Source organism: Flavobacterium sp. AC274 (assembly GCF_979258275.1).
The window spans coordinates 115344-173014 of the sequence record NZ_OZ409852.1 but is presented as its reverse complement, the minus strand read 5'-3'; the positions used below and the strand labels follow the sequence as shown (position 1 = coordinate 173014).

Sequence of the window (57671 nt, the reverse complement as noted above, 5' to 3'; positions counted from 1 at the left end):
AAAGACCGAAAATGATATCGAGCTTGAAGTGGTGGCAAATTATCTGGCGATTTATAAAATGATGGAACTTCAGAAAATTTTTGAAGAAAACATTAAAGAAGAAAAAAGCCGATTAAAAGAAGTGCAGTCACTGCAAAAACATGGAACGATAACCAAAAATGAAGTTATTAGAGCCGAATTACAACTTTCGGACCGTGAATTGAATTCGCTTACAAACTCCAAAAACATAAAAATCGCGCTTCACGATTTAAAAACGTTGATCCAGCTTCCGGAAACAGAAGAAATTACCATCGATACAACAGCGAATATGGATGAATTGAATGGCTTAGATCCGTATGATTTTTATTTGGAAAAAGCTTTTCAGAATGAAGAGATGCGAATAGCAAGCCAGGAATTAAACATCAAAAAAACAGAACTAAAGCTGGTTAAAGGAAACTATCTGCCTACGGTAAACTTCTTTGGGAATTATGGTTTTTATTATCCCAACTACAAATTCTTCCCGCCAAACCCGTATTTGTACACTTTAGGGCAAATTGGTATCGAAGCGCATTTTGACATTTCGGCTTTGTATAAAAACAAAACCAAAGTACAACAAGCCAGTACAGAAATCGAATGGCAGAAAATGCAGTCTGAAATTATAAAAGATGAAATTCAGGATAAGCTGTTTAAGGAACATACACAATATCAGGAAATCCTTGAAAAATTTGTGGTTGTGGATAAAGCTTTGGATTTGGCGAATGAAAATTACCGAATCGTAAAACTGAAATACCTAAACCAATTGGTTTTAATAACTGAAATGGTTGATGCCGATAATGCGTTGCTTCAGGCGAAATACAATAAAATTTCTACACGACTTGATGCGATTCTCAAACATTACGAATTGCTTCACACGGCTGGGATTATGCCTCAGAGTTATGAGTTTTGAGAAGAAAGAAGTTAGAAGAAAGAGGCAAGAGAATAGAATATAGAGAATAGAAAATAGACAACAAAAGATATAGAGTTTATGGTTAAGATAAAGAATGAAACTAGAAGAAACAGAACGTTTCATATCATAATAACAATTATTGCGTGTACGCTTATAATAAGTGGTGTTATTTTAGGAATTTGGTTTTATGTATTCAATAGCAATCACGAGGAAACTAATGATGCACAGATCGAGCAATATGTGACGCCAATTATGTCGCGAATTACAGGTTATGTTCAGGAAGTTCGTTTTGAGGAAAATCAGTTTGTGCATAAAGGTGATACTTTGGTTGTGATTGATAATCGAGAATACAAATCAAAACTGAATGTGGCTCTTGCCGATGTTCAAAGTGCTAAACAAAGCAGTGTTGTGGCTCAAAAAAATGTAGCGACTACGGCAATTTCAACGGTTATTGGTGAATCACAATTGGCTGGAGCCAAAACCAATCTTTGGAAAACAAAATTAGAATACGAACGTTATCAGGCTTTGGTAAAAGAAGAAGCGGCAACGTCTCAACAATTAGAGAAAGTTAAAGCAGATTACGAATCGGCGCAAGCGCATTATAAAGAAATGCAGGACCGAATTCAGTCTTCTAATTTAAGTACTTCGCAGGCGCAGGCCAATGTTCCTACGGCGCAAACGATTATCGAATCGAAACAAGCTGTGGCAGATAATGCGGCGTTGTTTCTTTCGTACACCATAATTACCGCACCTTACGACGGCTGGGTTGGGAAAAGAATCTTGCAGCCGGGACAAATGGTAAAAGAAGGGCAATCGCTGCTTTCTATAGTAAGTAAAGAAAAATGGATTACGGCCAATTTTAAAGAAACACAATTGCAGTATTTAACCGTTGGTCAGGAAGTAAAAATTCAGGCCGATGCTGTAAATGATAAAGAATTTACGGGAGTTATTAAATCATTGTCTCCGGCAAGTGGCGCGAGATTTTCGTTATTGCCTCCGGATAATGCAACAGGAAACTTCGTAAAAATCGAACAAAGAATTCCGGTTCGAATTCAGTTGAAAGAAACCGATAAACAAGCCGATTTTTTAAGAGCCGGAATGAACATCACGGTTATCGCAGAACACCAATAAAATGGAAGATAAAAGTATTTTTAAATCCTGGGTTCCAAAATGGGCAATCATTATTATTTTGTTTGTCTGTTTGCTGCATTCCATGATTTTATTGGGAGTTTACACTTCAAACGTAACGTACGCAGCTAGTTTTCTGGATATTGAGCCCGAAGATTTGCAGTTTGCTATGTGCGTAACGTACGGAACTTTGCTCGCTACGATTTTAATAGAAAGCCGATTTTCGAGTTTTTTCCCCGCAAAAAATTACCTGATGGCAGTGTATTCCTTAATCGGAATCACGATTGTTTCGTCGGCGTATATTACCAATTTTTATGTGTTTTTATTACTGCGCGTTCTCGAGGGGATTTTAATGGCGCTTCCGGTAATTACGATCAGACAATTATTGATAGAGCAGTTTCATTCTAAAAACGCCATAATAATTGGTTTTTCCTTTTATTACGGTTCGTTATTATTGTCAACGCCGTTTATTATGAATATTGCCGTTTGGTTTCTGGATCATTACGATTGGAAATACATGCTTTATGTTTCGGGCGGACTTCAGGTTTTGAATGTTTTTTTGATTCTGGTTACTTTCCGCGGACACAGAATTACAAAAAAATTCCGCTGTATCAAATCGACTGGATGAGTTATATTTTGGTTCTAACGGCGATTCTCTGTGGTGCTTACTTTTTTGTTTATGCCGAAAAAAATATTGGTTCGAGTCTTCTCAAATGGTTTTAATGCTCATGATTGCCTTGATTACGGGAGGATTATTCATCTTTAAAGAACTTTTGGTGAAAAGACCAACCTTTAATTTCGAAGTTTTTAAATACGCCAATCTGCGTATCGGGTTTTTATTGTTCTTCCTTTTTTACATCAGCAGAGCAACATTAAGTCTTTGTCATTCTGCGATGTTTTCGATCTGGAATTGGGATCCGTCGCGCGTTGCAGGCGTACAATACATTAACGGATTAGGAAACGTAATTGGCCTGATTCTCGCCGCTTATTTTCTGATGAAATCGGTTTCGACTAAAATTATTTTTATCATCGGTTTTTCACTGATTGCGTTGTTTCACTTTTGGTTTACGTTTCTTTTTGTGCCAGATGTAGCTTTATCAGACATTATAATTCCGTATGTTTTGCAAGGCATCGGTGTTGGGTTTTTATTCGTTCCGTTAATCTTGTTTACCACATCGTCGGTTCCGGCAAAAATGGCGGTTTCTTCAGGAATTGTTGGTGTTTCAGGACGTTTTTGGGGAAGCACAATTGGTTTTTGTGTCATGCAGAATGCAATGGCATTTTTAAACAAAAAACACTTTTTAAAATTAAGTCAGTTTGTGACCGGCGAAAATCCCGAAGCGCACGAAACGATTACCAAAACCGCCCAAAGTTTTATGGCAAAAGGATATTCACCTGATGACTCTAATACATTGGCGTTAAAAAAACTTTTTAGCACCGTTGCCAAACAATCGACTTTATTGGCTGATATGGAAATTTATACCATTGTAGGTTATGGTTTAGTGGTTTTGATTATTTTGATTGCCTGTAATCAGCATTTAAGACAAACGATGACTTTGGTTAAGAGCAAGATTTGGATTGGGTAAGTTTTGTTTGTTTCAAGTTTCAGGTTTCAGGTTTTTCCTCACGTTATGTTATTTCGACGGAGGAGAAATCACACTCGTGAATCTACAATGATAATCGTCAATCTTTGCTGATTATAATTAAAAATTTTTTCATGCAGATTTTCCAGATTTAAGCAGATTTATTTTTAATTATAATATTATCTGCGAATATCTGCTTAAATCTTTTTAAAATCTGCGTGAAACAAAAAAACTTTGCGCCTTTGCGCCTTTGCGAGATTAAAAAAACCTCCGCGCAACTCTGGGGAAATTAAGTATCTTGCGAACCGTTAAAAACAAAATATATAATGAAACAGCAATGTGTTATTTTTGATATGGATGGCGTTATTTGTCACACCAATCCGCATCATGTAAAGGCTTTCGAGGCATTTTTTAATAAATATGAAATTCCGTATACAAATGAAGAGTTTGAAGAGCATATGTATGGAAAACATAACGGTTATATTATGACGCATTTCTTCAAACGTTCTATTGCCGGAGAGGAACTTACCTTATTGGAAGACGAAAAAGAAGCCATGTTTCGTGAAGTTTATAAAGACAAAGTCGAAACGATTCCGCATTATTTGGAGTTTTTAAGCGAATTAAAATCTCGTGGTTTTAAAACAGCTGTTGCAACTTCGGCGCCGCGAGCGAATCTGGATTTGATTATAAATGCATTAAAAATTGGCAATAAAATGGATTCTATGATGTCTAGCGAAGACGTGAAAGCTCATAAACCAAATCCCGAAGTTTATCTGGAATCTGCCAAACGTGTTGGCGTTTCACCATCTGATTGTATTGTTTTCGAAGACTCTTTTTCGGGCGTTACAGCGGGCTTAAATGCAGGAATGAAAGTGGTTGGCGTGTTGAGTACGCATACAAAAGAACAACTTCCGCCATGTAGTTTTTATATTAATGATTATAGTGAAATTAATGTTGATAAAGTTTTAGAATTATTGAATAGCTAAAATTTTAAACCATATAAGAGATATAAGTTCATTTAAAATATGAGAAACCTTTGTCAAAGTTTCAAACTTTGACAAAGGTTTTTTTGCGCTAAGTGAATTGCCTCCTGCTTTAGCTGGAGGTTTTTTTATGTTTTGAGAGAAAAAAGGCTTTAGCCGAAATTTGATTCTGTATAAGAAAAATTAAAATAAAATTGAACTCATATATGGGTTCAATTGAAAAGTAAATCTCATGATTTTTGTAATATAAAAATTGAAATTATGGGTGAAAACAGCTTTTCAAAAGAAACCGAAACCAGATTAATAGATTTTTTCAGAAAGACAATTGATTCTGAAGATATGGCAAAGACAATTCGACAAGTAAATTATGTTCTTTCTTTATGCGCCATGAGAGGCTGCGAAACTGTAGAAACTGAATTCAACAATCTCGAAGATAATTTTTATTGGTTGAATAAATTAGCTGAGGTTTTGGATCCTTATTTGGATGTGGAGTGAGACATAAAAAGTAACCTCAAAATATATCATTTTGACCAGAGGAAAAATCTTCGTGATAAACTCTATAATAAGTGCATGCTCATTTTTTTTAATAAGCTGAAAATTCCTATTTTTAAATAATGTTATTTAAATGAATAAAAGATGAAAAAGGAAATTATGGAACAGATTAAAAAATTAGGCGGAAATATAGTCAACGTAAAAGGTCATTCGCTTCAGGAAGATTTGCAATCCATAACTTTTGATACCGTTTTGTATCAACGGCCAACAGATACACCTTGGGCAACCGCCGAAGAAGAAGAACCGATTTACGGAATTGGAGATTTTATTAATCAAAACGAAGCACTTTTTAAAGAAGATAAAGTAGCTTTTTACAATAAAGTTATTGAAAAATATTTCAGATTAACCACCGAAGGCTTCGGACAGGTTTTTTGGGAAGCTTCTCCTTTTACACCCTTTAAAGAAGGAACACCAGATTACGCCGAATGGAACGGTGATTTCACAGATGATGAAACAAATTTGACTGAAATCATAAAAGTAACAAATGATCCTTCGCCAGATTTTATACTGCTTTTTACCAGTTATGGTTTTCCTGATAGTTACTACATTGCCTTAACTGACCCAAATCCCGGAAATCCAACTTTATTTGGCACAGATCACGAAGTCTTTTTCAGAGAAGTTACTAATGAAGGAAACTTGGAGAATTTTTTGAACACCTTTATGACGAAAGAGGAATTGTTGGAAATTGTGAAGAGAAGAATTGAAAAGTAAAAATATAGAAATGAAAATATTGGGGTTACGTTGCGTTTCAAGGGATTGAAATCCCTGGCTACAAAATAAATCATTCCTCCGGAATTTTATAAAGAGTTCCGGAGGAACGGATCATATTGTAGGGATGGATTTTAATCCATCATTTGCGGTTAAATTCGGCAATATTCCTAAAAACAAAAAAGCTTCTGATTTCTCAGAAGCTTTTTTTCAGTGCGGATAATAGGACTCGAACCTACACGCCTTGCGGCACCAGATCCTAAGTCTGGCATGTCTACCAATTTCACCATATCCGCTCAATTGTGGGTGCAAAGATAATCATAACTTCTAAATTTCAAAGCATTTTTTGAAAAAAAATATTAATTCTCTTTTTTGTATTTTTGAATTTCTATAAAAATAATTTAAATGGAAAATATTAAGTCGTACGTTCAACAACATAAAGATCGGTTTATCAACGAATTGATCGAATTATTAAAAATTCCGTCGGTAAGTGCCGACACTGCATATTCACAAGATGTTATCGATACTGCCGAGGCTGTAAAAGAAAGTTTATCAAAAGCAGGCTGCGATTTAGTCGAAATTTGCGATACTCCGGGCTATCCAATTATTTATGGAGAGAAAATAATTGACCCAAATTTACCTACAGTTCTTGTTTACGGTCATTATGATGTTCAACCGCCAGATCCAATGGAATTATGGACATCGCCACCTTTTGAGCCGGTTATTAAAAAAACAGAAATTCATCCTGAAGGCGCAATCTTCGCCCGTGGAGCCTGTGACGACAAAGGACAAATGTACATGCACGTAAAAGCCTTAGAATATATGGTGCAAAGCAATACGTTGCCTTGTAACGTAAAATTCATGATCGAAGGTGAAGAAGAAGTAGGTTCTGCAAGTTTGGCCTGGTTTGTAGAACGCAATCAGGAAAAACTGAAAAACGACGTTATTTTAATTTCAGATACCGGAATGATTTCTAACCAACAACCGTCAATCACGACAGGTTTACGCGGTTTGAGTTATGTTGAGGTCGAAGTTACAGGTCCAAATCGTGATTTACATTCAGGTTTATACGGTGGAGCAGTGGCAAACCCAATTAATGTTTTGGCCAAAATGATTGCTTCACTTCACGACGAAGACAATCATATTACAATTCCGGGATTCTACGACAAAGTTCAGGAATTATCAACAGAAGAAAGAGCCGAAATGGCAAAAGCGCCTTTTAGTTTAGAAAAATATAAAAATGCCTTAAATCTAAACGATGTTTACGGCGAAAAAGGATATGTAACCAACGAACGCAACTCGATTCGTCCAACATTAGACGTAAACGGAATCTGGGGCGGATATCAGGGCGAAGGAGCAAAAACGGTTATTGCGAGCAAAGCTTTTGCTAAAATCTCAATGCGTTTGGTTCCAAATCAGGATTGGCATGAAATCACAGATCTTTTCACGAAACATTTCACAAGCATTGCACCTGCCGGAGTTACCGTAAAAGTAACGCCGCATCACGGAGGCCAGGGTTATGTAACGCCAATTGACAGTATTGGGTATCAGGCGGCAAACAAAGCATATACAGAAACGTTTGGAGTTCCCGCAATTCCGGTTCGTTCAGGCGGAAGTATTCCGATTGTGGCTTTGTTCGAAAAAGAACTAAAAAGCAAAACCATTCTAATGGGCTTTGGTTTAGATTCAGATGCGATTCACTCGCCAAACGAACATTTCGGAATCTTTAATTACTTAAAGGGAATTGAGACTATTCCGTTGTTTTACAAGTATTTTGTGGAATTGAGTAAATAAAGTTTTGCCACGAAGGCGCTAAGACGTAAAGTTTTTTTAAGTTTCGAATCTTTGTCAAAGTTTTAAACTTTGACAAAGATTTTCCAATATTAAATCCGTTCAGAAATGAGCGGATTTTTTTGTTTCCACAACTTTGGAATTTGGAATTTTTAGAATTGGAATTTCTTTTTTTGGCGTTCCCTTCGGTCGGGCTTTCGGCTATATCTTTTATTCCGTTCTACTTCATAAAAGGATACCGCCTCAATCCCTAACGCGCACTCAGGTAGCTTGAAGTTTTTGAGTTCTAAGCTAAAAAGCCTCAGAGCCTTAGCGACTTAGTACCTTAGTACCTTTTCTCAAAAAAAAACTTGCACATTAAAAATTAATCTCTACATTTGTAGAACAACAACTATAACTGTAGAGTTAAATATTCAAATGAAACAATTTCTAATCGTACTGTTTTTTGGAATGATGCTTTCAAATTGCAAAAGCAAACCAATTAATCAAAAGATTGACAAGAAAAAAGAAGGTGTTTGGATTGATGATTATACACAAGACAGTATTCAATACAAATCATTCGAATATTACAAACACGATCAACCCGTAAAAAAATGGAAATCGTACATCAACGGAAAAATATACAAAACAGAAAAATACAAAAACGGAATCTGCACGGTTAAATATTATTATGAAAACGGAAAAGTACAATCAAAAGGAAAAACAAAATTAGAATCTAATTCTGTAGAAATGCATTGGTTTTATTTTGGAGACTGGAAATTCTATTCAGATAAAGGAAAACTAACCGAAATTAAAAAATACAATAACGGTGAATTAATCTCGGAACAAAAAATGAAATAACCACTAATCGATTTAAACCTATGAAAAAATTAATTGCTTTCTTTTTTATTACTGTGAATATTGGATTGATGCAGTCTCAAACCTATAAAGAATTTGTTGCAAAAGGGGATGATTGTTATAAAGCGAAAGATTATAAAGGATCTGTTGTTTATTATGAAAAGGCATTTAAAATCGAACACAAATCATCTTCAGATTTATATAATGGTGCGTGCGCTGCAGCTTTAAACAATGATGATGATAAAGCTTTTAAGTGGCTGGATTTAGCAATTGATAATGGTTATGAAAACATTGCCCACATAAAAATAGATAATGATTTAAAAGCTTTGCATAATAAAAAAGAGTGGAAAGTGACAATTGATAAACTTCAGAAGAGAATGGATATTCTGAGTGCTAATTACGATAAACCGCTGCAAAAAGAACTTTTGGATATTTATACAGAGGATCAGGGTATTCGTGGAGATTTTATGAAAATTTATAAAGACCCTAATTCGGATAAAAAGAAAATCGACAGCATTGGCAAATTAATGAGAAAAAAGACAGTATTAATCTCACTAAGGTCATAAAGATTTTAGAAGAAAAGGGCTGGGTTGGAAAAGATGTTGTTGGAGCACAGGCCAATCAAACCTTGTTTTTGGTTATACAACATTCTGATTTAAAATATCAGCAAAAATATTTGCCAATGATGCGAGAGGCTGTTAAGAAAGGTAATGCAAATCCAGGAAATCTGGCATACCTGGAAGATAGAGTAGCCTTAAGAGAAGGAAGACAACAAATTTATGGAAGCCAGTCTTCGAAAAATAAAACGACTAATAAATTATACATATCACCGATGATAGATCCGGATAATGTAGATAAGAGACGTGCTGAAGTTGGGCTTGGTACTATGGCTGAATATGCGGCAAAAATGAATATTGAATGGAATTTAGAAGCTTATAAAAAGGAATTGCCTGAAACTGAAAAACTTGAAAACATTAAATAATGACACAATTATCAAACTCAGAAGAACAATTAATGGAGCATCTTTGGAAGCTTGAAAAAGCTTTTATGAAAGATTTACTCGAAGCGTATCCGGAACCAAAACCGGCAACAACAACCGTTGCAACGCTTTTAAAACGAATGATAGACAAGAAATTCGTAGCGTATAATGAATTCGGGAATTCTCGAGAATATTATCCGCTTGTCAAAAAAACAGCTTATTTCTCCAAACATGTAAACGGTTTAATTAGCAATTTCTTTAATAATTCGGCATCGCAATTTGCTTCATTTTTTACTACAGAAACCAATTTGTCTACTTCAGAATTAGAAGAACTCAAAAAAATAATCGATTCGCAAATTCAAAAAAAGAAAAAATGATAAACTATCTTTTAAAATCAGGAATGCTGCTTTTGATTTTTTATGCAGTGTATAAATTATGGCTTGAAAACGAAAAAATGTTTCGTTTTAATCGTGCTTATTTGTTGTTGAGTTTGGTTTTTAGTTTTGTAATTCCGTTGCAATTAATTTCGGTTAGACCTTTGTTGGGGAATACATTATCTGTAATTCAACTTGATGGAGTTGTCATTAGAACCAGCAACGTAGTCTTAAATAATGATAATTCAGAACAGCTTATGATTTCTGTTTTAAGTATAATTTATCTCATTGTCGTATTGTTATTTACGGTTCAGTTTTTTGTGAATTTGTATTCGTTTTATAATAAAACTAAAAGGAATAACAAGCAATTATTGAATGACGTAGAAGTAGTTTTAATAGAAGAACCTACATTGCCACATTCATTTTGGAACTCAGTTTTTATCAATAAAGAAGAATTTGAAACAGGTAAAATTCCATTAGAATTAATAGCGCACGAAAAAGCACATTTAAAACAAAAACATACTTTGGATATTCTTTTTATAGAAGTTTTACAAATTGTTTTTTGGTTTAACCCGCTTATAATTTTATTCAAAAAAGCAATAAAACTGAACCATGAATTTTTAGCTGATGAAGAGGTTAATACTCAATTTGAGTCGGTTACAAGGTATCAAAAGCTGCTATTGAATTTTGCTTCCAATAAAAATACGATAGCATTAGCCAGTAATCTTAATTATTTAATAACCAAAAAACGCCTTATTATGATGACTAAAAAAGAATCCCGATTTAAAATGACGTTTAAAGTATTGATTGTAAGTATTGTTTGTGTATTATCATTGTTTGTTTTCAGTTCAGAAACTATTGCCCAGAAGGTGAAAGACAAATCAGATTATGATAAAATGATAGTGAAAGACAGCAACGATTGTATGGATAAACAACCTGAATATCCAGGAGGAATTGAAGAATTTTATAAACTTGTAGGTATGAATTTTAAAATACCTGCAGCAGTTTCAAAGCAGAAATTAGAAGGTAAAGCCATAATTGAATTTATGGTAGAAAGAGATGGAAGTTTATCTGAATTTAAAATCGTAAAAGATTTGGGTTATGGTATAGGAAATGAAGCAATTCGTGCCATAAAACTTTCTCCGAAATGGATTCCGGGAACTAAAGATGGAAAGCCGGCGCGTGTTTTGTACACTATGCCAATAACAGTGCAGACAGAGAAATAGTTTTTTTGGAAGGTTCAAAGGTTCAAAGGTGCAGAGCGACAAAGTTTTTAGCTATTTCATGAAAACTTTGAACCTTTGAACCTTTGCGCCTTTAACAAAAAAATCCGCTTTCTTAAAAAGGAAGCGGATCAATTAAAAACTAAAAAAAATTCTCAAAAAAAAACTAAGCCATCACTAAAATAGATCAGGATTATAGCCGAAATAAGGCATGGTTTGTTCGTTAAAAATAACGCCATACTCTTCTAATTCTTTTAAAATAGGCAAATACACTTCTTTGTTTATAGGAAGCTGTACGCCTGGAGTTCTAATTTTTCCATTCAAAATTAATAAAGTTGCCATTGCTACAGGCAATCCAACGGTTTTTGCCATTGCCGTATAGGTTTGATCGTCTCCAATACAAACCATTTTTGAATCGATTTGTTTTTTCTTTCCATTTAATTCATAACCGAATTTATGGTACATTACAATCATATCTTTATCATCTGGTTCAAGTGCCCAGCTGTCTGAAAGTATTTTTTCTAATATTTGAGCCGGAGTTGCATTGGGAAGATTTACTTTTTTGTCAGGATTGAATAAATCCAATTCCAAAAGTTTGTCCCACATAATATCGTCCTGATCGATTTTTAAAATTAATCGTGTTTTAATTTCAACAGAATCTGTTGGGTGATACGGTAAAAATGAATTTGTAAACTGGCGGTAACTCATGTTTTCAGAATCTTCCATGATATAACTATCATCTGTCATGCCCAATTGCACAAACATATTCCATGCTTTCGAAAAACCAACTCTTCTGATGGTTCCTCTGTATAAAGTCAGTATATCATCTAAGCCATAAATTGATCTGTATTTTAGAGAATCCCGATTGGAATAAGCCTCAAATTTTCCGTAACCTTCGACTTCCAGAAATTCAGTTCTGCGGAATAATGTTCCGTACGGAATGTATTTATAAGTGCCTTCCTGAACAAATTTGGCCGCACCGCCTTGTCCGGCTAAAACGACATTTCTTGGTGCCCAGGTAAATTTATAATTCCAAAGATTGTTGTCAGATTCCGGAGCAACTAAACCGCCGCAAAAAGATTCAAAAAGCAGCATTTTACCACCTTTTGCTCTAATTTCGTCAATAACTTTCATGGCACTCATGTGATCGATTCCAGGATCAAGACCAATTTCGTTCATGAAAATTAAATTATTTTTTATCGCTTCTTCGTTTAATGCTTGCATGGCATCGCTAATGTATGATGCTGTTACAAGGTGTTTTTTAAATTCTAAACAATCTTTTGCAATTTCAATATGTAAATGAGCCGGCAACATCGAAATAACGATTGACGCTTTTTCTATGGCCGCTTTTCTTTGTTCGGTATCAAAAATATTTAAAGCAATTGGAGTTGCATTGGGATGATTTTGTGTCTTTTTTTCGGCCAAAGCCAAAGATAAATCAGCTACAACCAAATGCAGGTTTTCACTTTCTGATTTTAATAACAAATACCGTATCAATGAAGAGGCTGACCTTCCGGCTCCAAAAATTATAATGCTTCTCATATTTTATATTTATAACACAAATATATTAAATTGTTATAAATATAACAATCAAATTAATTCAAAAAAATGAAATCTTTTTTATTTCAGATAAAATACTAAAGAATTCTTTTTCGTGAAAACATTTTCAGAAAGTAGAAAAGCTTTTCCAATAGTTTGAAGTATTTTTGTATACAAATTGAAAGTATAGAAAAATATGAAAAGAAAAATTATCCTTACTGGTGCTTTTATAGGAATGTTAGCTATTATTTTAGGGGCTTTTGGAGCGCATTTGCTAAAGAAATATTTATCTGTTGAGCAATTGGTAACTTTTGAAACCGGAGTTCGCTATCAAATGTATCACGCTTTCTTTTTATTTTTTCTTTCTACAAGAAAAGAACTTTCTCAAAAAACGATAAAAGCCATCTATAATTTAGCCGTTGCCGGTGTAATTTTATTTAGCGGATCTATCTATTTATTAGCTACAAAAAATCTTACAGTTTTCGATTCTAAAATTATCGTATTCGCAACACCTTTGGGTGGATTTTTATTAATTCTTGCTTGGTTGGGATTATTTGTTAGTATTTTGAGGCAAAAATCATAAAATACCGAATAAAAAATTCTATCTAAAAATTAATCTTTAATTTTGTCTCATAAATAACATAAAACATTACTTATGTGAGTTTTTGTTGCTTTTTATCAATATTGATAAAAAATATAACAATTCAATATCTTTAGGCTAACTGCTTAAAGTTCAAAGTAAAATATGTTTGTGCAATAAAAAAATAATATACACAACTACAAATTTATGGACACTAACACACTTTTCACGCAATCGATTTCGCTTTCTGAATTAGGAATTGAAAATGCCAAGGTTCACTATCAATTATCTGCAGACGAATTGCATGCAATTACAGTGCAATCAGGACAAGGTGTTGAGAACTCTACAGGAGCGCTGGCAATTAATACGGGTGAATTTACAGGGCGGTCTCCGCAAGATCGTTTTATCGTAAAAGACAGCATAACAGAAGATAAAGTTTGGTGGGGAAATGTAAATATTCCGTTTTCATCAGAAGCTTTTGAAAAATTATATAATAAGGTAACACAATTTTTATCGAATAAAGAAGTATTTGTTCGTGATGCATATGTTTGTGCAGATCCAAATTATAGACTAAATGTTCGTGTGGTTACAGAAACGGCGTGGTCTAATTTGTTTTGTTACAATATGTTTCTAAGACCAGAAGATTCTGAATTAGCCAATTTCACACCAGAATGGACCGTAATTTGTGCGCCAAGTTTTATGGCAGATCCTGCTGTAGACGGAACACGTCAGTCTAATTTTGCTATTTTAGATTTTACTAAAAAAGTTGCATTAATAGGAGGAACAGGTTATACTGGAGAAATGAAAAAAGGAATTTTTTCTGCTTTGAACTTCATTTTACCGGTTTTCGAAAATACATTACCAATGCACTGCAGCGCCAATGTTGGTGAAGCGGGAGACACTGCTATTTTCTTCGGATTGTCAGGAACAGGAAAAACAACTTTATCTGCAGATCCTGATCGTAAATTAATTGGTGATGATGAACACGGCTGGACGGCTGAAAATACTGTTTTCAACTTTGAAGGTGGTTGTTATGCGAAAGTGATTAACTTATCTGAAGAAAATGAACCGGACATTTTTAGAGCGATCAAAAAAGGAGCTCTTTTAGAAAATGTGGTTTTTAAAGCTGGAACAAACGAAGTAGATTACGATGATGTTTCTATCACTCAAAATACGCGTGTAAGTTATCCAATAACACATATTGATAATATTCAACCGGGATCTATTGGGCATAATCCTAAAAATATATTTTTCTTAACGGCAGATTCTTTCGGAATTTTGCCTCCAATTTCAAAATTGACTCCAGGTCAGGCAGCTTACCATTTTATTTCAGGTTATACTGCAAAAGTTGCCGGAACAGAAGCGGGAGTTACAGAACCACAACCTAACTTTTCAGCATGTTTTGGAGCACCATTTATGCCTTTGCACCCAACTCGTTATGCTGAAATGCTGACTAAAAAAATGAAAGATGCAGACGTAAAAGTTTGGTTAATCAACACTGGTTGGACAGGTGGTGCATACGGAACAGGAACGCGTATGAAACTAAAATATACTCGCGCCATGATTACAGCTGCATTAAAAGGAGAACTTGATAATGTAGCGTTTGAAAATCACGCAGTATTTGGAATTGCAAAACCACAATCTTGCCCGAATGTTCCAAGTGAAATTTTAAATCCGAGAAATACTTGGGAAGATCCTGAGTTATACGATAAAAAAGCAATCGAATTGGCACAGAAATTCAAAGCGAATTTTGCCAAATTTGAAGAGTTTGCCAACGCTGAAATTTTAGCTGGTGCACCTAAAACAGAATAAGGGAAGTTACTAATTCAAATTTAAAAAAGCTGTTCAGTGATGAACAGCTTTTTTTGTTTTGTTTCAGGTTTCAAAGTTTCAGGTTTTAGTTTGAACCTGAAACGTGAAACAAAAGACAACTTATTTCTTCCTGTCGATACGTTTTTGCATTAAATCCCAGGCATAATAATGGAAAGTCATTCCGTTGCTCATGGCTACGAAAAGCCCGTTGTTGTATTTTCCTCCTAAGTTTACGCTTGTTACATCGGCACCATCACATTCTATAGTTGAAGTTGGAATTTCTGCCAATAAAGGATATTCGTTTGGATTTCCTTTTGCACCTTCTCTTGGGTAAACCATAAAGGTATTCGACTGTTGGTTAGAGACTAAAATATATCCTGTAGAATCTGTTTTTTTGTAAATCGCGATTCCTTCGTTGTCTGCTTTGAAACCTGTTTTTCCAAAAAGAACCAATTCTTTATTATCATTTAAAGTAGGATCAGCTTTGTATTTTCTGATTCCGAATTGTTCGTCGCAATACAAAACAGTTCCTAATTCGTTATCAACAGCAATGGCTTCGATTTCTTTTTTCCGCTGTAAGCGCCGAATTTTCTAACCATTTTTGCTGTTGCAAATTTTCCAGCGCCAGAAAGTTCATATTGCCATAAATAACTTCCTGGAGGTCCTGATTTTCTTCCCACAATAGCAAAAATCTTTTTATCGCTCGGGCGTGTGTACAACGCAATTCCCATTGGGTCACGTAATTCTTCACCTTCAAAAACAGCAATTCCGCCATTGTCAATTGGGTTTAAATCAGGTAAACTAAAAATTCTTATTTTATTGCTTTCACGTTCTGTCGTAACGGCAACGTCTACTTTTTTTCCATCGATTAGTAAACCGTAAGCGATATCAACATTATTTGGACGTTTTAAAGTGATTGATTTTTTAAGGATTTTTCCATTTAAATCAAAGGCATACAAACCGCCGTCTGTATCTTTATCTGTCCCCACGATTATGCTTTTTGCAGCGTCTGTTGGGTGAATCCAGATTGAAGGATCATCTGTGTCGTGTGGTAAAGCTTCGGTAACAGCTGTTGGCTTTACGGCATTTGCGGCAACGGGCGCTAATTTATCGTCCTTACAGGCTATTAATAAAGTGCTTAAAAGGAAAAAAGCGAGTATAGATTTATGTTTCATTATGATTTTCATTTAATAAAATTAGACAGAGCCGTTAAGTCCTGTCTAATTTAAGAATTTTATAAATTGATTATTACAAGTCAAACTTCAAACCGAAATTATATCTCGCCTGATAGAATTCTGCTTGTTTAGTATGCGCTTCTACACCTTGGTAGTAACGTAATGGTTGGTTGGTTAAATTGTTGGCTTCGGCAAAGATGCGAAGGTGCGACGTAATTTTATAAGAAGCATTGGCATCTAAGAAAAATTGTTTGTCATAATAACTGTCTTTGTATGATTCTGAACCTAATTCATCTAAATAATCAGAAGTGAAATTGGTTGAAATTCTGGCAGAAAAACGTTTGTTTTCCCAAGATAATGATCCATTAAACATATGTGGCGTTGTGCCTGGAAGACTAATGTCGTTTCTTTCATTTCCGTCTTCATCTGCAATTCCTTTTGCTTTCGATTTGGTGTAAGTATAGTTCAAATAAATACCAAAACCTTTCAAAAATTTCCCCGGCAAGAAATCTAACTGACGTTGAAAAGCAACTTCAAATCCGTAAACATCAACAGTATCTCCGTTTCTTGATTGTACAAATGACCAGTTTTCGCCAGCCGGAATCGGATTTGCCTGATTAGGGAAATCTGCAGCAAATTTTGCATCAGTATATTGATTGTCACTGTAATTGTAGATGAAATCATTTAATCTTTTGTAGAAAACACCTCCGGAAATTAATCCAACAGATTTGAAATAATTCTCGGCCATGAAATCATAATTGTAGGAGTACGTTGCATCAAGATCCGGATTTCCTGCAGTAATTTCTTTATCAGCAGCAATATTGTTTACATAAGGCGCAAGTGCATAATAGTTTGGTCTGGCCAAAGCTGTAGTAGCAGCCGCTCTTAAAACTAAATCTTTCGTGGCATTATATTGAAATGAAATACTTGGCAATACATTGGTATAAGCATTTGTAGTATTGATTTTGCTCTCTAATTCTTCTTCGTCAAGAACGCGATTTCCGGTGTAATCGATGTGCGTATTCTCTACACGAACACCTAACACCATCGAAAGGTTATCGTTAAAATCCTGATCCCATCTTACATAAGCTGCATAAATGTTTTCTTTGGCATTATAATTTACCGCTAAAAATTCTGCAGGATCTGCTTCTTTATCAAATAATGCTGAATTATTCAAATCAAGACTTCCTAAGAAACTTGCCGAAGCAAAAGTTCCCGGAACATATTTACTTCCCGGATTGAAGTTTTTCCCATCATAAAAACTAGTTGGAATTTCAGATAATAAATCCATTCCGCCGTTTACAGGTTCATAAGAATAGAAAACATTATTTCTTTCTTTTTCTTTCATTCTCAAGCGAAGTCCCGTTCTGATTCTTCCTTTTTCTGAAGCAATAATAGAGAATGGAAAACGGATGTTTACTTTTGCGCCAAATTCGCTTTCGCTGGTTTCATCTGTGTTTTCTGTAACCGAATTAAATTCGAATTGATCAACCGCTTCTCCGGTTGGTGTAACCAAAGGAAATCTCAAATCAGATAAATCCTGAGACATTTCCAAACCTGTCTGACGGTATTCGATATAACGCTCTCCCGGGCGATATTCTCTGGCTTTTGCGTAATTGGCAGACCAGTCTAAATCTAATTTTGAGTTGATTAAATGTTCACCACGAATAGAATAATTCTGAACGCGTTGATCTTCTAATCTTCTGTTTTTGTTTCTGTCGCTGTCCACTCCACCTTTTGTCTGGCGTTTTACACGACCTTCAAAACCAGTAATAGTTTCACCATCGTAAATGGCTTCAATATCATCATAAGTTGTTCTAAAACGGTTTTCTCTGTCATCTCTCCAGTTATAAATAGCATTGGCAAAAATGGTATTGTTTTCGTCAAATTTATAATCTAAAGCAACAGAACCGCTGCGGCGAATACGCTGAACATCATATTTTCTAATTTCAGAAGCCTGAACAAATTCATTTCCAAAATCGTCCTTTACCCATTCGTTCTCCACATCATCAGAACCATAATTTACATTATTATATGATCCGCTAAAAACAGCGCCTAATTTATTATCGAAAAAACGATTTCCGTAAACCAAACCTGCTGTATAAGTAGCGTGTTCGCGAATTGGCATAAAACCTCCAGCAAGAGTGGCAGAAATTCTTTCGCCGTTTGGAGTTGCTCTTGTTACTAAATTTACAGAACCTCCAATCGCATCAGCATCCATGTCTGAAGTTAGCGTTTTATTTACTTCGATAGTCGAAATCATATCAGAAGGAATCAAGTCCATTTGTACGTTTCTGTTGTCTCCTTCTGCAGATGGAATTCGGTCTCCATTTAAAGTCACCGAGTTCAGGGACGGAGCCAAACCTCTGATAATAATATTACGTGCTTCACCCTGATCATTTTGCATTGTGATACCCGGAACACGTTTTAAAGCGTCACCAACGTTGGCATCAGGAAAACGCCCCACCTGATCTGATGAAATTACGTTTCCAATATTTTTGCTGTTTTTTTGTTGATTTAATGCTTTGGCCTGACCTTTTAAGATGTCTCCAACAACAACCTCATTCAACTCTGTTCCTGAAGTTTTAAGAGCAAAATCAAGAACGTTATTTTTGCCTTGTTCAACCGTAATTTCGTGTGTTATTGGCGTATATCCAATATATTTTACAGTAACCTGATACGTTCCAATATTGATATTAAGCAATTCAAATCGGCCATTGTAATCTGAAACCGTGTATTTGTTGTCACCAACAATTTGAATCATTGCTCCTGGCAAAGGTAATTTGTCATCGGCATCTAAAACCTTTCCAGATATTATGGCCTTTTGAGCATAACCGGATAAGGTTAATAAAAAGAATGTTACTACTAAATAAAAATTTTTCATTGTGTTTGGTTTGTTTTGTTGCGAAACTAGAACCTTAGTATTACTAAAACCATTGAAAAAAATTAACATACTGTTATGATTGGAGGCAAAAATTCAAATGGTATTAATATTTAAATAACATTTAAGTAGCAAATAATTGATTCACAACTAAAAACAAATCAACTATTTAAGGCAGAATTAAATTTTTGGCGTTAAATTTGCCCTATCACACGAGCCCGAAGGGCGAACTGACGAAGTAATCATCAATCAAAAATCATCAATCATGTTAAAACAATTTTTTATCCTTTGTTCTGGAGCCGACAGAGATGTACTCGAAGGCTGCTCCGAAGGCGAACAAACCAAATATGTTGGTATTGGGGCCACCGTTTTTTTTACTGCCGTTATGGCTTTTCTTGCCAGCGCTTATGCACTTTTTACTGTTTTTGACTCTATTTATCCGGCTTTAATTTTTGGGTTTGTATGGAGTTTACTAATCTTTAATTTAGATCGGTTTATTGTTTCGACAATTAAAAAAAGAGATCGCTTTATGGATGAATTCCTGCAGGCGACTCCCAGAATTATACTGGCGATTATTATCGCAATTGTAATTTCTAAGCCTTTGGAGATTAAAATTTTCGAAAAAGAAATCAATACCGTTTTATTGAAAGAAAAAAACGAAATGGAATTGGCGAACAAAAAGCAAGTAGGCAATTATTTCAAATCTGATTTAGATAAAAATAAAGCTGAAATAGCTTCTTTAAAAGCCGATATTCTGACGAAAGAGAAAGAAGTAAACGCACTTTATTCAACTTATATTACCGAAGCCGAAGGAACTACGGGAACAAAAAAACTGGGTAAAGGTCCGGTTTATAAGGAAAAACGCGAAAAGCACGATGCATCTTTAAAAGAATTAGCCACTTTAAAAACAACTAACGAAGCTAAAATTGCCGAGAAAGAAAAAACAGGAAAACAGTTGCAAGCTGATTTAGATAAAAAAGTATTGCAAACACAGCCTATAATTGAAGGTTTTGACGGTTTAATGGCCAGAATTAATGCATTGAATAAATTGCCGTGGCTGCCTTCATTTTTTATTATGCTGTTGTTTTTGGCAATTGAAACTTCTCCGATTATTGCAAAATTACTAGCTCCAAAAGGCGAATTTGATTTTAAACAAGAAGAAGCCGAAACGGCAATGAAAGCTACTTTGGTACAAAATAAATACCAGCGTGAATTATTAGTAAAAACCAGCGCCGAAATGCACGACAAAGTGTATGCTGATATTTCGGAAGACAAAAACCTGTACGATCTGCAACGCAAAAAAGCAACAGAGTTATTAGAACTTCAAGCACATAATTTTGTGGAAAAACAGAAAGCTACGTTTTAGTCAAAAGTTGGAAAGTCCAAAGTCAATCAGATTGTGTAAAAGTAAAAGCCAGAATAGTATTTCTATTCTGGCTTTTAAACTTTTGACTTTATGACTTTCGACTTAAGACTAATTTTACATATAGCTTAAAATTTCTTTTTTATAAGCATCATATTCACCTTGCATGATTAATCCGTTATCAAGAAGTTTTTTGTAATTCTGTAATTTATCAAAAAGTTCTTCTTTAGATAATTCGCTTAGTTTACGATCTCCTGTAGACGTAGAAGGTTGAGTTGGTTGAATTGGCTCATAAGTTTCATATGAAGGAGAAGGAGTTGTAGCCGGTAAAATTTCAGCGTAATTGGTTACTTCTTCAGTTTCTACTTCTTCGATTTCATCTTCAATATCATCTATTTCCTCAACAATTGGTTGAGCAGTTTCTATAGTTGGAGCTGATATTATAACCGGATTTTTAAGTAAATCTAATTGTTCTTTAGCGTAAGTATATATTTTTCGGGCTTGAATTTTCGGAATATAATCAATCGAAATTGACAAATCAGTATTGGTATTAAATGAGAATTCTGATCCCAGAATATTTTCTTTTACAAAAGCACCGGCGATATCATCCCAAGTGTAATCTGTGAAATTCATTGATAAACCTAAATTTTTAGGAACACAAATAATGATTCTTTTATTGGTCAATACAATGCTATCCGGAAAAACAGTAATTGCGGGTTTTTTTGAACCGCTATATAGCCAACTTCTTCGCCTTTCATCAATAAATCGTTGAGTTTCGAAGTGATTTTTTCAATCGCTTTTGGATCTTGTTCTTCGTTCAGAAATTTTTTAAATTGTTCTTTCATGGTTGTAAAAGTTGCTAAGTTATATAGAAACTAAGTTGCTAAGTTTTTTTCTTACCGTGCAAATGTAATGCCTAATTTTCTAATTCGATAATTTCATTCTGAATTTTCTTGGTCAAACTTTTGAAAACCAAATCATACGAATGATCAATGAGTTCTTTTACAAATTTGACTGGTAAATTTCCATTTAGTGCAATGGTATTCCAATGTACCTTACTCATATGAAAGCCTGGTTTTATCTCGTCATATTCCGCCCGCAATTCCTGGGCACGTTCAGGATCACATTTTAAATTGACTGCCTGCTCATTTTTCTCCCATTGAGAAAGGGAAGATAGAGCAAATATTTTTCCGCCAACTTTAAAAACCAAAGTATCTTCATCAAAAGGAAAATGTTCTGTTGCGCCTTTTTTAGAAAGACAATATTCATAAAACGTCTCTAAATTCATATTTTATTTATTTACCAATTTCACCTAAATGAGTGTACTTAAAACCTTGTTCATATTTCAAACCATAACCAAACATTCGATCCATTGCCGAATGCGAAAATAAGATTACACCAACAAGTTGCAATGATTCTGATTTTAGATAACAGCCTGTTAAATAAATTAAAACTGCAATTCCTCTGTGATGAAATATATTATACATAAAGGCTCCTGTTTTATTATTAAAAACGTAACCCAGCATCGAAAAATCGGGCGCGAGAATCAAAACCAAAAACCACCACCATTGATAATCCAGAAGACTAAATAAATAGATTCCGAGAATAAATAAACCAACTTCTTCTAATTTAATAACTGTTTTCATAGTTTCTTTTCCATCATTTTTTCAGGATGTTCTAAAGGTTTAAAGCCAAATTTCTCATATAAAAAATGAGCATCAGTTGTTGCCAAACGCCAAATTTTAATGTCTTTTAAAGTCGGTTCGTTCATCATTTTTTCAATTAAAACAGACGAATAACCTTTACCGCGATGTTCTTCTGTAATGAAAACATCCATTACGTAACCAAAAACCACATAATCTGTAATGACACGTGCAAAACCAATTTGATTGTCATCTAAATAAATTCCAAAACAAACCGAAGTATCAATTGTAGTCTGCACTTCCTGGATAGTTCGGCCCGCAGCCCAATAAATATCCTTTAGAAAGTTTTGTACAAACGGAACATTAAGTTTGGTTTTATCGGTCGAAACGGTAATCTTATTCATGGTAATTTTTGCATTTCATTAATCTATAATTAGGTTCTGATATGCTAAGAAAACTTAGCTTCTTAGTATCTTAGAACCTTAGCCGCTATTTTATTTCATTTTAATTTTTTCGTCAATTTTTTCAATTGGTTTACTCACAAATTCGGGAGCATCAAAACGGTAGCCAAAATACAATAATCCGTAGATTTTACCATTTGTAATTACCGTTGTTTTATCCTGATTATACGAACTATCATCAAAGTTTAAACTTGCCCCGCAAAGTATGCGATTGCTATTATAGCCTATTTTAATACCGCCTTCAATGTTTCGGGTAAAGTATGTATCCTTTTCAATAGTTTCAACTCCTGCATTAATACTTTTATCATGTAAAAATTTCACACCAATCGAAGGTGATAAATGTGGAGCAATATAAAAGTTTTTATGAATAATGAAGTTATAATAATATCCTGCGGCCAGTCGAACATCGAATTCTTTTTGTTTTCCATTAAGATCATCGAATTTCGAAAGAATTCTGTTATAGTTGTAAATCAGCGACGGAATAAAGCTTCCGGCACTCTTTTTTTGCCATTCGGTGAACGAAGTTATACTTTTAAGGGAGAATTTTGGATTAAAAAGATACGATGTCGACATTCCGTATTGCACGGTTTTAAAATCCGGAAACTTAAGATACGGATCTTTTCCTTCAACCCAATTCGGGTCAAATTCAGACATATTTTCTACGTAATATCCTCTTGTTTTGCTAAATGAAGCCGTTTGAAGCCATCTTCCTAAAAAGAACCGAAAATTATAATCAGAGAAAGAAGATTTTCCTTTTAAGTCTTCATCTTTATTTCCGCCAAAAAACTTCGGGTAAAAACCATAACTAAAACCGATAAATTTATAATCGATACTTAAAAAAAGTTTGTAACTATTATTGGTTTCTAAATCCAGATTTGGACCGTTTTTATTGGTCAGTAAATAAGTATCGTTTTGAGTACTTACATTTGCGCGAACCATTATTTTATCAGGATAATAAATAAAATTGACCGTGTCTTTTTCAGGTTTATTCTGGCTGAATAATTTTGGAGAGTTAAAAACAAAAAGCAGAAATGCACATGTAAAAATGGCATTCAGATTCGTTCGATTTAAACTTTGTTTCGTGGCTGTTTTCAATGCAGATAATTAAGCATTAGTAATCATAAAACTACTAATTTAAAAATCAATTATCAACTAATTATCAAAAGTTTGCGATCGAATACAAAACAGGTTTACTCGGACTTGCATCATTTTCAAATGAAGCGATTTGAAGATTTAGCAAATAATTTCCATCTTCAATTTCATTCGGCACAAAAATCATTTCTGTAATTGTGGCTTCAAAACGTGCGTCATTATTTAAGTTGTGTGTGTCTTTTACGTTCCAAAAAGCTTTGTGTGCCAATAATTTTCCTTCGTCATGTTCTTTGTCAACACTTGGCAAATCGATTAATAAATGCTGAATCTCGCTTTCGCGGATGAAAATTGCAGCTTCTTCAGACAAATATGGTGGATTTGAATTTGAATATTTTCTTGATTTTTTGTCTTTTTGGTTTGGGAGCGTTCTAATTATTAAAGCCCCGTTTGTCGTGCTGAGCGATCCCGAGGCTTCGGGAGAAGCACTTATTGCATTAAGCGCAGTCAAAATTTGTTTTTTTGTGATAACCAAATCATCTCCAATTTTTTCGGGTTCAACTGTAATCAATTTGGCAAAAAAGAAAAATTGTTTTAAAGACTGATTAATGCTATAAAAATCATTCGTAATATGTCCCAAACATTCCGTGTGCGTGCCATGCCCATGGGGATTGAAGAAAATATTATTGAAGTTGGTTGATGATTTTCCTTCAGAAACTTTCCCAATCCAATCTCCAAAGACAACTGGTTCAATAACCGGTTTTTCGATATACCACGCAATTGGGTTTTCGTTTGTATTTGTTAATGGGATTGAAATATCAATGGGTTTTGATAAGTCGATTTCGAAGTTGTTGATTTTTGCTAACACAAATTAAGGTTTTATGCCGCAAAGGCGCTAAGTCACAAAGTTTATTTGCGTCTTTGTGTCTTTGTGGCAAATTTTATTCTTCCAAATTTAAGTAAAAGAGATCACTTGCAATTCCATCTGTTAAAAATTTTCCTTTTGCGGTTGGTTTTAGGATGTTATTTTCGATGAAAACCAAATCGTCATTTAAGAATTTCTGAACCTGTTTTTTTAGATAATCCAGATATTCCAAACCAAATTCTTGTTCTATTCTGTGTAAAGAAACGCCCCAAATAGTTCGTAATCCTGTCATAACATATTCATTATAGCGATCAGATTTCGATAGAATTTCGGTTTCAATTGGTAAAATATTTTCCTGAATTGATTTTAGATAAAGTGAATTATTGGCAATATTCCACCCTCTTTTTTTGCCGTCATAACTATGTGCCGAAGGGCCAATGCCGATATATTTTTTGCCCAGCCAATACGCCGAATTATTTTTAGAGAAATAATTTTCTTTTCCAAAATTCGATAATTCATAATGAATAAACCCATTCTTTTGAAGCGTTTCCACCAAAATCAGAAAATGATTCGAAGCTACTTCGTCTTGTGGTTCAGCAATTTTTCCGGTATCGATTAGTTTTCTTAAAGCCGTTTTCGGTTCAACCGTCAAAGCATAACTCGAAATATGCGGAATACCAAAACTCAAAGCTGTTTCAATATTTTGTTTCCACATTTCGTCGCTCATTCCAGGAATTCCGTAAATCAAATCGAGCGAAATATTGTCAAAATATTTAGTAGCCTCTTTTAAACAATTTATGGCTTCCGCCGAATTATGCGCACGATTCATCATCTTCAAGTCATCTTCATAAAAAGACTGAATTCCAATACTCAAGCGGTTTATCGGACTTTTTGATAATTCGAAAATTCGTTCTGAAGATAAATCATCCGGATTTGCTTCTAGCGTAATTTCAGGATTTTCGATAACATTATAGTTTTTATAAACTTCAGCAATTAAAAAGTTGATTTCTTCATTACTCAAAACAGAAGGCGTTCCACCGCCAAAGTAAATGGTTTCAATTTGATTGTCACTTTGAGCGGAATCAAGAAGATTAAACTCATTTTTGCGCATGCCTATTTCTTTGGCTAAAGCCAAAACCATTTCGTCTTTCTTTTTCATCGAAGTCGAAAAATGAAAGTCGCAATAGTGGCAAGCCTGTTTGCAAAAAGGAATATGGATATAGATACCTGACATTTTAATTAGATAATTAGTCAATTTGATAATGAGATAATGTAATGTTGAATGTTTAAATTATACAATTAGTTATTCTCAATTTAAGAATTATCTAATTATCTAATTGACACATTATCTCATTTCCTAACTTTGTCTTCATTTTGTTTCACAAAAGCATCCCAACCCGAATAACTTTTCCCGGCAACGATTTTTCCTGAGTTAAAAAAGTGACATACCGCAGCAGCCAAACCATCTGTTGAATCGAGGTTTTTAGGTAATTCTTTTAAACCTAAAAGTTGTTGCAACATTTTGGCAACCTGTTCTTTACTGGCATTTCCGTTTCCGGTAATCGCCATTTTTATTTTTTTAGGTTCATATTCTGTAATCGGAATATCTCTCGAAAGTCCCGCTGCCATTGCTACACCTTGTGCGCGTCCCAACTTTAACATCGATTGTACATTTTTACCAAAGAAAGGCGCTTCAATCGCAATTTCATCCGGATGATGCGTTTCGATTAATTCGATGGTGCGCTCAAAAATGATTTTCAGTTTTTGGTAATGATTATCGTATTTGGACAATTGCAACTCATTAAGCTGCAAAAACTCCATTTTTTTATTGATTACTTTAATCAATCCAAAACCCATGATTGTAGTTCCCGGGTCGATGCCTAATATGATGCGTTCTTTTGTCAAGTGATTTTGTTTCAGGTTTCAGGTTTCAAGTTCGAAAGTTGCTAGAAAAATGCTATAATTCATTTTCTAATTTTCAAATTGCCACATTTTCAAATTGATTACTTTTGCAGCATGATTTCAATTCCTCACAAAGCTAAGCAATTCCTTGTTCTTCTAGTCAAACTTTTGATTGTAGGTGGCGCATTTTACTTTATTTATAATCAGTTGGCGAATAACGACAAACTCGACTGGCAAAAATTTATTACGCTGTTTCGTAAAAATCAGTCGGTTTTAGGAATTGGATTTATATTGCTTTTGAGTGTTTTAAATCGATATTTCGAAATTTTAAAATGGCAGAATCTGGCCAAAGTCATTCATGAAATTTCATTAGGCGAAGCTACAAAACAAGTTCTCGCTGCACTTACAGCCGGAATTTTTACGCCAAACGGAGTAGGAGAGTACGCAGGAAAAGCATTATACTACCCAAAGGCAGAAGCAAAAAGAGTAGTTTTCCTAAACTTAATCTGCAACGGAATCCAGATGATTTTAACGGTTTTATTTGGAACAATTGGCTTGTTATTTCTCGGATATTGGAAATGGGTTTTGGGAATAATCGCAATATCTTTTTTCTTTATCCTATTTTCTGTAGTCTTTAAAAAGATTAAAATCAAAGGATATTCCATTGAAAAATTGATTCATAAAATCAATGAAATTTCCAAACCAATTCATCAAAGAAATATCTTTTTAGGCATATTGCGTTATTTGGTTTTCTCGCATCAATATTACTTTTTGTTTTTGGCTTTTGATGTCGATTTGCCTTATTTCACGTTGATTTCAACAATTGCGGTTGTTTATTTTTTGGCCTCATCATTACCTACTTTTCAATTTTTGGACTTTGCTGTAAAAGGAAGTGTAGCCGTTTATTTCTTCGGAATTTTAAACGTAAACGAATGGATTGTTGTTTTTATAAGTACCTTGATGTGGTTCTTAAATGTGGTTTTGCCTGTTGTTTTAGGAAGTTATTATGTGTTGAATTTCAAAACTAAAAGGGTAGAATGAGTTTAATTTTATTTGTCATATTAAAAATTTATATAATAAGTATCAGTTTACTTATTTATGGTTTTACACGAATAAAAAAATATCAGAAAACAGATTTTAAACCAAAAACCAGTTTTACAATTATAGTTCCTTTCAGGAATGAAGAAAAGAATTTACCCAAACTTTTAGATAGTTTCGCAAAACTCAGTTATCCAAATAATTTGTTCGAAGTCATTTTGGTGGATGATAGTTCTAATGAAAAGTTTCAGGTTTCAGGTTTCAAGTTTCACGTTAGTTTAATTGACAACATAAGAATTTCAAATTCACCTAAAAAAGATGCCATTTCCACAGCTATGCAGCACGTAAAAACCAATTGGGTTATTACGACCGATGCCGATTGTATTGTGCCTGAAAATTGGCTTTTAACGTTTGATAATTACATTCAGCAAAACAATGTTTCCATGTTGGCAGGAGCGGTTTCTTATCAATGCGAAAATTCATTTCTGCACCATTTTCAGCAATTGGATTTAACGAGTTTACAAGGAGCCACAATTGGAAGTTTCGGAATTAAAAAAGCATTTATGTGTAACGGAGCCAATCTTGCTTACACAAAATCATTGTTCGAAAAACTAAATGGATTTGATGGAAATAATAAAATTGCAAGTGGCGATGATGTTTTTTTACTGCAGAAAGCCGCAGATTTATTTCCTGATGAAGTTCATTATTTAAAAGCTAAAGAAGCAATCGTTTTAACCAAACCAACTGAAAACTGGAAATCCCTGTTTCATCAAAGGGTACGTTGGGCAGCAAAAACAAGTTCGTATCAAAGCACTTTCGGAAAATCTTTAGGATTAATCGTTTTCTTTGGAAATCTAAGTTTTGTTATTGGATTTATACTCTTGATTTTCGGAATCTGGTTCTGGCAACTTTTAGTTTTATTTGTTTTCCCAAAGTTTATTGTTGACTTTGTTTTGCTTTGCTTAACAAACCAATTTTTAACAAATAAAAGATTGCGCTATTTATTTTTGAGTAGTTTATTCTATCCTTTTTTCAGCACGTGCGTAGCTTTGTATAGTTTGTTTGGTTCTTACGAATGGAAAGATCGACGGTTTGTGAAATAAAAACTATTTTTTTCTTCTTTCGCCTTAATAATTATAGGCAAAATCAATTGTGTTTTTACCGGAACTCCGCGTTTTATAGCAGGATTTACTTTTGGAAAATCAACCAAACGAGCCTGTAAAATACTATCAATTTTAATTGTATCATATGCTACCGAATCCTTAGAAAACTGAGGTTCAAATTTCATTGAAGAGTTAGGAAATATAGTTACTTTCACCTCAATTGTATCAAGTTCTGGATATAGAATGGAAAGTGTATCAATGTCTAGTTTTTCCTGAATAAGCTGTGCCATTACTTCAAAAAGCATTGTTGGCGCAGTTTTTTGTCGTTTACTTTTTCACAATCGACAACCGATGGGAATTCGTCAACTTCTTTCCAATTGATAGATTTTAGTTCTTTTTGAAGCAATTCTTTTTCAGACGGAATCTGCTTCTCAAAGTATTGACAAGAACTAATAAATAGTAGGATTATAAAAAATGGGAACTGCTTCAAGATTATGATATTGTATTGAACTAATTATATTTATAAAAATACGATTATTTTTTTTGGTTAGCTTTATAATCTAAATATTCTTCATAGCTTTCAGAAAGCCATTTTTCTTTATTTTGTTCTGCAACTTCTTTTTGGTCAGGATATAACTTTGCCAATCGATCAGAAAAAGTAGCAATTTGAACAGTATAAGTATAGAATTCTGTTTTACTTAAAACTAAGTCGGGATTATTTTTACTGGAAAAATATTCAAAAAAAGTGAATCAAATTCTTTCATCGAGAAATTTAAAACCTTTTTCTTATTACTTTTATATATACTGTCCTGAAGTAATTGATCGTCAACAGACAGTTTTTTATTTTGCGCATAGGCATTATTATTGATCATAAAGATCAAAGTGCACATAAAAAATAATTTAAAAACACTGTACATTGTCTAATTTTTCTGACGGTTTGCGGGCAAATTTACAAAAAAATAAATGGATTTACTATTGTTAATACTCGGTTTTGTATGCGTAATTGTTGGTGTTTTTGGTAGTTTTCTGCCTTTTTTACCGGGACTTTCCAGTTGTTGGGTTGGTTTGTTATTATTGTATCTTACAAAAGCTGTCGAAAATAATTATTGGATATTAGGAATAACACTTTTAATTACAGTAATCATTACAATTTTGGATTATGTTATTCCCGCACGCGGTACAAAAAAGTTTGGCGGAAGTTCATATGGAGTCTGGGGAACAAACATTGGACTAATTGTTGGAATCATCGCTCCCATACCATTTGGGGTTATAATTGGGCCTTTTGTAGGTGCATTTGTTGGAGAGATGATATACGATTCTAAAAATCATACTCGTGCAATAAAAGCGGCAACAGGTTCGTTATTGGGTTTTTTGGCCTCAAGCTTCATTAATTTCCTCTTTTGTATTATTTTTCTTGGCGTTTTTTTAAATATAGTTTGGCAAAACAGATTTTTATTGTTTTAATCGTCAAATTTATGTTAATATTTTTCCTATATTTTTAGTATTTTTTAAAAAATAACATTTTTTTAATTTATATTTTTTATTTCTTTTTGATAACGAAAGGGTTATGTTCATTGAGACTTTTAGAATTTCGCCAAAAAAAGCGTTAAAAAAACGTTCTTCATTTTTAACTTATTTTTTGGAAATGTTAAAATATTTTATATTTTTATCACGATAAACGATGAAAAGCCCCACTTAGTCGATTATTTTGAATGGATTTAAATAATTTTAAAACTAAACATATGACTCCTAACCTACAAATTGAACTTAGACGTTTTATTTCTTCTAATGTTGTTTCTAAATTAAATAAGTTTTATTTCGAAAATGATGCCCTCTTGATAAAGGGAATTGATGTTTCAATCGGAACCGTTCTAATGGGATTGTACAATAAAGCCGAGGAGTCGGGTTTTTATAAAAACATAGTCACACTATTAGAAGATAATTCAACATTTTACGGAGAAGTTGACTTTACTTCAGGAAGAATTTTATCAGTAGATGATTGTTACAGAATCGAAGGAAACGAGTTGCTTAAAGAGATTTTTAGCAATAAAAAAGGAAGAATTTCTGAAATGATCTCAAACGAAGTAGGAATTAAAAGTGAAACAGCACGCGAAATCCTTAATTTTTCTGCGTTACTAGTTGTTTCTTATCTTAAAAACAATTCACAGTTAATTAAAAATCTGAAATTATTGTTAGAAGATCAAAAACGTGATATTCTAAACAGTATTCAGCCGGGAATAAAAATCATCCTTGGATTCTCTTGCCACGAAACAGTTGAAGAAAAAAATCAAGCCATGGGAAGATCCGTTTTCACACTTTTTGGACATAACTTTTTCTAGAATTCCCATATAATCATATACTTAAATAAAAAAATCCCATTTTACAAAAGTAAAACAGGATTTATATTGCCTAATTTGAAGCGTTTCTTAGACGTTCTTCAAATTTATAATTTCTTGCTCGGTCAAAAAACGCCAGTTACCTCTTGGTAAATTCTTTTTGGTTAAGCCAGCAAATGATACACGATCGATACGTAAAACATCATAGTCAAAGTTTTCGAAAATAGCCCGAACCACTTTTACATTTGATGAACGCAGTTTTAAGCCAATTTCGCTTTTAGGTTCATTATCAATATAACTAACCTCTTCAACAAACACACGATGTCCGTCAAGAACTAAACCTTTGCTGATTTTTTCTAAATCTTCAAATTTTAAATTTTTATCTAACGAAACTTGGTAAATTTTAGACGATTTTTGACTCGGTAAAGTAAATTTACGAATCATATCCGTATCGTTTGTAAATAATAATAAACCAGTTGTGTTCTTGTCCATTCTTCCAATCGGAGCAATTTTTGCCGTAGTAGAACCGCGTACAAGTTCCAGAACGTTACGATATTCCTGACCTTCATCAAGAGCAGTTGTAAAGTTTTTAGGTTTGTTCAACAAGATATATTCCTTCTTTTCAGGAGTCAAAGTAACGCCGTCAAAATTTACAACATCGTTTAATTTTACTAAATAACCCATTTCAGTAACCGGAACGCCATTTACTTTAACGTTTCCAGACTGGATATATATATCGGCATCACGACGTGAACAAACACCTGAATTTGAGATGTATTTGTTCAAACGAATTTCGTCTGCTGCTTTTTGTCTTTTCGGAGCCTGATTCTGTTTTTTGATTTTTTCTGCCTTTTCTTCTTCAGCAGCCTTAACAGCAGGTTTCACTTTTTTTGGCCCTTGCGCACGTTTCGCCATAGGAGGTTTTGGCTTGCTAGAGTTTGATCTTGAGCTATTTGGTCTCGATCCGCCTCTTTTATTATTGCCTTCCTTATTGTTCATAAATTCTGTAATTTGTGCAAAGATAGTTTATTCTTGCTAAATAATCCTAAGTTCATTGTTCTTAGATTAATAGCTATTTTTAATTGAAGTTATAGAAGCAGCACAATTGGCTTTTTTTCAGGCATGGTTTCCCGCTTTTCACTTCAATCTTTTATTTTTTAAAGAAAAAAATAAAAGGATTTTCGCTGCAATCGGGGCTAGTTTCAAACATTAGGCTTCTTTTAAACATTTTGAAAAAGCTATTTCACAAAGATTCACAAAGTATTTCACGGAGATTCACAAAGAGCAAAAAGAAATCCGCGTAAATCTGCCTAAATCCGCATCATCCGCGTGCCATTTAAAACCCTAAAATCGTGAAATCAAATTCTTCCCATGCCACAAAACACTCGGATTAATCAAAACAATGCAAAAAACACCCGAAACAATCAGGAATTTTAAAACATTATGAAGCAGTAAATATTGTTCCTTAGAGTTTGATTTCCATAAATAAATGAGAAAAAACAGCAAGGCAATAAAACAGATGTAAAAGTAAATATCCATATAGCCCACATCATAAATATTAACCAAAACATAAACCGGAACTACGGTCATAAAAGTTAAAACCGTAATAATTTGTTTTGAAACCGTTTCGTTATACAATATCGGAATCGTTTGATAATCGTTTGCCAAATCACCTTTTAGGTTTTCCAGATCCTTGATCATTTCCCTAATCAGCAACAATAAAAACAAAAACATGGCATGTGCCGAAATTACTGCAAAATGACTCATGTGATTTTCGATTTCTTCAAATAAAATTTTGTTATAGAAGTACAATAAAATCGCAAAAAAAGGTACAACTGCCAGCAAAGCCGAAGTTAGATTGCCAATAATCGCGTATTTTTTTATTTTATGAGAGTAAAACCAAATTAGAAAAATATAAGCCGAAAAAAATAAAAAAGCCCGCCATGAAACAATCAGCGCCATTAAAACTGCGAGAAAATTCAAACTAAAATAAACCGATAATTTTGTTTTCTGGCTCACCAATCTATCGAGCATAGATTTGTTTGGCCTGTTGATTAGATCTTTCTGACTGTCGTAAAAATTATTAATAATATAGCCAGAGGCAATCGTAACTGCGGAAGCAAAAACAATCAAAAACAAGTTGAAATCTAGTAAAATATCCAGGGCTCTTTTTTCCGGAGCCAATATAAAGATCGCCGATAAATATTGTGCCAGGACAATAATAGGAATGTTGTAACCTCTTACTACAGAGAACAGACCAACAATTTTCATTACTAAAAGTTTGTGCTGTCTGCTTAACATTTTTTGATTTAAATTTTGGAATTGGGGTCTAATTTAAGATTTTTTACCGTAGGAAACAGGTGGTCAAAGTTTATTTTTTAATAATTCCTTAGATCCGTAGCCTAATTTTCTAATACAGGCCAAAGCTTGTTTTTGTGAGATTCCAACTTCTTTAATGTCTTTTTTTCTACAAAAACTACAGAACCACTCCACGGATTTGGAGCATCGGGAATAAATACGACAGAGTTGTTTTCATCTATCTGTTCAATCAAAAATGCAAATTGCAAGCCTGCATCTGTAGGAACTAAAATGACTTTTAAATCCTCGTTGGATTCAAATCCCATTATGTTTTCATTCATTTTTTTCATGAACGAATAACCGGGAACAAAGCTTAAAATTCCGTTTTCTAATCTGTGAATCAATTTTTGTGCATAGGTAGTTTTAGCAACCAAACCAGCAGCAAAACAAATAATCACAATAATTAAAATCGCGACAATTTCTTCTATTGCCAATCCTAAAACTTTTACTTTTGGAAAATGACTAACAATCGGATTTGTAATTTTTTGAATAATACCAAATCCTTTTTCTAAAAGAATAAGCAATAAAATTAACGGTGCTAAAAATACAATTCCTCCTAAAAAAGTTGCTTTAATAATTTTTAAAATACTTTTCATATTAAATAACTTTTAGAGTGTAACTTAGAAAAGGATATTCAAATAAGCGTAATTTTTTAAAGTGGCTTAATTTTTTTAGAATTGGTAAACAACTTCTAATTTGTAATCTTTCAAAGATGCTTTAGCACGTTCTAAATCTTCTGTGAAGCCCAGAATATAACCGCCGCCGCCAGAGCCACAAAGTTTCAGGTAATAGTCATTTGTATCAATTCCGTTTTGCCAAATTCCGTGAAATTGTTCAGGAATCATTGGTTTAAAATTATTTAAAACGACTTTAGAAAGTTTTTTTGTATTGGTAAACAATGATTTCATGTCGCCATGCAAAAAGTTTTCTACGCAGGCATCCGTATATTTTACAAATTGGTTTTTAAGCATCGTACGGAACCCTTTGTCTTTTAGGTTTTCCATAAAAATGTTTACCATTGGCGCTGTTTCGCCAACAATTCCGGAATCTAATAAAAATACAGCCCCTTTTCCGTCAAAACTTTGAGTCGGAATTCCGGTTGCTTCAATATTATCTTTAGAATTTATTAAAATTGGGATACTCAAATAGCTGTTTAAAGGATCTAAACCAGAACTTTTTCCGTGAAAAAAGCTCTCCATTTGAGAAAATATATTTTTTAGCTGTAACAGTTTTTCACGAGTTAAATTCTCTAAAACTGTTATTTTTTGAGTAGCATATTTATCATAAATAGCCGCAACAAGAGCGCCGCTGCTGCCTACTCCGTATCCTTGCGGAATACTTGAATCGAAATACATGCCTGTTTCAACATCATTTTTTAGACTTGCCAAATCAAAAGAAACCAATTCAGGCTGTTCTGTCTGTAAAGTTTCAAGATAAGTTACAAAACGTTTTAAACTTGCATTTGATGCTATTGCTTCTGCCGAAGGATCTTCGATTTTCTTCAACGCACCATTGTAAAAATTATAAGGAATAGAAAGTCCTTTAGAGTCGCGAATAATTCCGTATTCTCCAAAGAGTAATATTTTTGAGTAAAATAATGGTCCTTTCATATTTATTTTATGTCTTTCTTAATTTTATTTGGGTCTTGTCGTGTGTCGAAAATGGAATGAATTCTAATTTCATTTGAACCAAAACTATACAAGAGACTTGATTGTTTTGTTACGACACATTTTCGATATTTTTTATTTATTGATGATTTTGGAAAAATTTCAGGATTCATGCTAATTATTGAAATTGCTTTTTGAAATTTCACAAGAAACATTTCTTTCGATTTTTTAGACCATCTTGCTTCAATAAAATTTAAAACAGCATCTAAATTCTCTTCAGCTGTTTTTGAAATATTTATTTTAAGATTCACTCCTTATATTTTTTCATCACATCTTCAAAGCTTTTAAATTCTCCTCTTTCAAATTCTAATTCACTTTGAGCGACATCTTCTTTCTGGGCTTCTGTCAAATCATCCCACCAATCATTTTTCTCCTGTCTTAGCAATCTTGCAACAGCCATAATAAGTGCAGGATCATTAGTTTCCTTCAACATATTCATTGCATTGAGTTTCTCTAATTGAATGTCCATAACATAAAATTTTAATTAAAGATACAAAAATTATTGCTTCATTGCACCGCTTCCAATTTCGTCGCAAATGTACTGACCATTCTGACAAAATACAACTAATTCGTCCTGAATAAATTGAAGTACTTTTTCGCTAACGTTTTCGGGATATAAAACGTGAACATTTGCTCCTGCATCAAGTGTAAAACAAACCGGAATTTGGGTTTCATTTCTAAATTTCCAAATCGCATTTATGATTTGCAAAGTATTTGGTTTCATCAAAATAAAATACGGCATAGATGTCATCATCATGGCATGTAAAGTCAAGGCTTCGCTTTCAACAACTTTTATGAATTCGTCTAGATTTCCACTTTCAAAAATGACAATTAAACGATCCAGATTTTCATGTGCCTGAGCAAAACGTCTTTCTGCGTAGGGGTGATTGTGCATTAAATCATGTCCGACAGTGCTCGAAACTTGTTTTTCGCCTTTATCTACCAACAAAATAGTATCCTGATAATTCTTGAAGTTGTCATGAATTGCATACGGAAATTCAACTCCATATAAATCAGTACTTCCTTGAATGTTGGCCTGATTTCCCCAAACCACAACATTTCCTTTTACGCTTCGGCAGGCACTTCCAGAACCTAAACGGGCTAAAAATGATGCTTTTTGGTAAAAATATTCCTCTGTCATTTCAGGATTTAATTCTTTCTCCAGACTCATAAAATTCATAGCCAACGCGGCCATTCCAGATGCCGAAGAAGCAATTCCCGAACTGTGTGGAAATGTATTTTGAGTATCAATAGTAAAATGATAGTCTTTCAAAAAAGGCAAATAAACTTCTATTCGCTCTAAAAACTTCTGAATTTTTGGTTTAAAATCTTCTTTTGGTTTTCCTTCAAAAAGTAAATCAAAAGAAAATGTATTTTGGTTTTCTCTCTTTTCAAAACCCAATTTCGTAATCGTTTTACAATTATTCAAAGTAAAACTTACTGAAGGATTTGCCGGAATTTGATTGTCTTTTTTCCCCAATATTTCACTAATGCAATATTGCTGGGAGCGCTCCATTCAAAATTTCCGTTTTCGATTGTCGAAGTATATTTTTTAGGAATAAAATCAGTTGCTGTAAACATGAATTATAAAATTTTGGCAAAGATAGTTTTTATACTATTTCACCATATAAGTTATATAAGAAAATGTAAGTGGGGTTCAAACTAAAATGAACTATATGGTTTCAATATCTTTTAACTATTTTTGATGAAAAATAAATTAGAATGAACAAAACAGTCAAAATCGCTATAGCCCTAATCGTTTGTTTACTGGTAGGATATTCTGCAAGTGTGGTTACAAGACCAAGTGTTGAAAGTTGGTATCCAACCTTAATAAAACCAATTTTTAATCCGCCAAATTGGATTTTCATGCCAATGTGGACATTACTTTATATTTTAATGGCGGTTGCTGCGGGACTTGTTTGGGACAAAATAAAAGAACAAAACGAAGCTGTAAAAAAAGCTTTAGCTTTCTTTTTAATTCAATTGACTTTGAATGCTATTTGGTCTTATTTATTCTTCGGCCTTAAAAATCCGATGTTGGCTTTAATTGAAATTGCGCTTTTATGGCTGATGATTTATGAAACTTATTTGAAGTTTATCAAAATAAATAAAACTGCGGGTTATTTATTGATTCCGTATTTGGCTTGGGTTGCTTTTGCAGCAATTTTGAATGCCAGTATTTGGTGGTTGAATAGATAAGATTTAGTTTTTAGATTCTGTTTTTAATTTCTTAAACATTTCATTTTTAGCATACAAAAAATCCATTGTAGTTAGGATATTGTTGTTTTCTATAAGTTTCGCTGATCTTGGGTCGGCGTCACAGAACTCAATAAATAAATCAACTTCTTCGGGTTTTAATTTTAGATCTTTGGTAAAATAATCACGAGGAATTGATGCTGCTATAAGTTTTTTGAAAACAGTTTCTTCAGTTTTCTTTTTGACTTCTTCTTTATCTTTTTTAAATAAATTAATAAGTCCGGTTCCCATTCTGGTAAAGTCCATTCCATTTGCAATAGTTCCGTCGTAAACACCAGTATATTTTTGCAACGATTTATTGTCTTTAGCAAATTTTATATCGTCAATATCTTGTTGTGAAGTACTTATTTTATCAAATTTTATATTTGTTACTACAACTTCATTTAATTCCTCCGCTTTTATATTCATATTGACGGTAATATTGTTTTGTTCAATATTTTCCTGTGATATTTTCAATCGTGTAAAAAAGTAATCTTTAGCGAAAAACAATAAACTATCTTTTGCCTGAACAACAATCGAAAATTCTCCCATTTTATTTGTTCTGGTACTTGTTTTGGCTGTTTTATTTATAACTTCTACTTTATCAAGTGGATAATTGTTGGAAAAGACTCTTCCGTGTAGTAATTTTTCTGTTTGAGAAATGGAAAATTGGTAAGTCAAAAAAGAAATTATAGTAAGTAACTTTACTTTCATCTAATGGTTTTTAGTTGAAGTAAAATTATTAGAATCGTCTTAAGGAAAACTTAGCAAACCTGTAAATTCTTGTTAATTCGGTTTGTATATGTATTTATAATATCTGAATTAATTCCGATGGTTTATTTATTACCACTTTCGCACCGTTGCCAATTAATTCCTCTTCTGTTCGATAACCCCAGGAAACTCCAACAGCAAACATATTTGCATTTATTGCGGTCTGCATATCAATATCTGAATCTCCAACAAAAAGAATTTCTTCGGGTTTTAAATTCCAGGTTTTGCTTATTTCTAAAGCTTCAAACGGATTCGGTTTTTTAAGCTCTTCAGTACTTAAACCAACGGCAGCGTCAAAATAATTAGGAAATATTTCTGCGGCTATTTTTTTGGTAAGTTCGTCTGCCTTGTTTGAAAAGACCGCTAATTTAATATTTCTTGAAACCAAATTATCCAGTAACGTTACAATGCCTTCGTATGGTTTTGTTTTTATAGTACAAACTTCGCGATATTCGTTGATCATACAATCAAAACAAATTTCAATTTGTTCATCAGAATTGTTTGATGCAGGCAATGCTTTGCTTACCAAATTTCGCAAACCGCTTCCTATGAAATATTGATAAGTATCATAAGTATGAGTGGGATAATTTAAACCTGTAAGTACAGTATTCATAGCATCTGAAATGTCTTCTAATGAATTAACTAAGGTTCCGTCTAAATCAAAAATAATTCCTTTAAATCTCATTCTATATTATATGTTATTAGCCAAAATAAACCCGCTTGTCCAGGCATTTTGGAAATTAAAACCTCCCGTAATGGCATCTATATTTACAATTTCTCCGGCAAAATATAGATTCTGATGTAATTTGCTTTCCATGGTTTTAAAGTTGATTTCTTTTAAATCGATTCCGCCTGCGGTAACAAATTCTTCTTTAAAAGTACTTTTTCCGTTTACCTGAAATTTTGCTTTTGTCAATTGAGAAGCTAAATTCTGTAATTGAATTTTAGATAAATCGGCCCATTTTGTTTCGTTTTCAATTCCGGAAGCTAAAACCAAACTTTCCCACAAACGATTTGGGAAATCGAAAGGTGATTTTTTAGAAACTGCTTTTTTCGCATGTTCCTGTTTTAAGTCTTTTAGGATTTTTTCGCCATCTTCGGTATCAACATCATTTAACCAATTGACGAAAATCGTAAACTGATAGTTTTTATCGAATAAAATACGCGCTCCCCAAGCCGAAAGTTTTAGAATTGCCGGACCGCTCATTCCCCAATGCGTAATTAATAATGGTCCGGTCGATTCGAGTTTGGTGTCTTTTACGTTAACGGTAACTTGTGCCGCAACACCGGGTAATTCTTTTATGCGAGGATCTTTAATATTGAAAGTAAATAGGGAAGGAACGGGGCTAATAATCGCATGTCCTTTTTCCTGAAGCATTTCCCAAATTTTAGGATTACTTCCGGTTGCAAGAACTAATTTTTCGGTAATAAATTTATCGCTTTGAGTATCAATTTTCCAATGATTTTCGGCTTTGTAAATAGATTGTACGCTTTGTCCCGTTAAGACTTTTATGCCGAGTTTTCCTGTTGCTTCTAAGAAACAATCAATTATAGTTTGAGATGAATTTGAAACCGGAAACATTCTTCCGTCATCTTCTATTTTTAATTCAACACCATGTTTTTCAAACCATTCAATTGTGTCACCAGAACAAAATTGATGAAACGGGCCACGAAGTTCTTTTTCGCCTCTGGGATAAAATTTAACCAATTCATTAGGTTCAAAACAAGCGTGTGTAACGTTGCAGCGTCCACCGCCGGAAACGCGGACTTTAGAAAGTACTTCTTTTCCTCTTTCTAAAATGGCAATTTTTAGTTTTGGATTTTTCTCTGCAATATTAATCGCCGTGAAAAAACCTGCAGCGCCTCCGCCAACAATAATTATGTCGAAATTTTGAATCATATTATTTGGTTTGCCACGATTTTTTTGCCAGGAATTACACGAATTAGCACAAATTTTTAAGGCGTGGACTTGTTAAATTATTTTTGTCAAAGTTTTAAACTTTGACAAAAATTACAATGATTTTTTATAGTTTATCCGGAAAATCACTAATAATTCCGTCTACATTATAGCTTTTTATTTTTTGAATATCTTCATCAGAATCTACTGTCCAGGGCAAAACCAGGAATCCTTTCTTTTGTATTTCCTTGGTATTTTCCTGATTCAATAATTGATAATCCGGATGAATGGCACGCGCTTTTATTTTTTCGGCGAAAGCCAAAGCTGTATCCATATTTTCTTCTGTTAAAACTCCAATTGCAATATTTGGATTTAAATTGTGAACTTCCCGCAACATATTCCAGTCAAAACTTGAAATAATAAAATGCTCATAATTCCAGTTTTTATCCGAAATATATTCTTCAATTAAAGCAACAACTTTATGAGGAGTTCCTATGCCTTTCAATTCAATATTGATGAGGCATTTTTTGTCCACTAAATCAAAAACTTCGTTTAACGTTGGAATTTCAAGTTGATCCGCAATCAAAAACGATTTTAATTCGCTTAAAGATAAAGTATTTACAAAACCTTTTCCATTGGTTGTTCTGTCGATGGTTTCGTCGTGAATTACGATTATATGTCCGTCGGAACTTAAATGAACATCGAGTTCTATTCCATCAGCATTTAAGTCTAATGCCTTTTGAAAAGCCTGTAAAGTATTCTCGGGTTCGTATCCTTTGGCGCCGCGATGTGCTATTTTCAGCATTTTCTTTGTGAGTAAGTTTATAACCGCAAAGGTCGCAAAGATTTACGCAAAGTACGCAAGGATTTATATAAAAAAAGTTCGCCAAAGATTTCACAGATTACAATGATTTTTTTTCACGCAGATTTTAAAAAGATTTAAGCAGATTCACGCAGATAATTTTTAAAATTTAAATCGGCTTAGATCTGCAAAATCTGCGTGACAAACTTTGCGATTTTGTTTCATTGCTTTTAAGTAAGTTCTAACAAAACAAGACCGTATTCAGAATCGATGATTGCTTTTCCATTTTGAACTTCTGTTTCTTGTCCTGAAAAAGCGTCTTTTAATTTGGTTCCATCTTCAAAAACAGAATTAACCGGAAGTTCTTTTCTACCAGTTCCTAAATCTAAACCAATTACAACGTTGTCTTTATAATTAACTTTAGTAAAATTTCTTGAAAAAATATACGGTTTATCTGAAATCATATTGTGTATTCCTGCTCCAACCGCAGGATGATTTCTGCGGAATTGTCCTAGTTTTTGCCAATGCCAAAGTATCCTCTGCGTTTCTTCATTTGACTCAACATCTTCCCAATTCATGAAAGATCGTAAAGTGGCGTCACCTTCCGTACCTTCAATTACAAGAGAACGACCTGTTTCATCACCATAATAAACCTGAGAAATTCCGGGAGAAAGTAGAAGTTTTGTTCCCGCTTCAAAAGTTCTGTTTCGATTTCCATCAAATGGAGTGGGATCGTCGTGGGATGATACGTAATTCAGAACGCTAAAACCTTTTAATTCATTTTGAAGTTTGGCTGAATATTTCGAAAATATAACTTCATAATCATTTTGGGCATCGAGTTTAAATTCAAAATTAATCATGCAATTAAAACCATTTTCGAAATAGTTTACTTTTCTGTCTCCAAAATCATAATCCAGTCCGCCGCTTATTTCATAACCATAAACTTCAGCAATCGTATAAAACGGATTCTGATCTAAAACTTCAAGCGGATGATGTTTTTTCCAGGTTTCAAATGCGTAATCACATTCTTTTCTAAAATCAACCCAAACATCTTCATCTGTATGTTTTACAGTATCAGCTCTGTAACCGTCAATTCCGAATTCCAGAATATAATCGGTTAACCACTTTATGATGTAATATTTTGGAGTTCTTGGGTAATTTGTTCTTTTGAAGAATTCATTTAACGAGGTAATTTCTTTTTCATAACGACCTTCATTTTTCCATTTTTCGATTAAAAAAGAAGGCAATTCAACTTCCTGATTGCTTTCGGTTCTAACATCGGGAAGATTATCGACCAAAGTACACATCGTTGTGTTTTCGAATGATTTATAATCGCAGACAATTCCGGTTCTAACCCAGTCTTCCGGCCACATCGGGTCTTCTGCGGTTACAGGTCCGGTGTGATTAATAACGCCGTCAAGCATAATTCTAATGCCTTTTTCGTGTGCTTTTTTAACCAGATTGGCTAAATCTTCTTTTGTTCCGAAATTAGGGTCTAAAGCCGTCCAGTCTCTCGCCCAATAACCGTGAAAACCATAACTCAGCCCGGTTCCTTCGTCAACGCCGTCGTGAATTTGTTCTACAATCGGCGTAAGCCAAATGGCATTTATTCCCAATTTATCAAAATAACCTTCGTCGATTTTTTTTATAATTCCGATGATATCTCCGCCTTCAAAACCACGTAATTTTCCCGGAGTTTTGATTCTGTTGAAGTTTAAATCGTTCGATGGATTTCCATTGTAAAAACGATCGGTAAGTAAAAAATAAACATTTGCTCCTTCCCAAACGAAAGGCGGTTTAGAAGTATTTTCGTTATTCATTAAAATTAATTTTGAGCGAGAATATTAAAGATAAAGAAAGGAAATCATATAAATGAAAAAACCGCCATGAATTCACGAATTTATAAAAGAATAATTCGTGAATTCGTGGCGGAAATATATTGTGTTAGATTTTACCGTTGTTAGACCTGACAGGTTTTTAAAACCTGTCAGGTCTCTTTGAACATAAAAAAAGACGCACTGCTGTGCGTCTCTACGATATGCGTTGTGTGAAAAAAATCTTTGATGTTTTATTCCAATTCTAAAACTAAAGCCGATTTTGGTTCTAAAGTAATTTCAGAACTTAAATCGAATGCTTTTCCGGTCAAAATATCTTTCCCTGATTTAAAATTTTTGATGTTTTCTTTGAAACGATTGGTTTTAATAGTTTGGGCTGTAGCATTATTATTAAAAACCACCATCACCGTTTTAGTATCTGTATATCTAAAATAAACGTAATTATTATTTTCAGGAATATAATGTGTCATTTTTCCGAAGTGAACGGCTTCGTTTGATTTTCTCCAATTGAATAATTTCGATGTAAAATCAAAATATTTTGCTTGTTCAGGAGTTCTTCCAGCTGCGGTTAGCGCATTGTTTTTATCACCTGCCCATCCTCCTGGAAAATCCTGACGAATGTCTGCATCTCCTTTGCTTTTGTCACCGCCCATTCCAATTTCTGAACCATAATACAATTGTGGAATTCCGCGAACTGTAGCCAATAAAGTCATTGCTAGCTTGTATTTAGGAAAATCATATTTAAACTTATCATTCATACGATCTGTATCGTGATTTTCGGCAAAAACTAAAATGTTGTTGGTATTTGGATACAGATAATCCATTGCAAAATTATTGTAGAATTTAATCATTCCGTTATCCCAGGTTCCTTCACTTTCACTAAATGCAGAAACCACTTGACTTTGAAGCGTAAAATCCATTACACTTGGCAAATTCGAATTGTAGTTTTCGATGGCACCAATTTTACTGTCTTTTTGCCAATAAGCCAAATTCGCCTGATTGTGCATCCAGATTTCGCCCACAATATTAAAATTCGGATATTCAGTTGTAATTGCTTTTGCCCAATTTGCCATTGCAGTTGCATCAGAATAGTTATAAGTATCTACTCTAAATCCGTCAAGATTGGCGAATTCTATCCACCAAATTGCGTTTTGAGTCAAGTATTTTGCTACCAAAGGATTTCTTAAATTCAAATCAGGCATTGAAGGTACAAACCAACCGTCAACACAAACTTCCTGATCTATTTTTGATGCATGAATATCTGTAATAACTTCACGACGGTGATGTGTTTGAGTATAATTTTCAAATTGATTAATCCATGATTTTGTTGGTAAATCCTGAATCATCCAATGCGTAATTCCCCAGTGATTCGTTACATAATCCATAACCAGTTTCATGTTCTTTTTGTGCATTTCTGCAGATAAACGAGCGTAATCGTCGTTAGTTCCGTAACGCGGATCAATTTTGTAAACATCAGATTGTCCGTAAGTGTGGTATGAATGCTGCTTATCATTGTCTTCGCATAAAGGCGTGCTCCAGATTGTAGTTGCGCCAAGAGACGAAATATAATCTAAGTTTTTGATAATTCCTTCAATATCTCCGCCGTGACGTCCGCTTGGATCCTGGCGATTTCCCTTTTCTGTTAAAGATGGGTCGCTGTCGTTTTTCGGATTTCCGTTAGCAAAACGATCGGGCATGATTAAGTAAATCATATCCGATGCATCGTAACTTTTTCTGTCAGCCGAATTTGCTCTTCTTTCTTTAAGCGAATATTTCTGCGTAAATGCAACTTTATTTTTGGTTTTGAAAGAGAAAACCAATTCAGAAGCTTTTAGGTTTTGCGTATCAATTGTTACGAAAAGGTAATTTGGATTTTCCGTTTTTTCTACATTTTTGATCACGACATTATTTGAAACCGAAGCTTCATATTGAGCAATGTTTTTTCCGTAAAACATAATCTGCAATTCCGGATTTTTCATTCCGACGTACCAAAATGGCGGTTCTACTTTCTGGATTTGCGCTTTCGCGGAAGCGGAAAATAACAGCAGCATTAGGATTAATTTATAGAAATGGTGGTTTATTTTTAGGTTGTTCATAGTTTGTATTTTTAGTTCGATTTCCTGCAAGGTTTTCAAAACCTTGTAGGTATATTGAATAATGCTTAAGTAGACCTGCAAGGTTTTGTCCCGAAGCTTCGGGATTGCAGGACAACTAAATATATCAGATTAAAAAAAGACAAGCAATCTCGGGGAAAATTGCCTGTCTTTTAGAAAATTATTTGGTTTCGATAATACTGATCGCATAACCTCCGCCCGGAGCAGATAACTGCGATAATTTTGATTTGTTTGTTACAGCAATTTTCTTGATAGTATAAGCTTGCGGATTTGTTTTGTAATGCGCATCTTTTGCATCAGCATAAATTGTAGCAGTATATTTTTTACCTTTTTCAAGGAAACTGAAATCGATGTTTGATGTACGTGGAGTTTCTCCGTTTACATTACCAACAAACCAATTGTTTGTTCCTTTTGCTTTACGCGCAACAGTGATAAAATCGCCTGGTTCAGCTTCAATATATTTACTTTCAGACCAGTCTACAGCCACATCTTTAATGAATTGGAATGCATCTGGAAAACGGTTGTAATTTTCCGGAGTATCAGCTGCCATTTGCAACGGACTGTACATGGTAACATATAATGCCAATTGATTTGCAATTGTACTGTTTACATGAGATGTGTTTTCAGGATTCATTTTGCTGATATCCATTTCGAAAATTCCCGGAGTGTAATCCATTGGCCCACCAATTAAACGTGTAAATGGTAAAACCGTAACGTGATTTGGTTTAGAACCTCCAAAAGCTTGGTATTCTGTTCCTCTTGCTGCTTCGTTTCCAATTAAGTTCGGGTACGTTCTTGCAATTCCTGTTGGGCGAACGGCTTCGTGAGCATTCACCATAATTTTGTAATCTGCCGCTTTTTCGATAGCATATTGATAGTGGTTTACAATCCATTGATCGTAATGGTTTTCACCGCGAGGCAAAATATCTCCCACATAACCGCTTTTTACGGCATCATATCCGTTGTCTTTCATGAATTGATATGCTTTGTCCATATGACGTTCGTAGTTACGAACAGAACCTGAAGTTTCGTGGTGCATAATGATTTTTACACCTTTTGATTTTGCATATTCATGCAAACCTTTCACATCAAAATCAGGATAAGGCGTTACGAAATCAAAAACATAATCTTTTGAATGTCCAAACCAGTCTTCCCAGCCTTCGTTCCATCCTTCAACCAAAACAGCGTCGAAGCCATTTGCAGCAGCAAAATCAATATATTTTTTTACGTTAGTATTTGTTGCTCCGTGCGTTCCGCTTGGTTTTGCTTTTGAGAAATCAGAAACTCCCAATTGAACTGTTGGAAAATCGTTTGTGTATGACCAAGAGCTTTTTCCTGTAATCATTTCCCACCAAACACCGATGTATTTTACGGGTTTAATCCACGAAGTATTTTCAATTTTTGATGGATCGTTTAAGTTGTAAGTCATTTTTGAAGCTAAGATTTCTCTAGCATCATCGCTAACCATAATCGTTCTCCAAGGCGAGTGACTTGGTGCCTGCATATATCCTTTGTCTCCTTTTGCATCTGGCGTTAGCCAAGAAGTGAAAGTCATGTTTTTATCATCCAAATTCAGGTGCATACAAGAATAATTGATCAAAGCCGCTTCGTGTAAGTTGATATAGATTCCGTCATTAGTTTTTAACATCAAAGAAGTCTGAACTCCTGTTGGAGAAAAGTTTTTTTGAGAAACGTTTGCTGTATATGCTTTTTCAGATAATCCTCTAATTTCAGATAATTTCGATTTTGTATAATCGTATTCCTGAGTGTCGTAATCTCCCGGAATCCAGAAAGCGGTGTGATCTCCAGTCATAGCAAATTGAGATCTTTCTTCTTTAATAATAAAATAAGTCAGATTTTTTTGTGCTGGAAATTCATATCTAAATCCTAAACCGTCATCAAATAAACGGAAACGAATTACGATTTGCCTTTCTGTTCCTTTTTGGTTTAAAGTAACAGCCAATTCATTATAATGATTTCTAATATTATCAACTTCTCCCCAAACTGGTTTCCAGGTTTCATCAAAGGTTGAAGTTTTTGTATCAACAACTGTAAAGTCATTCAATAAAGATTTTTTATCATCTTTAAGTTCAAGACCTAATTTACTGGTTTTTACAACTTCTTTATTTTTATATTTTAAATTATAAGTTGGAGTTCCGTCGTTTTGCAGCGAAAATTCCATTACGAACTTTCCTTCGGGTGATTTTAATTGCTGTGCATTTGCGATCGAGCTAAATGCAAACAAGATTAAACTTGCGAAAAATAAGTTTTTCATGTTTTTTAAGTTTTAAGGGTAATTTAATTTATTTGTACAAATTTACTTGCAATTACAGGATTTCCGTTAACTACAATTGTTAAATCTTGATCGCCGTCTACAGTAAATGTTGTTTCGTCATGATTCACAGCTACTTTTAAAATTTGGTTTCTGAAATTAATTTTAAAAGAGTAACCTTTCCATTCTTTTGGAATTTTTGGCGAAAAATGAAGCTGGTCATTTTTAACACGCATTCCGCCAAAACCTTCTACAATGCTCATCCATGTTCCGGCCATTGATGTGATGTGACAACCTTCTTCAACTTCTTTGTTATAATCATCAAGATCAAGACGAGAAGTTCTTAAATAGAACGTATAAGCCATATCCATTTTGTCTAAATGCGCAGCCTGAATCGAGTGTACGCAAGGTGAAAGCGAACTTTCATGAACCGTAAATGACTCGTAGAATTCGAAATTGCGTTTTAATTCTTCTTTAGAAAAATGATCCTCAAAGAAATAAAAACATTGCAAAACGTCGGCTTGTTTGATGTAAGGCGAACGTAAAACGCGATCCCAAGACCATTTTTGGTTGATTGGTCTTTGTGAGCGATCCAGATCTTTTACAGGAACTAAATCTTTGTCAAGGAAACCGTCTTGCTGCAAATAAATTCCTAACTCTTTCGAAGTTGGGAAATACATATTATCTGCTACTTTTTTCCATTCCTGAATTTCATCTCCGGAAAGATTTACTTTCTCTAAAATGCGTTTGTGATCTGCAGGATATTCTACAGCGACTTTCGTAATTTGTTCTGCCGCATAATCAATACACCATTTTGCAATATAATTGGTGTAGAAATTATTGTTGATGTTGTTTTCGTATTCATTTGGACCTGTAACGCCAAGAATTACGTATTGACTTTTTTCTTTAGAGAAAGAAGCTCTTTGGTGCCAAAAACGCGCAATTCCGATTAAAACTTCCAGACCTTTTTCAGGAATATAAGAGTAATCTCCGGTGAAACGGTGGTAATTATAAATTGCAAAAGCAATCGCTCCGTTTCTGTGAATTTCTTCGTGTGTGATTTCCCATTCGTTATGACATTCTTCACCATTCATGGTTACCATTGGATACAAAGCCGCTCCGTTTTTGAAACCTAAATTATCTTTGGCATTTTCAATCGCTTTATCCAATTGATTAAATCTGTAAGTCAATAAATTTCTCGCAACTTGCTGATCTTTAGTTGCCATATAAAACGGAATACAATATGCTTCGGTATCCCAATAGGTTGATCCGCCGTATTTTTCTCCTGTAAAACCTTTTGGTCCAATATTCAAACGAGAATCTTTTCCTAAGTAAGTTTGGTTTAATTGAAAGATATTAAAACGAATTCCCTGTTGTGCTTTTACATCGCCATCAATTGTAATGTCTGACATCTCCCAGATTTTTGCCCAGGCATCAATTTGATTTTGAAGTAAAGCATCGTATCCTAAATTAAGGGCAGCTTTTATTGTTTTTTCGGCTGCAGCCAAAGTATTTTCGTGGTTTAAAGAAACGGTATATCCCCCAATTTTTTGAATGGCTGAGGTTTGTCCTTTTGCGATAATTGTTCCGTAAGTAAACTGAACTTTATCTGAAGTTGAATCGATTGTAGAAGGTGAAATATTTACATTTTCTCCGTTTGCAAGAATCGTATTGTGCATGAAAGTCGTAACTTTAAAATGCGTTTTGAATGTCTGAGCGGTTACAAAAGCTTCACTATTTGATTTTTTTACTTCAAGCGGTTCCCAGAATTTTTCTTCCCAATTGGCGTCTTCATTGGTAACTCCGGCATCAATATAAGGTTTGTAAACAATTTTGGCGTCTTTGTTTAAAGGCGTAATTTCAAATTTGATAATTCCGGCTTCATCCAAATCCAAAGAAAGAAAACGACGAACGTTTATGGCAATTTCGGTTCCGTTTTTTAATGTTGCTTCAAAAGAACGATTGTACCATCCTTCTTTCATATTCAATTCTCTGCGGAAATTTCTAACCTCGGTGCAATTGTTTAAATCAAGATTTTCTTCGTTGATTTGAACATCGATACCAATCCAGTTTGGCGCGTTTAATACTTTCGCAAAATATTTTGGATATCCGTTTTTCCACCAACCCACTTTGGTTTTATCCGGATAATAAATTCCGGCAATATAACTTCCCTGAAAAGTTTCTCCAGAGTATGTTTCTTCAAAATTAGCGCGTTGTCCCATTGCACCGTTCCCGATACTAAAAAGACTTTCAGACGATTTGACTCTTTCTACATCAAATCCTTCTTCTATGATAGACCAATTGTCTGGTTTTATATAATCTTGATTCATTATTTCTTAATTAGATAATGTGGCAATTAATTAGGGTAATTAGAAAATGTGTCAATTAGAAAATGAGATAATTACTTGTCTTTGGCTACTTCTAATTTAATTCTATCCTTAATTGCTTGTTGTTGTACTATTTTACTTTTTAATTAGATGATTTTATTTTTAAAATATCAGTTGATGATTTCTATTTGATAATTAAATAATTCAGATTTATGTAAATTATCTAATTATCAAATTGGCACATTTTCTAATTAATTAGTTTCTCGATAAACTGTGAATCGATTTCGGTGAAATCTTTAAAAATATAATCAGCTTCATGTAAAATTGTTTCCTCACCAATTCCTACACTTATCATTTCTGCTATGTTTGCTGCCTGGATTCCGGCAACTGAATCTTCAAATACAATTGAATCTTTTGGGTCAATGTTTAATAATTGAGCCGCTTTTAAGAAAACTTCCGGATCCGGTTTTGCATTGGTAACATCGTTTCCGTCAACAATAACATCGAAATACGAAAGAATTCCTGTTTTCTCCAGAATTGGTCGGGCATTTTTACTCGCAGAACCCAACGCAATTCCCTGATTTTTTCTTTTAATAGCTGAAGAATTTTAAAAACTCCGGGAAGAATCTCGCTTTCGTCCATGTCAACTAAATAAGATAAGTAATCTTCGTTTTTTTGAATCAGCCATTTCTCTTTGTCTTCCTGAGAAGCCTGAACGTTTCCTAATTCAAGAATTATATCCAACGAACGAACACGGCTCACGCCTTTTAAAAGTTCGTTGTTTTCATGTGTAAAATTTATATTTAACGACTGAGCGATTTTCTGCCATGCCAAAAAGTGGTATTTAGCAGTATCGACAATTACGCCATCAAGGTCGAATATGAATGCTTTTTTGTTCATTATATGAAAAATTCTTCTTTATTATTTTTGAATAGTATCGTCTACGTCTTTTACTTTGTAAACTAAAAGAGCAGCAATTAAAAAACTAACTCCACTTGTAATTAAGGCATAAATTGCATCGCCATTGTAAAGATATTTTACAATTGGACCGCCAATTAATGCGTTTACAATTTGAGGAATTACAACAAAGAAGTTGAAGATTCCCATGTAAACCCCCATTTTTTTAGGAGCAATCGATCCTGCAAGGATTGCGTAAGGCATTGCCAGAATACTAGCCCAGGCAACTCCAATTAAAATCATGGGTAATACAACCCAGTCTTCATTTGGCATGAAGTAAATGGAAATTAATCCGATTCCTCCAATGATTAATGAAAGTGCGTGAGTTGATTTTCGTCCGATTTTTTTGCGATGTATGGCAGGAAAAACAGTGCGATAATAGCAGAAACTAAATTGTAAACTCCAAACAAAATTCCGACCCAGTCTCCGGCATCCTGATATTGCTGACTTGAAGTGTCGCTTAAAGGCAATCCGTAAATATGATGTGCAATGGCGGGAGTTGTAAAAACCCACATACCAAATAATCCAAACCAGGAGAAGAACTGAACCCAACTAAGCTGACGCATTGTTGTTGGCATTTTTGCAAAGTCTGTAAAAATGTCGGTAAGTTTTGATTTTTCTTCAGAAGGTATATCTACTTCACTTTGTGGATCTTGAAAATTAGCTAATTCTTCAGGAGTGTATTCTTTTGTTGTAAAAAGTGTTACCAAAATAGAACCAATTAAAACGGCTGCACCAATGATAAATGATAATTTCAGGTTTAATGGAATACTTCCGGGAACGGCATTGTTTGAAATGTCAAAATAGTTGGTTAAAACATAAGGCAAAGCCGAACCAATTACGGCTCCAAAACCAATTAATGAAGTTTGAATACTGAAACCTGCTGTACGCTGATCTGTTCTTAAATTATCTCCAACCAGAGCACGAAACGGCTCCATAGCAATATTGAAAGAAGCATCCATGATCATCAACATTCCGGCCCCAACCCATAAAGCGGGTAAAACAGAAATGAAAATATTAGCCTGAGGCATTAAAATTAATCCAACCGAAGCCAGGATTGCGCCAACCAGAAAAAATGGTTTTCGTCTTCCGAATTTGCTCCAGGTTTTATCACTGTAATGACCAATAACGGGCTGCACTATTAATCCCATAAGGGGAGCAATAATCCAGAACCATGAAAGTTCATGTACGTCGGCACCAAAAATTTGAAGAATTCTGCTGGCATTTGCATTCTGAAGTGCAAATCCCATTTGTATTCCCAAGAAACCGAAACTCATGTTCCAAATTTCCCAGAAACTTAATTTACGCTTTTCCATTATCGTAATTAAAAAATTAATTAGACGATAAGCGCTTTGCTTATCAAAACTTACTGTTTTTTTCGAAGTAAAAGTAAAAGCCTTGACGGGCGTAAAAGTATAAATTATTTTTAGATATATGCTAACAAAAAAGCCATAAAAATTAATTATGGCTTTGGAATGTGTTGATTTTAAGAAATTTAGTCAGTAGATTCTCTTTTTATAAGATGTGTTTCTATCACTTCGGTAGTGTAATTTTCGTTTTCTTCTTCGTCATCATTGTGTTCTGCTTCGAGCCTTTCGATCAGCATTTTAGCTGCTTTATTTCCCATTTTTTCACCACTTTGGCTTACGGTTGTAATACTTGGCGTTGAATATTTTGAGATGATTCCGTCTGTAAATGCAATTACAGCTAAATCTTCCGGAACTTTTAATCCCATTTTTGATGCAGTTTTGATAATTGTTACTGCAAAAAGCTCATTTACTGCAAAAACAGCATCAAATGCTCTTGCATGCAAAAGTTCAGAAATGGTTATTTCGCAGGTATCTACGTCTTCAATTTTAATGATTAAATCTTCGTTGAATGGTAACCCGTTGTCTAATAAGGCTTTTTCGTAACCATCGGTTCTTAATTTTCCAACACTTACATAATCGACGGTTGTAACAAGAGCGATCTTTTTTCTTCCGTTATCAATTAAACTCTGAACGGCTTCGTAGGCTGCCGCTTTATCATCAATAATAACCTTATCGCATAAAATGTCATTAGTAACGCGATCGAACATTACAACCGGCATTCCTTGATTGATGACTTCTGTAATGTGGTGAAAATCACCTTTGTATTGTGTTTCTTTAGAAAGGGACATGATAAAACCATCGATACTTCCGTTGGCCAACATCTCCATATTTAAGACTTCTTTATCGAAAGAATCATCAGATAAACAGATGACAACACTGTAGCCATTTTCGTTGGCAACCTGCTCAATTCCGTTGATGACCGTAGAGAAAAAATAGTGTACAATTTCGGGAATAATGATACCAATACTTTTGGTTTTTCGGTTTTTTAAACTAAGGGCAATATTGTTTGGTTTATAGTTATAAAACTTTGCAAAAGCCTGCACTTTTAAGCGTGTTTCTTCGCCTATTTCAAGACTGTTTCGTAATGATTTTGAGACAGTTGAAATAGAGACGTCGAGTTCCTTTGCAATCTGTTTTAATGTGATTTTGCGTTTCATCGTATTATTGAAAAAAATCTAATTATTAATAAAGGTATCTTTTATTTTCTGATTTATCATTTTTTGACTGAAAAGATTACAAAATATAGAAAGTTTTCAACACTACCACGTTTTCGTAACTCAATAAAAATTGCTTCTGGTTGTTCATGTTAATAAATTCCTAATTTTGAAATTCGAAGTAAAATTAAAAACTTAACTAACAATCACAAACTCAAACTAATTTAAACAAAAAGTATGAAAACAATTTACAAAAAGTTGTTATTTTTATTCCTCTTGTTGCCATTTACTGTACTAGCTCAAAGTACTTTAAGCGGAACTGTTGTAGATAAAACTACAGGCCAGCCAATACCGGGAGTAAATGTAAATGTACAAGGTGCTCCAAGCGGTGCATCAACTGGATTTGATGGTAATTACCAACTATCAAATGTTAAAAGTGGAAACAAAATTGTGGTATCTTTTATTGGATACAAAACGCAAACGATTGATTTCACCGGACAAAAAACACTAAATGTTTCTTTAGAAGAAGATACCAACCAACTTAAGGAAGTTGTTGTACAAGTAGGTTATGGTACTGTTAAGAAAAAAGACGCAACAGGATCTGTATCTCAAATTTCTGCTAAAGAATTTAATAAAGGAATTAACGTAACTCCGGAGAGTTTAATTAGCGGTCGTATTTCGGGTGTTAATGTAACTGGTGGAGGAGCGCCTGGAGCAAAAGCGGATATCAGAATTCGTGGAGGGTCTTCATTAAATGCTTCAAACGAGCCTTTAATTGTATTAGACGGTCTTCCGTTAAGTAATACTAAACCAGAAGGTTCTACAAGTATTTTATCTACAATTGATCCTAATGATATTGAGTCTTTTACAGTTCTTAAAGATGCTTCTGCTGCTGCAATCTATGGGTCAAGAGCTGCAAATGGTGTAATTGTTATTACAACTAAAAAAGGAACAAAAGGTGGTGTAAAAGTTAACTTTAGTTCTCAGGTTGGTATCAATACTGTTGCGAATACTGTTGATGTAATGAATGCAGACCAATTTCGTGAATTGGTAAATACAAAAGGTTCTCCTGCTCAACAAGCTTTATTAGGTACTGCAAATACAAACTGGCAAGATGAAATTTTTCATACTGCTTTAACAACTAACAATAATATCTCTGTAAGCGGTTCTTTGTTTAACAAATTGCCTGTACGTTTATCTGTTGGTAATGTTGATAATCCTGGAATCCTAAGAAACACTTCTTTTGAAAGAACTACGACATCGTTATCGTTAAATCCGGTTTTATTTGATAATCATTTAAAAATTGATATTAGCGGAAATTTATCTTTCGGTAAAAACCAATTTCAGGATGAAGGTGCTGTAATTGGAAGTGCTATCGGATTTGATCCTACGCAGTCTGTTTACGAAACTGGTTCTCGTTACGGAGGATATTATGAATGGCTTGAACCTAGTGGAAATTTACCATTATTGCCAGCAAGAAATCCTGTGGCAAGATTAAACCAGGATAACAGAAGAGCTACTTCGACAAGAAAATGGGGTAATGTTAGATTAGACTATAAACTTCATTTCTTTGAAGATTTAAGAGCTGTTGTAGAAGCAGGTATTGATAGATTTGACAGTAGCGGATATACCGAAGTAAGTACGCAAAGTGCTTTAGGATATCAGCCAAAGCCTTTTACTGAGGCAGGTTATGTAAACTTAGGAAACTATTCTAGTTATACAGATGCACTTCAAAATAAAAACTTAAATGCTTATTTTAATTATACTAAAGATTTAGGAAAAATTAAAATTGATGCAACGGCTGGTTATAACTACCAATTGTTTCAAAGAGAGAAATATCAATCAGGAGAAACCAGACAGCCAAATCCTAATGAAGATGTTACTACTGAGCCAGATGTTAATTTACAATCGTTTTTTGGACGTTTGAATTTAGGGTATGACAGTAGATATTTATTGACTTTAAATTATAGAAGAGACGGAACTTCTCGTTTTTCTGAAGATAACAGATGGGGTAATTTTGGTGGAGCTGCTTTTGCATGGAATTTATCTGAAGAAGCTTTCTTAAAAGATAACGCTACTTTTTCGACTTTAAAATTAAGAGTTGGTTACGGTACTACGGGTCAACAGGATATCTCTGCTCAATATGATTATTTACGTAGAGTAACAATAGGAACAATCAATTCTCAATATGTTTTTGGTAATACTGTTTATTCAACAGCGAGACCAGAAGGTTATAATCCTGATATTAAATGGGAAGAATTAGCTGAGACTAACGTTGGTATTGATTATGGATTTTTCAGCGACAGAATTACAGGAACAATCAATTACTTTGATAAAAAATCGACAGATTTATTAGCAGATATTGCGGTTCCTGATGGTGCAAATATTAGAAATCAAGGTTTCTTTAATATTGGTAGTGTAAGAACAAAAGGGGTTGAGTTTAGTATTGCTTCTGATATTGTTAAAAATGATAATTTGACTTGGAATGTAGCTTTCAATACGACTTACATTGATCAGGAAATATCAGAACTAGGAACTACAGTTCCAGGTTTTCAGGGATATTTAACCGGAGATAATATTGCTGGTGGAAATGGAAATAAAATCCAGATTAACTCAGTAGGATATGCGCCAAATTCATTTTTTGTATACGAACAATTATATGATGCAAACAAAAGACCAATTGCAGGAGCTTATGTAGATAGAAATGCAGATGGAAAAATTGATGCAGGTGACCGTTACAGAGCTGGTAAAACTGCTCCGGATTACACTTTTGGTTTGTTCTCTACTTTAAACTACAAAAAGTTTGATTTTACAATGAACTGGAGAGCAAGTGTTGGAAATAAGATTTTTGACAACGTAAGTTCTAATTTAGGATATTCTGATGCAGGTTTAAGAAGACAAACAGATTTGTCAAACGTGAGTTCAGATTATTTTAATACTGGTTTTACTTATGAAGATAACGGAACACAACGTTACTTGTCTGATTATTTTGTAAAAGATGCTTCTTTTATCAAATTAGATAACGTTACACTTGGATACACTTTTGATAAAACAATTATCAAAGCTGCTTCTTTAAGATTTACAGCTGGTGTTCAAAATGTTTTCATTCTTACGAAATATGATGGATTAGATCCTGAGAAATTCAATGGAATTGATAATAATGTTTACCCAAGAGCAAGAACTTTCTTGTTTGGAGTTAATGCCAATTTCTAATAGTAGACTGAAATCAAAAATTTAAAAATAAACAAAATGAAAATATCATTTAAATATATATCTTATTTTTTCCTATTCATTTTAGGAATAAGTATGACGCTTACTTCGTGTACGGACGATTTAAACGTGACCCCAAAAGACGATGATGAATTTTTATCAGAAACCTTTTTCAGGATCCGGCATCGTACAAACAAGTATTAGCAAAATTATACGCAGGTTTGTATGTTGGAGGTAATGATGGAGATGGAGATGCTACGATACCTGGAAGAAACCCTGATATTTCAGGACTTGGAGGAGATTTTAGCAGTTACTTAAGATTGCTTTTTGTAACTCAGGAATTTTCTACAGATGAAGCTATTATTGCTTGGGCAGATGGTACTTTACCAACAATAAATGCTCAAACATGGGCTCCTGCTAATGAATTTTTAGAAGGAACATTTTCAAGAGCATTTTACCACATTAGTGTTGCCAATGAGTTTTTAAGACAAACTACTGATGAGAAATTAACAGCAAGAGGTGTTGACGCAAGTTTAAAAGCTGAAATCGCTACTTTTAGAGCTGAAGCTCGTTTTTTAAGAGCGTTTTCTTATTATAACTTAATGGACTTGTTCGGAAATGTGCCAATCACGACAGAAAATGATCCTGTTGGATTCTTCTATCCGGTACAAAAATCAAGAGCAGAAGTTTTCGCTTTTGTTGAGTCAGAATTAAAAGATTTAGACAATAGTTTAGCTGCTTCAAAAACAAACGAATATGGTAGAGTTGATAAAACGGCTGCTAAATTTTTATTGGCACAAATTTATTTAAACTCTAAAGTATATACAGGAGTAGACAGAAATAACGAAGCAGCTACAATGTGTACTGAAGTTATTAATTCAGGATATACTTTTGCAAATGTTCCTTACCGTTATTTGTTCTCTGCAGATAATAATAGAAATGGTGCTCAAAGCGAATTTATTTTTCCAATTGTTGGAGATGGTAACGCTATTAGAGCTACTGGTGGAGGAATGAGTTTTATTATGCACGCTTCTATTGGAGGTAGCATGAATGCTGCGTCCAGAGGTATGGATGGTGGATGGCAGGGAATCAGAACTCGTAGAGAGTTTGTAGACCTTTTTCCAGATGAAACTGCAACAGCAGATAATAGAGGAACATTTTATACAGATGGTCAATCAAAAAACATTAATAATGTAGGGACTTTTACAGACGGTTATGCTGTTACAAAATACATTAATATAAATTCAGATGGTTCTGCAGCACAAAGAAATGATATTCCGGATATCGATTTCCCAATGTTTAGATTAACTGATGCTTATTTGATGTATGCAGAAGCAACTCTTAGAGGAGCTACTACTGGAAACATAAATACTGCTTTAGGTTATATCAACCAAATTAGAACCAGAGCAAATGCTCAGGCAGTTACACTTCCTCAATTAACTCTTGATTTTATTTTAGATGAAAGAGGAAGAGAATTATTTTGGGAATGTAAAAGAAGAACTGATTTAATTCGTTTTGGAAAATTTACAGGAGCATCAAAAATCTGGCAATGGAAAGGTGGTTCTATCAATGGTAATGCAACAGAGTCGTACAGAGACTTAATGCCAATTCCTGCAAGAAACATTCAGGCAAACCCAACATTAGAGCAAAACACTGGATACTAATTTTATAAAACATTAAAATGAAAAATATATATAAAATTTTAATTGCATTTATTGGTGTATTAGCGGTCTCGTGTAATGCTGATGATGTAGAAAACAGACCTGTTATTGGGGTAGGAACTGCTCCGGTATTGTTAACACCACAATCTGATTTTAGTATTGTGCTTTCAA

The 57671-nt window shown here is 33.9% G+C and carries 48 protein-coding genes, 1 tRNA gene and 6 pseudogenes (2 of these 55 cut by a window edge); 24 read left to right on the top strand and 31 right to left on the bottom strand.

Annotation, left to right across the window (positions count from 1 at the left end; translation table 11 throughout):
* From ACZZZT_RS00760 to ACZZZT_RS00730, 7 genes are all read left to right on the top strand, one after another.
* On the top strand, positions 1-925 hold the 3' portion of the coding sequence (locus ACZZZT_RS00760; RefSeq protein WP_302094371.1) for a TolC family protein. 392 nt of this gene lie to the left of the window's left edge; only the last 925 of its 1317 coding nucleotides appear in the window; its start codon lies beyond the left edge, outside the window; it ends in the stop codon at positions 923-925.
* A 78-nt stretch (positions 926-1003) separates the two neighbouring features.
* Positions 1004-2056, top strand: coding sequence for an HlyD family secretion protein (locus ACZZZT_RS00755; protein WP_463459114.1), 1053 nt, complete (start codon positions 1004-1006; stop codon positions 2054-2056).
* 1 nt (position 2057) lies between these two features.
* Positions 2058-2681: a hypothetical protein gene (locus ACZZZT_RS00750; RefSeq protein WP_463459113.1), complete on the top strand. Its 624-nt coding sequence runs from the start codon at positions 2058-2060 to the stop codon at positions 2679-2681.
* 94 nt (positions 2682-2775) lie between these two features.
* Positions 2776-3639: an efflux MFS transporter permease gene (locus ACZZZT_RS00745; protein WP_463459112.1), complete on the top strand. Its 864-nt coding sequence runs from the start codon at positions 2776-2778 to the stop codon at positions 3637-3639.
* Between the two features lie 323 nt (positions 3640-3962).
* The gene (locus tag ACZZZT_RS00740; protein ID WP_463459111.1) at positions 3963-4622 is read left to right on the top strand and encodes an HAD family hydrolase; all 660 of its coding nucleotides are present in this window, start codon (positions 3963-3965) and stop codon (positions 4620-4622) included.
* Positions 4623-4880: 258 nt separating this feature from the next.
* Positions 4881-5114 carry a hypothetical protein gene (locus ACZZZT_RS00735; protein WP_463459110.1) on the top strand — a complete coding sequence of 78 codons (234 nt, stop codon included), beginning with the start codon at positions 4881-4883 and terminating at the stop codon, positions 5112-5114.
* A 141-nt stretch (positions 5115-5255) separates the two neighbouring features.
* Positions 5256-5882, top strand: a complete 627-nt coding sequence (locus ACZZZT_RS00730; RefSeq protein ID WP_463459109.1) for a hypothetical protein — start codon at positions 5256-5258, stop codon at positions 5880-5882.
* Between the two features lie 211 nt (positions 5883-6093).
* Here ACZZZT_RS00730 and ACZZZT_RS00725 read toward each other — a convergent pair.
* Positions 6094-6175, bottom strand: a tRNA-Leu gene (locus ACZZZT_RS00725).
* 109 nt (positions 6176-6284) lie between these two features.
* Here ACZZZT_RS00725 and ACZZZT_RS00720 point away from each other — a divergent pair.
* The 6 genes from ACZZZT_RS00720 to ACZZZT_RS00695 all read left to right on the top strand — a co-directional run bounded on the left by ACZZZT_RS00720 (position 6285) and on the right by ACZZZT_RS00695 (position 11086).
* The gene (locus ACZZZT_RS00720) at positions 6285-7673 is read left to right on the top strand and encodes a dipeptidase (protein WP_073394745.1); all 1389 of its coding nucleotides are present in this window, start codon (positions 6285-6287) and stop codon (positions 7671-7673) included.
* Positions 7674-8087: 414 nt separating this feature from the next.
* Positions 8088-8510, top strand: a complete 423-nt coding sequence (locus tag ACZZZT_RS00715; protein ID WP_463459108.1) for a toxin-antitoxin system YwqK family antitoxin — start codon at positions 8088-8090, stop codon at positions 8508-8510.
* A gap of 20 nt (positions 8511-8530) precedes the next feature.
* Positions 8531-9073, top strand: a complete 543-nt coding sequence (locus ACZZZT_RS00710) for a TPR end-of-group domain-containing protein (RefSeq protein WP_463459107.1) — start codon at positions 8531-8533, stop codon at positions 9071-9073.
* Positions 9031-9489: a DUF6624 domain-containing protein gene (locus tag ACZZZT_RS00705; RefSeq protein WP_463462360.1), complete on the top strand. Its 459-nt coding sequence runs from the start codon at positions 9031-9033 to the stop codon at positions 9487-9489. The genes ACZZZT_RS00710 and ACZZZT_RS00705 overlap by 43 nt, the downstream gene beginning before the upstream one ends.
* Positions 9489-9863 (top strand): BlaI/MecI/CopY family transcriptional regulator, encoded by a 375-nt coding sequence (locus ACZZZT_RS00700; RefSeq protein WP_073394751.1) that lies wholly within the window; start codon positions 9489-9491, stop codon positions 9861-9863. The genes ACZZZT_RS00705 and ACZZZT_RS00700 overlap by 1 nt, the downstream gene beginning before the upstream one ends.
* Positions 9860-11086 (top strand): M56 family metallopeptidase, encoded by a 1227-nt coding sequence (locus tag ACZZZT_RS00695; protein ID WP_463459106.1) that lies wholly within the window; start codon positions 9860-9862, stop codon positions 11084-11086. Before ACZZZT_RS00700 ends, ACZZZT_RS00695 begins: the two co-directional genes overlap by 4 nt.
* Before the next feature lie 174 nt (positions 11087-11260).
* On the opposite strand, the gene ACZZZT_RS00690 is transcribed toward ACZZZT_RS00695, so the two are convergent.
* Positions 11261-12625 (bottom strand): saccharopine dehydrogenase family protein, encoded by a 1365-nt coding sequence (locus ACZZZT_RS00690; RefSeq protein WP_463459105.1) that lies wholly within the window; start codon positions 12623-12625, stop codon positions 11261-11263.
* A gap of 193 nt (positions 12626-12818) precedes the next feature.
* Between ACZZZT_RS00690 and ACZZZT_RS00685 the strand changes: the two genes are divergently transcribed.
* Together ACZZZT_RS00685 and pckA are read left to right on the top strand one after the other, a co-directional pair.
* The gene (locus ACZZZT_RS00685; protein WP_463459104.1) at positions 12819-13205 is read left to right on the top strand and encodes a DUF423 domain-containing protein; all 387 of its coding nucleotides are present in this window, start codon (positions 12819-12821) and stop codon (positions 13203-13205) included.
* 204 nt (positions 13206-13409) lie between these two features.
* Positions 13410-15014, top strand: coding sequence for a phosphoenolpyruvate carboxykinase (ATP) (pckA, locus tag ACZZZT_RS00680; RefSeq protein WP_463459103.1), 1605 nt, complete (start codon positions 13410-13412; stop codon positions 15012-15014).
* A 120-nt stretch (positions 15015-15134) separates the two neighbouring features.
* Here pckA and ACZZZT_RS00675 read toward each other — a convergent pair.
* Both ACZZZT_RS00675 and ACZZZT_RS00670 read right to left on the bottom strand, forming a co-directional pair.
* Positions 15135-16189 (bottom strand): annotated as a pseudogene (locus ACZZZT_RS00675) (phytase).
* A gap of 73 nt (positions 16190-16262) precedes the next feature.
* Positions 16263-19073 carry a TonB-dependent receptor gene (locus ACZZZT_RS00670; protein WP_463459102.1) on the bottom strand — a complete coding sequence of 937 codons (2811 nt, stop codon included), beginning with the start codon at positions 19071-19073 and terminating at the stop codon, positions 16263-16265.
* Between the two features lie 262 nt (positions 19074-19335).
* Between ACZZZT_RS00670 and ACZZZT_RS00665 the strand changes: the two genes are divergently transcribed.
* A complete protein-coding gene (locus ACZZZT_RS00665; protein ID WP_463459101.1) occupies positions 19336-20436 on the top strand; it encodes a DUF4407 domain-containing protein in 1101 nt (366 codons plus the stop codon).
* 114 nt (positions 20437-20550) lie between these two features.
* Here the strand turns inward: ACZZZT_RS00665 and ACZZZT_RS00660 are convergent.
* The 8 genes and pseudogenes from ACZZZT_RS00660 to ruvC form a co-directional block, all read right to left on the bottom strand.
* Positions 20551-21278: pseudogene (locus ACZZZT_RS00660) on the bottom strand (PH domain-containing protein).
* A gap of 71 nt (positions 21279-21349) precedes the next feature.
* Positions 21350-21721, bottom strand: coding sequence for an MmcQ/YjbR family DNA-binding protein (locus ACZZZT_RS00655; protein ID WP_302094392.1), 372 nt, complete (start codon positions 21719-21721; stop codon positions 21350-21352).
* Positions 21722-21728: 7 nt separating this feature from the next.
* On the bottom strand, positions 21729-22079 hold the full coding sequence (locus ACZZZT_RS00650) for a DUF4260 domain-containing protein (RefSeq protein WP_463459100.1): 351 nt from the start codon (positions 22077-22079) through the stop codon (positions 21729-21731).
* Positions 22076-22480 carry a GNAT family N-acetyltransferase gene (locus ACZZZT_RS00645; RefSeq protein ID WP_463459099.1) on the bottom strand — a complete coding sequence of 135 codons (405 nt, stop codon included), beginning with the start codon at positions 22478-22480 and terminating at the stop codon, positions 22076-22078. The genes ACZZZT_RS00650 and ACZZZT_RS00645 overlap by 4 nt, the downstream gene beginning before the upstream one ends.
* A gap of 90 nt (positions 22481-22570) precedes the next feature.
* On the bottom strand, positions 22571-23632 hold the full coding sequence (locus ACZZZT_RS00640; protein WP_463459098.1) for a DUF4421 family protein: 1062 nt from the start codon (positions 23630-23632) through the stop codon (positions 22571-22573).
* A 64-nt stretch (positions 23633-23696) separates the two neighbouring features.
* Positions 23697-24494 (bottom strand): cyclase family protein, encoded by a 798-nt coding sequence (locus tag ACZZZT_RS00635; protein ID WP_463459097.1) that lies wholly within the window; start codon positions 24492-24494, stop codon positions 23697-23699.
* 73 nt (positions 24495-24567) lie between these two features.
* Positions 24568-25725, bottom strand: a complete 1158-nt coding sequence (gene hemW, locus ACZZZT_RS00630) for a radical SAM family heme chaperone HemW (RefSeq protein WP_463459096.1) — start codon at positions 25723-25725, stop codon at positions 24568-24570.
* A 116-nt stretch (positions 25726-25841) separates the two neighbouring features.
* Positions 25842-26396: a crossover junction endodeoxyribonuclease RuvC gene (gene ruvC, locus ACZZZT_RS00625; protein WP_026982724.1), complete on the bottom strand. Its 555-nt coding sequence runs from the start codon at positions 26394-26396 to the stop codon at positions 25842-25844.
* A gap of 111 nt (positions 26397-26507) precedes the next feature.
* On the opposite strand from ruvC, the gene ACZZZT_RS00620 reads away from it, so the two are divergent.
* Positions 26508-27434, top strand: a complete 927-nt coding sequence (locus tag ACZZZT_RS00620; protein ID WP_463462359.1) for a hypothetical protein — start codon at positions 26508-26510, stop codon at positions 27432-27434.
* Positions 27431-28534 carry a glycosyltransferase family 2 protein gene (locus ACZZZT_RS00615; RefSeq protein WP_463459095.1) on the top strand — a complete coding sequence of 368 codons (1104 nt, stop codon included), beginning with the start codon at positions 27431-27433 and terminating at the stop codon, positions 28532-28534. The genes ACZZZT_RS00620 and ACZZZT_RS00615 overlap by 4 nt, the downstream gene beginning before the upstream one ends.
* Here the strand turns inward: ACZZZT_RS00615 and ACZZZT_RS00610 are convergent.
* Positions 28501-29024: pseudogene (locus ACZZZT_RS00610) on the bottom strand (hypothetical protein). The gene ACZZZT_RS00615 and the pseudogene ACZZZT_RS00610 sit on opposite strands and share 34 nt — an antisense overlap.
* A gap of 473 nt (positions 29025-29497) precedes the next feature.
* On the opposite strand from ACZZZT_RS00610, the gene ACZZZT_RS00605 reads away from it, so the two are divergent.
* Both ACZZZT_RS00605 and ACZZZT_RS00600 read left to right on the top strand, forming a co-directional pair.
* A complete protein-coding gene (locus ACZZZT_RS00605; RefSeq protein ID WP_463459094.1) occupies positions 29498-29998 on the top strand; it encodes a DUF456 domain-containing protein in 501 nt (166 codons plus the stop codon).
* A gap of 278 nt (positions 29999-30276) precedes the next feature.
* Complete coding sequence (locus ACZZZT_RS00600; protein WP_042563383.1) at positions 30277-30873, top strand: DUF937 domain-containing protein; 597 nt, start codon at positions 30277-30279, stop codon at positions 30871-30873.
* Between the two features lie 87 nt (positions 30874-30960).
* Here the strand turns inward: ACZZZT_RS00600 and ACZZZT_RS00595 are convergent, their stop codons facing one another.
* The 7 genes and pseudogenes from ACZZZT_RS00595 to ACZZZT_RS00565 all read right to left on the bottom strand — a co-directional run bounded on the left by ACZZZT_RS00595 (position 30961) and on the right by ACZZZT_RS00565 (position 36476).
* The gene (locus ACZZZT_RS00595) at positions 30961-31869 is read right to left on the bottom strand and encodes a pseudouridine synthase (protein WP_042563384.1); all 909 of its coding nucleotides are present in this window, start codon (positions 31867-31869) and stop codon (positions 30961-30963) included.
* Between the two features lie 345 nt (positions 31870-32214).
* Positions 32215-33171, bottom strand: a complete 957-nt coding sequence (locus tag ACZZZT_RS00590) for a geranylgeranylglycerol-phosphate geranylgeranyltransferase (RefSeq protein WP_463459093.1) — start codon at positions 33169-33171, stop codon at positions 32215-32217.
* A 101-nt stretch (positions 33172-33272) separates the two neighbouring features.
* Entirely contained in the window at positions 33273-33824 is a 552-nt protein-coding gene (locus ACZZZT_RS00585) for a DUF502 domain-containing protein (RefSeq protein ID WP_463459092.1), read from the bottom strand.
* A 75-nt stretch (positions 33825-33899) separates the two neighbouring features.
* Positions 33900-34838 (bottom strand): mevalonate kinase family protein, encoded by a 939-nt coding sequence (locus ACZZZT_RS00580; RefSeq protein ID WP_073394788.1) that lies wholly within the window; start codon positions 34836-34838, stop codon positions 33900-33902.
* A gap of 2 nt (positions 34839-34840) precedes the next feature.
* On the bottom strand, positions 34841-35146 hold the full coding sequence (locus tag ACZZZT_RS00575; protein ID WP_073394790.1) for a type II toxin-antitoxin system RelE/ParE family toxin: 306 nt from the start codon (positions 35144-35146) through the stop codon (positions 34841-34843).
* On the bottom strand, positions 35143-35364 hold the full coding sequence (locus tag ACZZZT_RS00570) for a hypothetical protein (protein WP_042563389.1): 222 nt from the start codon (positions 35362-35364) through the stop codon (positions 35143-35145). Before ACZZZT_RS00570 ends, ACZZZT_RS00575 begins: the two co-directional genes overlap by 4 nt.
* A gap of 30 nt (positions 35365-35394) precedes the next feature.
* A pseudogene (locus tag ACZZZT_RS00565) lies at positions 35395-36476 on the bottom strand (diphosphomevalonate decarboxylase).
* A 141-nt stretch (positions 36477-36617) separates the two neighbouring features.
* Here ACZZZT_RS00565 and ACZZZT_RS00560 point away from each other — a divergent pair.
* Entirely contained in the window at positions 36618-37094 is a 477-nt protein-coding gene (locus tag ACZZZT_RS00560) for a TspO/MBR family protein (protein ID WP_463459091.1), read from the top strand.
* A gap of 3 nt (positions 37095-37097) precedes the next feature.
* On the opposite strand, the gene ACZZZT_RS00555 is transcribed toward ACZZZT_RS00560, so the two are convergent.
* The 11 genes and pseudogenes from ACZZZT_RS00555 to ACZZZT_RS00505 all read right to left on the bottom strand — a co-directional run bounded on the left by ACZZZT_RS00555 (position 37098) and on the right by ACZZZT_RS00505 (position 52632).
* Positions 37098-37844, bottom strand: a complete 747-nt coding sequence (locus ACZZZT_RS00555) for a hypothetical protein (RefSeq protein ID WP_463459090.1) — start codon at positions 37842-37844, stop codon at positions 37098-37100.
* A gap of 94 nt (positions 37845-37938) precedes the next feature.
* Positions 37939-38586 (bottom strand): HAD family hydrolase, encoded by a 648-nt coding sequence (locus ACZZZT_RS00550; RefSeq protein WP_463459089.1) that lies wholly within the window; start codon positions 38584-38586, stop codon positions 37939-37941.
* Positions 38587-38592: 6 nt separating this feature from the next.
* Positions 38593-39801, bottom strand: coding sequence for a BaiN/RdsA family NAD(P)/FAD-dependent oxidoreductase (locus tag ACZZZT_RS00545; protein ID WP_463459088.1), 1209 nt, complete (start codon positions 39799-39801; stop codon positions 38593-38595).
* Between the two features lie 124 nt (positions 39802-39925).
* Positions 39926-40603 (bottom strand): glycerophosphodiester phosphodiesterase, encoded by a 678-nt coding sequence (locus tag ACZZZT_RS00540; RefSeq protein ID WP_463459087.1) that lies wholly within the window; start codon positions 40601-40603, stop codon positions 39926-39928.
* Positions 40604-40830: 227 nt separating this feature from the next.
* Positions 40831-42420: an alpha-amylase family glycosyl hydrolase gene (locus tag ACZZZT_RS00535; protein ID WP_463459086.1), complete on the bottom strand. Its 1590-nt coding sequence runs from the start codon at positions 42418-42420 to the stop codon at positions 40831-40833.
* Between the two features lie 248 nt (positions 42421-42668).
* A complete protein-coding gene (locus ACZZZT_RS00530) occupies positions 42669-44531 on the bottom strand; it encodes a glycoside hydrolase family 13 protein (RefSeq protein ID WP_463459085.1) in 1863 nt (620 codons plus the stop codon).
* 178 nt (positions 44532-44709) lie between these two features.
* The gene (locus ACZZZT_RS00525) at positions 44710-46824 is read right to left on the bottom strand and encodes a glycoside hydrolase family 97 protein (RefSeq protein WP_463459084.1); all 2115 of its coding nucleotides are present in this window, start codon (positions 46822-46824) and stop codon (positions 44710-44712) included.
* A 23-nt stretch (positions 46825-46847) separates the two neighbouring features.
* Entirely contained in the window at positions 46848-49151 is a 2304-nt protein-coding gene (locus ACZZZT_RS00520) for a glycoside hydrolase family 65 protein (protein ID WP_463459083.1), read from the bottom strand.
* Positions 49152-49395: 244 nt separating this feature from the next.
* Positions 49396-50048 (bottom strand): annotated as a pseudogene (gene pgmB / locus ACZZZT_RS00515) (beta-phosphoglucomutase).
* A 21-nt stretch (positions 50049-50069) separates the two neighbouring features.
* Positions 50070-51421, bottom strand: a pseudogene (locus ACZZZT_RS00510) (MFS transporter).
* 179 nt (positions 51422-51600) lie between these two features.
* Positions 51601-52632: a LacI family DNA-binding transcriptional regulator gene (locus ACZZZT_RS00505; protein WP_073394810.1), complete on the bottom strand. Its 1032-nt coding sequence runs from the start codon at positions 52630-52632 to the stop codon at positions 51601-51603.
* 234 nt (positions 52633-52866) lie between these two features.
* Here ACZZZT_RS00505 and ACZZZT_RS00500 point away from each other — a divergent pair, with 234 nt between their 5' ends.
* From ACZZZT_RS00500 to ACZZZT_RS00490, 3 genes are all read left to right on the top strand, one after another.
* The gene (locus tag ACZZZT_RS00500; RefSeq protein WP_463459082.1) at positions 52867-55842 is read left to right on the top strand and encodes a SusC/RagA family TonB-linked outer membrane protein; all 2976 of its coding nucleotides are present in this window, start codon (positions 52867-52869) and stop codon (positions 55840-55842) included.
* A gap of 218 nt (positions 55843-56060) precedes the next feature.
* A complete protein-coding gene (locus tag ACZZZT_RS00495; RefSeq protein WP_463459081.1) occupies positions 56061-57503 on the top strand; it encodes a RagB/SusD family nutrient uptake outer membrane protein in 1443 nt (480 codons plus the stop codon).
* Positions 57504-57520: 17 nt separating this feature from the next.
* Positions 57521-57671, top strand: the start of a protein-coding gene (locus tag ACZZZT_RS00490) for a SusE domain-containing protein (RefSeq protein ID WP_073394814.1). It continues 671 nt past the right edge of the window; the window shows 151 of its 822 coding nt (coding positions 1-151); its start codon is at positions 57521-57523; the stop codon falls past the right edge of the window.

Coding starts and splice junctions, on each gene's coding strand:
- hemW (WP_463459096.1), bottom strand. CDS start 25,725: ATGTCAGGTATCTATATCCATATTCCTTTTTGCAAACAGGCTTGCCAC.
- ACZZZT_RS00655 (WP_302094392.1), bottom strand. CDS start 21,721: ATGAATTTAGAGACGTTTTATGAATATTGTCTTTCTAAAAAAGGCGCA.
- ACZZZT_RS00745 (WP_463459112.1), top strand. CDS start 2,776: ATGCTCATGATTGCCTTGATTACGGGAGGATTATTCATCTTTAAAGAA.
- ACZZZT_RS00535 (WP_463459086.1), bottom strand. CDS start 42,420: ATGAATAACGAAAATACTTCTAAACCGCCTTTCGTTTGGGAAGGAGCA.
- ACZZZT_RS00735 (WP_463459110.1), top strand. CDS start 4,881: ATGGGTGAAAACAGCTTTTCAAAAGAAACCGAAACCAGATTAATAGAT.
- ACZZZT_RS00545 (WP_463459088.1), bottom strand. CDS start 39,801: ATGATTCAAAATTTCGACATAATTATTGTTGGCGGAGGCGCTGCAGGT.
- ACZZZT_RS00650 (WP_463459100.1), bottom strand. CDS start 22,079: ATGAAAACAGTTATTAAATTAGAAGAAGTTGGTTTATTTATTCTCGGA.
- ACZZZT_RS00645 (WP_463459099.1), bottom strand. CDS start 22,480: ATGAATAAGATTACCGTTTCGACCGATAAAACCAAACTTAATGTTCCG.
- ACZZZT_RS00755 (WP_463459114.1), top strand. CDS start 1,004: ATGGTTAAGATAAAGAATGAAACTAGAAGAAACAGAACGTTTCATATC.
- ACZZZT_RS00590 (WP_463459093.1), bottom strand. CDS start 33,171: ATGTTAAGCAGACAGCACAAACTTTTAGTAATGAAAATTGTTGGTCTG.
- ACZZZT_RS00540 (WP_463459087.1), bottom strand. CDS start 40,603: ATGCTGAAAATAGCACATCGCGGCGCCAAAGGATACGAACCCGAGAAT.
- ACZZZT_RS00715 (WP_463459108.1), top strand. CDS start 8,088: ATGAAACAATTTCTAATCGTACTGTTTTTTGGAATGATGCTTTCAAAT.
- ACZZZT_RS00695 (WP_463459106.1), top strand. CDS start 9,860: ATGATAAACTATCTTTTAAAATCAGGAATGCTGCTTTTGATTTTTTAT.
- ACZZZT_RS00555 (WP_463459090.1), bottom strand. CDS start 37,844: ATGAAAGTAAAGTTACTTACTATAATTTCTTTTTTGACTTACCAATTT.
- ACZZZT_RS00620 (WP_463462359.1), top strand. CDS start 26,508: ATGATTTCAATTCCTCACAAAGCTAAGCAATTCCTTGTTCTTCTAGTC.
- ACZZZT_RS00520 (WP_463459083.1), bottom strand. CDS start 49,151: ATGAATCAAGATTATATAAAACCAGACAATTGGTCTATCATAGAAGAA.
- ACZZZT_RS00585 (WP_463459092.1), bottom strand. CDS start 33,824: ATGAAAAGTATTTTAAAAATTATTAAAGCAACTTTTTTAGGAGGAATT.
- ACZZZT_RS00580 (WP_073394788.1), bottom strand. CDS start 34,838: ATGAAAGGACCATTATTTTACTCAAAAATATTACTCTTTGGAGAATAC.
- ACZZZT_RS00730 (WP_463459109.1), top strand. CDS start 5,256: ATGAAAAAGGAAATTATGGAACAGATTAAAAAATTAGGCGGAAATATA.
- ACZZZT_RS00670 (WP_463459102.1), bottom strand. CDS start 19,073: ATGAAAAATTTTTATTTAGTAGTAACATTCTTTTTATTAACCTTATCC.
- ACZZZT_RS00530 (WP_463459085.1), bottom strand. CDS start 44,531: ATGAACAACCTAAAAATAAACCACCATTTCTATAAATTAATCCTAATG.
- ACZZZT_RS00690 (WP_463459105.1), bottom strand. CDS start 12,625: ATGAGAAGCATTATAATTTTTGGAGCCGGAAGGTCAGCCTCTTCATTG.
- ACZZZT_RS00750 (WP_463459113.1), top strand. CDS start 2,058: ATGGAAGATAAAAGTATTTTTAAATCCTGGGTTCCAAAATGGGCAATC.
- ACZZZT_RS00615 (WP_463459095.1), top strand. CDS start 27,431: ATGAGTTTAATTTTATTTGTCATATTAAAAATTTATATAATAAGTATC.
- ACZZZT_RS00500 (WP_463459082.1), top strand. CDS start 52,867: ATGAAAACAATTTACAAAAAGTTGTTATTTTTATTCCTCTTGTTGCCA.
- ACZZZT_RS00600 (WP_042563383.1), top strand. CDS start 30,277: ATGACTCCTAACCTACAAATTGAACTTAGACGTTTTATTTCTTCTAAT.
- ACZZZT_RS00740 (WP_463459111.1), top strand. CDS start 3,963: ATGAAACAGCAATGTGTTATTTTTGATATGGATGGCGTTATTTGTCAC.
- ACZZZT_RS00505 (WP_073394810.1), bottom strand. CDS start 52,632: ATGAAACGCAAAATCACATTAAAACAGATTGCAAAGGAACTCGACGTC.
- ACZZZT_RS00665 (WP_463459101.1), top strand. CDS start 19,336: ATGTTAAAACAATTTTTTATCCTTTGTTCTGGAGCCGACAGAGATGTA.
- ACZZZT_RS00720 (WP_073394745.1), top strand. CDS start 6,285: ATGGAAAATATTAAGTCGTACGTTCAACAACATAAAGATCGGTTTATC.
- ACZZZT_RS00550 (WP_463459089.1), bottom strand. CDS start 38,586: ATGAGATTTAAAGGAATTATTTTTGATTTAGACGGAACCTTAGTTAAT.
- ACZZZT_RS00700 (WP_073394751.1), top strand. CDS start 9,489: ATGACACAATTATCAAACTCAGAAGAACAATTAATGGAGCATCTTTGG.
- ACZZZT_RS00570 (WP_042563389.1), bottom strand. CDS start 35,364: ATGGACATTCAATTAGAGAAACTCAATGCAATGAATATGTTGAAGGAA.
- ACZZZT_RS00595 (WP_042563384.1), bottom strand. CDS start 31,869: ATGAACAATAAGGAAGGCAATAATAAAAGAGGCGGATCGAGACCAAAT.
- ACZZZT_RS00685 (WP_463459104.1), top strand. CDS start 12,819: ATGAAAAGAAAAATTATCCTTACTGGTGCTTTTATAGGAATGTTAGCT.
- ACZZZT_RS00525 (WP_463459084.1), bottom strand. CDS start 46,824: ATGAAAAACTTATTTTTCGCAAGTTTAATCTTGTTTGCATTTAGCTCG.
- ACZZZT_RS00605 (WP_463459094.1), top strand. CDS start 29,498: ATGGATTTACTATTGTTAATACTCGGTTTTGTATGCGTAATTGTTGGT.
- pckA (WP_463459103.1), top strand. CDS start 13,410: ATGGACACTAACACACTTTTCACGCAATCGATTTCGCTTTCTGAATTA.
- ACZZZT_RS00560 (WP_463459091.1), top strand. CDS start 36,618: ATGAACAAAACAGTCAAAATCGCTATAGCCCTAATCGTTTGTTTACTG.
- ACZZZT_RS00710 (WP_463459107.1), top strand. CDS start 8,531: ATGAAAAAATTAATTGCTTTCTTTTTTATTACTGTGAATATTGGATTG.